General features: G+C 59.9%; 52 protein-coding genes and 2 tRNA genes (1 of these 54 only partly in view). 29 read left to right on the forward strand and 25 right to left on the reverse strand.

What is annotated here, in order from left to right; genetic code table 11:
* Positions 1 to 278: 278 nt before the first annotated feature.
* The 3 genes from NW834_RS00885 (at position 279) to gatB (ending at position 2363) form a co-directional block, all read left to right on the forward strand.
* Entirely contained in the window at positions 279 to 461 is a 183-nt protein-coding gene (locus tag NW834_RS00885; RefSeq protein ID WP_041436250.1) for a hypothetical protein, read from the forward strand.
* On the forward strand, positions 458 to 742 hold the full coding sequence (locus NW834_RS00890; RefSeq protein ID WP_414351467.1) for an acylphosphatase: 285 nt from the start codon (positions 458 to 460) through the stop codon (positions 740 to 742). Before NW834_RS00885 ends, NW834_RS00890 begins: the two co-directional genes overlap by 4 nt.
* 148 nt (positions 743 to 890) lie before the next feature.
* Positions 891 to 2363 carry an Asp-tRNA(Asn)/Glu-tRNA(Gln) amidotransferase subunit GatB gene (gene gatB, locus NW834_RS00895; RefSeq protein ID WP_011432351.1) on the forward strand — a complete coding sequence of 491 codons (1473 nt, stop codon included), beginning with the start codon at positions 891 to 893 and terminating at the stop codon, positions 2361 to 2363.
* Here the strand turns inward: gatB and NW834_RS00900 are convergent.
* Positions 2360 to 2953, reverse strand: a complete 594-nt coding sequence (locus tag NW834_RS00900) for a Maf family protein (protein WP_414412897.1) — start codon at positions 2951 to 2953, stop codon at positions 2360 to 2362. The genes gatB and NW834_RS00900 overlap by 4 nt on opposite strands.
* A 148-nt stretch (positions 2954 to 3101) precedes the next feature.
* Here NW834_RS00900 and NW834_RS00905 point away from each other — a divergent pair, with 148 nt between their 5' ends.
* The 3 genes from NW834_RS00905 (at position 3102) to NW834_RS00915 (ending at position 5964) form a co-directional block, all read left to right on the forward strand.
* Positions 3102 to 3917 carry an ion transporter gene (locus NW834_RS00905; protein ID WP_414412898.1) on the forward strand — a complete coding sequence of 272 codons (816 nt, stop codon included), beginning with the start codon at positions 3102 to 3104 and terminating at the stop codon, positions 3915 to 3917.
* Between the two features lie 396 nt (positions 3918 to 4313).
* Positions 4314 to 4727 (forward strand): PH domain-containing protein, encoded by a 414-nt coding sequence (locus NW834_RS00910; RefSeq protein WP_011432347.1) that lies wholly within the window; start codon positions 4314 to 4316, stop codon positions 4725 to 4727.
* 85 nt (positions 4728 to 4812) lie between these two features.
* Positions 4813 to 5964, forward strand: a complete 1152-nt coding sequence (locus NW834_RS00915; protein WP_414418847.1) for a glycosyltransferase — start codon at positions 4813 to 4815, stop codon at positions 5962 to 5964.
* Here the strand turns inward: NW834_RS00915 and NW834_RS00920 are convergent.
* A complete protein-coding gene (locus NW834_RS00920; protein WP_414344756.1) occupies positions 5958 to 7565 on the reverse strand; it encodes a hypothetical protein in 1608 nt (535 codons plus the stop codon). The genes NW834_RS00915 and NW834_RS00920 overlap by 7 nt on opposite strands.
* A 156-nt stretch (positions 7566 to 7721) precedes the next feature.
* Between NW834_RS00920 and NW834_RS00925 the strand changes: the two genes are divergently transcribed.
* Positions 7722 to 8150, forward strand: coding sequence for a hypothetical protein (locus NW834_RS00925; protein WP_414418844.1), 429 nt, complete (start codon positions 7722 to 7724; stop codon positions 8148 to 8150).
* A gap of 116 nt (positions 8151 to 8266) precedes the next feature.
* On the opposite strand, the gene panB is transcribed toward NW834_RS00925, so the two are convergent.
* Positions 8267 to 9052, reverse strand: a complete 786-nt coding sequence (gene panB, locus NW834_RS00930) for a 3-methyl-2-oxobutanoate hydroxymethyltransferase (protein WP_011432343.1) — start codon at positions 9050 to 9052, stop codon at positions 8267 to 8269.
* A 151-nt stretch (positions 9053 to 9203) separates the two neighbouring features.
* On the opposite strand from panB, the gene NW834_RS00935 reads away from it, so the two are divergent.
* Both NW834_RS00935 and NW834_RS00940 read left to right on the forward strand, forming a co-directional pair.
* A tRNA-Ser gene (locus NW834_RS00935) sits at positions 9204 to 9290 on the forward strand.
* A 165-nt stretch (positions 9291 to 9455) separates the two neighbouring features.
* Positions 9456 to 10205 (forward strand): phycocyanobilin:ferredoxin oxidoreductase, encoded by a 750-nt coding sequence (locus tag NW834_RS00940; protein WP_414344751.1) that lies wholly within the window; start codon positions 9456 to 9458, stop codon positions 10203 to 10205.
* Here the strand turns inward: NW834_RS00940 and NW834_RS00945 are convergent.
* The gene (locus NW834_RS00945; RefSeq protein WP_414344749.1) at positions 10202 to 11062 is read right to left on the reverse strand and encodes a hypothetical protein; all 861 of its coding nucleotides are present in this window, start codon (positions 11060 to 11062) and stop codon (positions 10202 to 10204) included. The two genes, NW834_RS00940 and NW834_RS00945, sit on opposite strands and share 4 nt — an antisense overlap.
* A 513-nt stretch (positions 11063 to 11575) precedes the next feature.
* Here NW834_RS00945 and prmA point away from each other — a divergent pair.
* The 4 genes from prmA to NW834_RS00965 all read left to right on the forward strand — a co-directional run bounded on the left by prmA (position 11576) and on the right by NW834_RS00965 (position 16190).
* A complete protein-coding gene (gene prmA / locus NW834_RS00950; RefSeq protein ID WP_414418846.1) occupies positions 11576 to 12406 on the forward strand; it encodes a 50S ribosomal protein L11 methyltransferase in 831 nt (276 codons plus the stop codon).
* Entirely contained in the window at positions 12379 to 13212 is an 834-nt protein-coding gene (locus NW834_RS00955; protein WP_414418843.1) for a 16S rRNA (uracil(1498)-N(3))-methyltransferase, read from the forward strand. The genes prmA and NW834_RS00955 overlap by 28 nt, the downstream gene beginning before the upstream one ends.
* 94 nt (positions 13213 to 13306) lie before the next feature.
* A complete protein-coding gene (gene hisS / locus NW834_RS00960; protein ID WP_414418842.1) occupies positions 13307 to 14590 on the forward strand; it encodes a histidine--tRNA ligase in 1284 nt (427 codons plus the stop codon).
* 7 nt (positions 14591 to 14597) lie between these two features.
* The gene (locus tag NW834_RS00965) at positions 14598 to 16190 is read left to right on the forward strand and encodes a hypothetical protein (RefSeq protein WP_414418841.1); all 1593 of its coding nucleotides are present in this window, start codon (positions 14598 to 14600) and stop codon (positions 16188 to 16190) included.
* 8 nt (positions 16191 to 16198) lie between these two features.
* Here the strand turns inward: NW834_RS00965 and NW834_RS00970 are convergent, their stop codons facing one another.
* From NW834_RS00970 to NW834_RS00985, 4 genes are all read right to left on the reverse strand, one after another.
* Positions 16199 to 17041: a universal stress protein gene (locus NW834_RS00970; protein ID WP_414418840.1), complete on the reverse strand. Its 843-nt coding sequence runs from the start codon at positions 17039 to 17041 to the stop codon at positions 16199 to 16201.
* 101 nt (positions 17042 to 17142) lie between these two features.
* The gene (locus tag NW834_RS00975) at positions 17143 to 17955 is read right to left on the reverse strand and encodes a hypothetical protein (RefSeq protein WP_414418839.1); all 813 of its coding nucleotides are present in this window, start codon (positions 17953 to 17955) and stop codon (positions 17143 to 17145) included.
* Positions 17956 to 18094: 139 nt separating this feature from the next.
* A complete protein-coding gene (locus NW834_RS00980) occupies positions 18095 to 19225 on the reverse strand; it encodes a hypothetical protein (protein ID WP_414418838.1) in 1131 nt (376 codons plus the stop codon).
* Positions 19222 to 20862: a hypothetical protein gene (locus tag NW834_RS00985; protein WP_414417610.1), complete on the reverse strand. Its 1641-nt coding sequence runs from the start codon at positions 20860 to 20862 to the stop codon at positions 19222 to 19224. The genes NW834_RS00980 and NW834_RS00985 overlap by 4 nt, the downstream gene beginning before the upstream one ends.
* 294 nt (positions 20863 to 21156) lie before the next feature.
* Here NW834_RS00985 and NW834_RS00990 point away from each other — a divergent pair, with 294 nt between their 5' ends.
* From NW834_RS00990 to NW834_RS01000, 3 genes are all read left to right on the forward strand, one after another.
* On the forward strand, positions 21157 to 21558 hold the full coding sequence (locus NW834_RS00990; RefSeq protein WP_148202691.1) for a cupin domain-containing protein: 402 nt from the start codon (positions 21157 to 21159) through the stop codon (positions 21556 to 21558).
* A 147-nt stretch (positions 21559 to 21705) separates the two neighbouring features.
* Complete coding sequence (locus NW834_RS00995; RefSeq protein WP_414418837.1) at positions 21706 to 23643, forward strand: cellulose biosynthesis cyclic di-GMP-binding regulatory protein BcsB; 1938 nt, start codon at positions 21706 to 21708, stop codon at positions 23641 to 23643.
* Between the two features lie 84 nt (positions 23644 to 23727).
* Positions 23728 to 26022: a glycosyltransferase family 2 protein gene (locus tag NW834_RS01000; RefSeq protein ID WP_414418836.1), complete on the forward strand. Its 2295-nt coding sequence runs from the start codon at positions 23728 to 23730 to the stop codon at positions 26020 to 26022.
* A gap of 55 nt (positions 26023 to 26077) precedes the next feature.
* Here the strand turns inward: NW834_RS01000 and NW834_RS01005 are convergent, their stop codons facing one another.
* Both NW834_RS01005 and NW834_RS01010 read right to left on the reverse strand, forming a co-directional pair.
* A complete protein-coding gene (locus tag NW834_RS01005) occupies positions 26078 to 26437 on the reverse strand; it encodes a hypothetical protein (RefSeq protein WP_414388390.1) in 360 nt (119 codons plus the stop codon).
* A 257-nt stretch (positions 26438 to 26694) separates the two neighbouring features.
* Complete coding sequence (locus NW834_RS01010; RefSeq protein WP_414418835.1) at positions 26695 to 28422, reverse strand: alkaline phosphatase D family protein; 1728 nt, start codon at positions 28420 to 28422, stop codon at positions 26695 to 26697.
* A gap of 284 nt (positions 28423 to 28706) precedes the next feature.
* On the opposite strand from NW834_RS01010, the gene clpS reads away from it, so the two are divergent.
* On the forward strand, positions 28707 to 28988 hold the full coding sequence (gene clpS, locus NW834_RS01015) for an ATP-dependent Clp protease adapter ClpS (protein ID WP_011432326.1): 282 nt from the start codon (positions 28707 to 28709) through the stop codon (positions 28986 to 28988).
* Between the two features lie 14 nt (positions 28989 to 29002).
* Entirely contained in the window at positions 29003 to 29827 is an 825-nt protein-coding gene (locus NW834_RS01020) for a lysostaphin resistance A-like protein (RefSeq protein WP_414418834.1), read from the forward strand.
* 24 nt (positions 29828 to 29851) lie between these two features.
* On the opposite strand, the gene NW834_RS01025 is transcribed toward NW834_RS01020, so the two are convergent.
* Positions 29852 to 31306 carry a sodium:solute symporter family protein gene (locus NW834_RS01025; RefSeq protein ID WP_414418833.1) on the reverse strand — a complete coding sequence of 485 codons (1455 nt, stop codon included), beginning with the start codon at positions 31304 to 31306 and terminating at the stop codon, positions 29852 to 29854.
* Positions 31299 to 31484 carry a hypothetical protein gene (locus NW834_RS01030; protein ID WP_414356651.1) on the reverse strand — a complete coding sequence of 62 codons (186 nt, stop codon included), beginning with the start codon at positions 31482 to 31484 and terminating at the stop codon, positions 31299 to 31301. The genes NW834_RS01025 and NW834_RS01030 overlap by 8 nt, the downstream gene beginning before the upstream one ends.
* Before the next feature lie 138 nt (positions 31485 to 31622).
* Between NW834_RS01030 and dprA the strand changes: the two genes are divergently transcribed.
* Positions 31623 to 32780, forward strand: a complete 1158-nt coding sequence (gene dprA / locus NW834_RS01035; RefSeq protein WP_011432322.1) for a DNA-processing protein DprA — start codon at positions 31623 to 31625, stop codon at positions 32778 to 32780.
* Here dprA and NW834_RS01040 read toward each other — a convergent pair.
* The 10 genes from NW834_RS01040 to hisB all read right to left on the reverse strand — a co-directional run bounded on the left by NW834_RS01040 (position 32719) and on the right by hisB (position 43906).
* The gene (locus tag NW834_RS01040) at positions 32719 to 33477 is read right to left on the reverse strand and encodes an SOS response-associated peptidase (protein WP_414418832.1); all 759 of its coding nucleotides are present in this window, start codon (positions 33475 to 33477) and stop codon (positions 32719 to 32721) included. The genes dprA and NW834_RS01040 overlap by 62 nt on opposite strands.
* A 47-nt stretch (positions 33478 to 33524) precedes the next feature.
* Positions 33525 to 36974, reverse strand: coding sequence for a maltose alpha-D-glucosyltransferase (gene treS / locus NW834_RS01045; protein ID WP_414418831.1), 3450 nt, complete (start codon positions 36972 to 36974; stop codon positions 33525 to 33527).
* A gap of 110 nt (positions 36975 to 37084) precedes the next feature.
* On the reverse strand, positions 37085 to 38401 hold the full coding sequence (locus NW834_RS01050; RefSeq protein WP_414350687.1) for a DNA double-strand break repair nuclease NurA: 1317 nt from the start codon (positions 38399 to 38401) through the stop codon (positions 37085 to 37087).
* A gap of 10 nt (positions 38402 to 38411) precedes the next feature.
* Positions 38412 to 39317, reverse strand: coding sequence for a 6-carboxytetrahydropterin synthase (locus NW834_RS01055; protein ID WP_011432318.1), 906 nt, complete (start codon positions 39315 to 39317; stop codon positions 38412 to 38414).
* Between the two features lie 177 nt (positions 39318 to 39494).
* A complete protein-coding gene (locus NW834_RS01060) occupies positions 39495 to 40595 on the reverse strand; it encodes an NAD(P)/FAD-dependent oxidoreductase (RefSeq protein ID WP_414382402.1) in 1101 nt (366 codons plus the stop codon).
* 34 nt (positions 40596 to 40629) lie between these two features.
* Positions 40630 to 40782 (reverse strand): photosystem II protein Y, encoded by a 153-nt coding sequence (locus tag NW834_RS01065; protein WP_414330801.1) that lies wholly within the window; start codon positions 40780 to 40782, stop codon positions 40630 to 40632.
* Positions 40783 to 41129: 347 nt separating this feature from the next.
* Entirely contained in the window at positions 41130 to 42053 is a 924-nt protein-coding gene (locus NW834_RS01070) for an ABC transporter permease (protein WP_414330799.1), read from the reverse strand.
* Between the two features lie 36 nt (positions 42054 to 42089).
* Positions 42090 to 42773 (reverse strand): hypothetical protein, encoded by a 684-nt coding sequence (locus NW834_RS01075; protein WP_414418830.1) that lies wholly within the window; start codon positions 42771 to 42773, stop codon positions 42090 to 42092.
* Between the two features lie 140 nt (positions 42774 to 42913).
* Positions 42914 to 43150, reverse strand: coding sequence for an alpha/beta hydrolase (locus NW834_RS01080; protein ID WP_414418845.1), 237 nt, complete (start codon positions 43148 to 43150; stop codon positions 42914 to 42916).
* 135 nt (positions 43151 to 43285) lie between these two features.
* Positions 43286 to 43906, reverse strand: coding sequence for an imidazoleglycerol-phosphate dehydratase HisB (gene hisB / locus NW834_RS01085; RefSeq protein ID WP_011432314.1), 621 nt, complete (start codon positions 43904 to 43906; stop codon positions 43286 to 43288).
* Positions 43907 to 44217: 311 nt separating this feature from the next.
* Between hisB and NW834_RS01090 the strand changes: the two genes are divergently transcribed.
* The 5 genes from NW834_RS01090 (at position 44218) to NW834_RS01110 (ending at position 50239) form a co-directional block, all read left to right on the forward strand.
* Entirely contained in the window at positions 44218 to 45633 is a 1416-nt protein-coding gene (locus NW834_RS01090) for a RecQ family ATP-dependent DNA helicase (RefSeq protein ID WP_414418829.1), read from the forward strand.
* Between the two features lie 147 nt (positions 45634 to 45780).
* The gene (locus NW834_RS01095) at positions 45781 to 47601 is read left to right on the forward strand and encodes a glycoside hydrolase family 3 N-terminal domain-containing protein (RefSeq protein ID WP_414418828.1); all 1821 of its coding nucleotides are present in this window, start codon (positions 45781 to 45783) and stop codon (positions 47599 to 47601) included.
* Positions 47602 to 47900: 299 nt separating this feature from the next.
* Positions 47901 to 48194, forward strand: a complete 294-nt coding sequence (locus NW834_RS01100; protein ID WP_414331830.1) for a c-type cytochrome — start codon at positions 47901 to 47903, stop codon at positions 48192 to 48194.
* 9 nt (positions 48195 to 48203) lie between these two features.
* Complete coding sequence (locus NW834_RS01105) at positions 48204 to 48875, forward strand: diacylglycerol/polyprenol kinase family protein (RefSeq protein ID WP_414418827.1); 672 nt, start codon at positions 48204 to 48206, stop codon at positions 48873 to 48875.
* 71 nt (positions 48876 to 48946) lie between these two features.
* Positions 48947 to 50239: a Glu/Leu/Phe/Val family dehydrogenase gene (locus NW834_RS01110; RefSeq protein WP_414418826.1), complete on the forward strand. Its 1293-nt coding sequence runs from the start codon at positions 48947 to 48949 to the stop codon at positions 50237 to 50239.
* Between the two features lie 93 nt (positions 50240 to 50332).
* On the opposite strand, the gene NW834_RS01115 is transcribed toward NW834_RS01110, so the two are convergent.
* The gene (locus NW834_RS01115) at positions 50333 to 50698 is read right to left on the reverse strand and encodes a hypothetical protein (protein WP_414374207.1); all 366 of its coding nucleotides are present in this window, start codon (positions 50696 to 50698) and stop codon (positions 50333 to 50335) included.
* A gap of 324 nt (positions 50699 to 51022) precedes the next feature.
* Complete coding sequence (locus NW834_RS01120) at positions 51023 to 51280, reverse strand: helix-turn-helix domain-containing protein (RefSeq protein WP_041436246.1); 258 nt, start codon at positions 51278 to 51280, stop codon at positions 51023 to 51025.
* Positions 51281 to 51600: 320 nt separating this feature from the next.
* On the opposite strand from NW834_RS01120, the gene NW834_RS01125 reads away from it, so the two are divergent.
* From NW834_RS01125 to NW834_RS01140, 4 genes are all read left to right on the forward strand, one after another.
* Positions 51601 to 52710 (forward strand): RpoD/SigA family RNA polymerase sigma factor, encoded by a 1110-nt coding sequence (locus tag NW834_RS01125; RefSeq protein ID WP_414351534.1) that lies wholly within the window; start codon positions 51601 to 51603, stop codon positions 52708 to 52710.
* Positions 52711 to 53386: 676 nt separating this feature from the next.
* On the forward strand, positions 53387 to 54319 hold the full coding sequence (locus NW834_RS01130; RefSeq protein ID WP_414329307.1) for a COX15/CtaA family protein: 933 nt from the start codon (positions 53387 to 53389) through the stop codon (positions 54317 to 54319).
* Between the two features lie 53 nt (positions 54320 to 54372).
* Complete coding sequence (locus tag NW834_RS01135; protein WP_414351553.1) at positions 54373 to 55365, forward strand: heme o synthase; 993 nt, start codon at positions 54373 to 54375, stop codon at positions 55363 to 55365.
* Between the two features lie 147 nt (positions 55366 to 55512).
* On the forward strand, positions 55513 to 55770 hold the full coding sequence (locus tag NW834_RS01140; RefSeq protein WP_414330173.1) for a hypothetical protein: 258 nt from the start codon (positions 55513 to 55515) through the stop codon (positions 55768 to 55770).
* A 386-nt stretch (positions 55771 to 56156) separates the two neighbouring features.
* Here the strand turns inward: NW834_RS01140 and NW834_RS01145 are convergent.
* Positions 56157 to 56229 (reverse strand) — tRNA-Ala (locus NW834_RS01145).
* Positions 56230 to 56482: 253 nt separating this feature from the next.
* Between NW834_RS01145 and sppA the strand changes: the two genes are divergently transcribed.
* A protein-coding gene (gene sppA / locus NW834_RS01150) for a signal peptide peptidase SppA (RefSeq protein WP_414351536.1) crosses the window boundary here: on the forward strand, positions 56483 to 56643 show its 5' portion. It continues 877 nt past the right edge of the window; the window shows 161 of its 1038 coding nt (coding positions 1-161); the start codon lies at positions 56483 to 56485; its stop codon lies beyond the right edge, outside the window.

A 56643-nucleotide genomic window follows, 5' to 3' on the forward strand; every position in this document is an offset into this window, starting at 1 on the left:
CTGCCTGCCGATGCACCGTTCCCTGTGGATTAGACTTGTTTTGCAAGCTGGCAGTAGCCAGGGAGGCTGGGGAAGGGGAACCACCTGTCCAGTCGTTTTGTCGGGGGTTGTAGACCCAGACAAGTGGCGTGGGGCAGGAATGCCCAGCCGCGAGGTAAGGACTCCGTCCTGCTGACGGGAAGGGTGGCCCGCGCTCTGTCCGTAGGACGAGCGCCGGGAGGATGTCACGGTGCATGAAGGGTGGGATCCTCTGCACAAGCGTTCGTGAGGTTGGGTTCATGTCTTCCGTGCTGTGGCAAGCGATTGGGTATGCCTGTGGGATCTCGCTGGGGCTCCTAGGCTTGGTTGCCCTGGTCAACGTTCTTGTGGGGTGGCTGGATCGGCAGACCTCAGAGACTCCGGAGGAGCCGACCGAGTCGCCAGAACCCTGCAGCACAACGGAGGGATCCCCGTCGGCATGAGTGACAGGGTTCGCGTTCACGTCTGGGTACGGGGGCGGGTTCAGGGGGTGGGGTTTCGCGCCCACACCGAAGCCATGGCCCGCAATGCCGGTGTTGGCGGCTGGGTGCGCAACTTGCGGGATGGTCGCGTCGAGGCCGTTTTTGAAGGATCCCCTGCTGCGGTGGAGGCCATGCTGCGCTGGTGCCAACAGGGCAGCCCCGGTTCGGTTGTGGAGGCCATTGAGCAACGTTCCGAGCCGCCGGAAGGTCTACCCACTTTTGAGATTCGCCCTACCGTTTGAGGAAGTTTCGCTGTTCTGAGGATCTGCTTCAAGCTGGGCTGCTCCGGCCTCGTCCTGGGTTCTGGGCTGCCGTCCCCAGAAACTGTCTGTGAGCTGGGATCCCCCAAGGTCGCACTAGAATGGTTACACCGCAAGTTTTTCCCATCCCATGACTGTTGCTGCCCCCGCCAAAGTGCAATACGAAGCTGTGATTGGGCTGGAAGTTCACTGCCAGCTCAGCACTCGCTCCAAGATCTTCTCCAGCAGCGCGACAGCCTTTGGCGCTCCCCCCAACACCCAGATTGACCCCATCTGCATGGGCCTGCCCGGCACCCTGCCGGTGCTCAACGAAAAGGTGCTGGAGTACGCGGTCAAAGCGGGTTTGGCCTTGAATTGCACCATTGCCCCCTACAGCAAGTTCGACCGCAAGCAGTACTTTTACCCCGACTTGCCCAAAAACTACCAAATCTCCCAATACGACCTGCCGATTGCTACCCACGGCTGGATTGAGATCCAGCTCAGCGACGGTCGTACCAAGCGCATCGGCATCACCCGTCTGCACATGGAAGAAGATGCGGGCAAGCTGGTCCACGCTGGCAGCGACCGCCTATCGGGATCCAGCTACTCTTTGGTGGATTTCAACCGGGCGGGGGTTCCCCTCATCGAGATCGTCAGCGAGCCGGACATCCGCAGCGGGGAAGAGGCAGCCGAGTATGTGCAAGAGCTGCGCCGCATCCTGCGCTATGCCGGGCTGTGCGATGGCAACCTGCAGGAGGGATCCCTGCGCTGTGATGTGAACATCTCGGTGCGTCCGCTGGGATCCCAGACCTTTGGCACGAAGGTGGAAATTAAAAACATGAACTCCTTCAACGCCATCCAACGGGCCATCGAGTACGAGTTCAACCGCCAAGTCAAGGCTGTGGAGGCGGGCGAGCGGATCGTGCAAGAGACCCGCCTCTGGGAAGAAAACAGCCAGCGCACCATCAGCATGCGCAAGAAAGAGGGATCCAGCGACTATCGCTATTTCCCCGAGCCCGATCTGCCGCCCATTCGCGTTACCGAAGCGCAGAAAACCCGCTGGCAGGCAGAGCTGCCGGAATTGCCCGGTGTGAAGCGGCGACGTTATCAGGAGGTGTACGGCCTCTCGGTGTACGATGCCCGCTACCTCAGCGATGAACGCAACACCGCCGAATACTTTGAAGCCGTGATCGCCGCCGGTGCCGACCCGAAAGCAGCCGCCAACTGGATGATGAGCGACATCGCCAGCTACCTCAACACCCACAAGCTGGACTATCCCGACATTGCCCTGAAGCCGGAAACCCTGGCCGAGCTGATTGGCCTCATCGAGCAGGGCACCATCTCCAGCAAAATCGCCAAGGAGATCCTGCCGGAACTGCTGGAAAAAGGCGGGTCGGCCCGCGCCCTGGTGGAAGCCAAAGGCATGACCCAAATCTCGGATAGCGCTCTGCTGGGGCAGATGATCGCCGAGGTGCTGGCAGAAAACCCCGAGCAACTGCAGCAGTATCGGGGGGGCAAAACCAAGCTCTTCGGCTACTTTGTCGGGCAATTGATGAAAAAAACTCAGGGACGGGCAGATCCAAAGCTGGCCAACGACCTGCTCAAGCAACACCTCGACGGCTAGCTCCAAGCATCTGTGAGGGAATAGCCCAACTCCTGCATCATGCGCCGCAGCAGGGGCAAGCTCAGCCCGATAACATTGCCGGGGCACCCCTCGATCCGCTCCACAAACAGGCTGCCGCGGCCATCGATGGCAAAACAGCCAGCACAATTGAGCGGCTCACCGGTGGCCACATAGGCGCGGATTTCCTCGTCGCTGGGCTTGGCAAAAAACACCCGCGTCACCGCATAGTGGGTGAGGCGGCGGTTCTGCTTCGTGTCAATCAAGGCATGGCCTGTGTAGAGCTCTCCCACTTCGCCCCGCATTTGCCGCAGGCGCCGTTCCGCCTCCAGAGCATTGGCCGGCTTGCCCAGGATCTCGCCATCTAGGTAGAGCACGGAGTCGGCCCCCACGACCAAGACGGGCTCCCGTTGCTGGGCCGCCACCACTTCGGCTTTCGCCGAGGCCAGCTTCTGCACCAGCTCCACCGGATTAGAGCTCTGGATTTGGCTTTCGTCGAAGTAGCTGGGTTGAACGCGATGGGGGATCCCGGCAGCCTTTAACAATTGGCGGCGGGCAGGGGATTGCGAGGCCAGTACGATAGGAGGCAACATCGACTCAACACCTAATTAACACCCAAAGCCTGGACGTTTGCTTAGGGGAAGTTCGCTCTGTGAGCTAGTTTCCATTAGCTTAGTTAGTATGCGCCTGATGGGCGTTGAAAGGAAACTCTCTCGATATCTTCCCAGCTGGATCCCGTTTGTGACCACTCTCCCCACCCAAGCTGATCTCGATCTTGCCCATTCTGGGATCCTCCAGCGCTATTGGGGGGATCAAGACACTCCGGAAAGCCGCTGGGTGAACTTGCTGGTGGCGGCGCTGGTTTTCTGTTCGTCCACCTTCTTTGTGGTGGAAACCTATCCCGTTCCCCCTGAGGTGCGTCTTGGGCTGGAGCGGGTGGATCGCCTCATTCTCGGCCTGTTTGTGGTGGAATATCTGCTCCGCCTGGCGGCGGCCCCGCAAAAGCTGCGCTACGTCTTCAGCCTCTATTCACTCATCGATTTGCTGGCCATTTTGCCCTTTTTTGCCGGGCTAACCGATATTCGCTTCATCCGCCTCTTGCGCTGGTTTCGCATCCTGCGGCTGCTGCGCTTGGTGGAGGGCAAAACCCTGTTTGGGCAAGTGATCTCCGCCGATAGCCGCATTTTGCTGCGCATTTTCTTCACCCTCTTTGCCATTGTTTTCGTCTACTCTGGGCTGATCTACCAGGTAGAACATCCAGTGAATCCTGGCGCTTTTGCCACCTTTTTGGATGCTTTCTACTTTTCCGTCGTTACCATGACCACGGTGGGGTTTGGGGATCTCACCCCCACTTCTGAGCTGGGCCGGCTGCTGACGGTGCTGATGATCCTGACGGGGATCGCTCTAATTCCCTGGCAAGTGGGGGAGCTGATCAAACAATTGGTGAAAAGCGGCAACTCGGTGCAATGGGCCTGCCCAGGCTGTGGCCTCTCCCAGCACGATGGGGATGCCCAATTCTGCAAGCGCTGCGGCACACCGCTCTACCCAGGCAGTTAAGCCTATCGGGGTTGGCCCGGCATTTTCAGAAAATTTCCTGTGCCAAGGCAACAACAGGTTGACCAAGAAAACTGGGTTGCAGGCCCCGCCCTTGAGGTCGGCTTTGTGCTGTGGTGCTGAGCAAACTCCGCCAACTTGAATAGGGCGTAGTGTCAACAGAAGAAGTATCTGGGAGTTCATCCCAGTGGTTGGGGTCATGGCATCCCCCTTCATCCGTAAGGATGAGGTAGCCCAGGAAGTGGGAGTCATCCTGCGACCTGGGAAAGAACCCTTGCCCTCCGGGGCAGGGAGAATGTCAACCAATCCCGAACCTGCCGTTAGCCCCAGTTGGGGAAAGCTGAGAAATCGTTTAAGATCGTTAACGGCAACACTCTAAACAACCGGACGGTGCTCTGCATGGCGGTGCAAGAGGAGGTTTTTTTTGAGGGCGGCCCCCACAGTGGCGATTTGGTGTTGAACTCCTTCATTGGGGCTACACTTGTCGGCTTGCCTCTGTTTGTGGGGGCACTGGTGCGTAAGCTGTGGGTACACTATCGGATTACCAATCGTCGCATCACCGTGATTGGGGGATGGGGCGGCAAGGAGCGCTCAGATGTAATCTACGGCGAGATTGCCAAGGTGGTTATGGTGCCCCGTGGCTTGGGCGTGTGGGGAGACATGGTGCTCACCCTCAAGGACGGCAGTCGCCTGGAGATGCGGGCCCTGCCTCGCTTCCGCGAGATCTACAACTACATCAATGAGCGGATCGACGAGAAAGCCAAGCAGGTGAGCGGCCCAATTGGCAAAAAGCGCCGCTCTGCCAAGTCCTGACAGTGCCTGAGCCTTGGGGATCCCTTCCTGTGGCCTTTCCCCCTCTCCCGGGCCAGCATTCGCTTGGCCTGGGTGCCTGGCGTTGGTGCATGAGTACCTGATCTGGCCGGGGGGATCGGAAAAGGTTCTGCAGGAGCTGGTGGCCTTTGCCCCCCAGGCCCCCCTTTACGTTAGTCTCTTCTCGGCTCACACCCTGCCGCCGAGCTGGCAGGAGCTGACAATTCACACCTCCTTTTTGCAAGGCTGGGCCAAGTGGCTGGGGGTGCTGCGCCCTGATTACCATGCCCGCCTCAAGTATCTGCTGCCCTGGATGCCGTTGGCCTATGAGAGCTTCGACCTCTCCGGCTATGACTGTGTGATCTCCAGCAGCCACGCCTTTGCCAAAGGGATCCTGACGGGAGCCTCTACCCTGCACCTGAGCTACATCCACAGCCCCACCCGTTACCTCTGGGAGAACCGGGAGCTGTATCTGCAGCGAGAAGGGCTGGGGAGAAGCGGGCCTGTTGGCGCAATTGGCCAATGGCTGCTGCACCGCTTGCGCCAATGGGATTTTCTGGCAGCTCAACGTCCAGATCTGTTGATCGCCAACTCCCAGCACATTCGCCGCCGCATTGCCAAGCTCTATCGCCGCGAGGCTGTGGTCATTTATCCGCCCGTTCCGCTGCAGGGGTTGGAGCCGGTGGCGGATCCCAGCGCCGATTATGACCTGGTGGCAGGCCGACTGGTGCCCTACAAACGGGTGGATCTGGCGATTGCCGCCTGTGAACGGCTGGGTCGTCGGCTGCTGGTTGTGGGCGAAGGGCCGGAGCTGGCTCGGCTCAAGCGACTGGCGGGGCCGCAGGTGGAGTTTTTGCCCCATCAGCCCCCCGATCGTTTCCGGGAACTGCTAGCCAATTGCCGGCTGCTGCTGTTCCCCTGGGAGGAGGATTTTGGCCTAGTGGCAGTGGAGGCCCAGGCCTGCGGCCGCCCCGTGGTTGCCCTCAACCGGGGAGGTGCCCAAGAGACGGTCATCCACGGCCAAACCGGCATCCTCATTCCCGAGGCCAGTGTGGAAGCGCTGGTGGAAGGGCTGCGGCAGGCGGATCGACAGGAATGGGATCCGCAGCGGATTCGGGCCCATGCTCTGCAATTTGCCCCAGAGCGGTTTCATGCCCAGCTGGGAGCCCTGTTGCGCTGGGCTTGGCCTCGTTTTCAAGCTGGAGAACGGTTGGATCCCCGAGAATGGAGCGCTCAGTAGGGCCGCCGCTGCACAAAAGTCGGCAACTCAATCCGGTTGCGACTGCCCGTTTCCCCTCCTGCCCGTGAAGCGGCCAAAGCGGAGCGTTTCAGGAGCCTTTCTGTCCGTTGGCGCCAGCCGAGCGGGGCACTTTCTTCCCGCTCGTCCAGGGTGAGCGGCGGGATCCCTGGGGTGGGTGTTCTCCAGGTGGTGGCCGGGGAAGGAGCAGACTCGTCAGCCGCGGCAGGAATCCGTTCCTGGGCCCGATGATTCGACCTGGGCTCGACAACCGCTGGCTGAGGGGAAGCGGAGGCCGACTGACGCAGTGTGGCCAGTTGCTCTTCCAGTTCTTGATTGCGCTGCTGCAGCAGGGCCACTTCCTTTTCTTGGGTTTGCGCGTAGGCGTGGGCCTGCACACACTCGGTTTTCAAAGCCATCACCTGCTGCTGCAACTTCTCGATTTGCTTTTGGCTGACCAGATGATGGGCCTCGGCCAGTTCTCGCCCCCGCCGGGCTGCTTCCAGGCTTTCTCGGGTGTCCTGCACCTGCTGCTGAACTTCCTGCCACTGGGCAAGGGTGGGACGCTGGGCCAACTCTTGCATGAGCTGATCCCGCTCGGCTCGCAAAGCACCAAGCTCGCGGGTCAAAGCCTGCACCTGCTCCTCCAGGGCAAGGATTCGCTGCGCCTGTGAGGACTCTGTTTCCCTGAGGTGGGCGGCCTGGGCTGCTTCCGCTTCCAGCTTGGCAATCTGTTGGGCTTGCTCGGCCTGCTGCCGCTGACTCTGCTGCAGCTCTTCCAGCAAGGTGGCCCGCTCGGCCTTGGCAAAAGAGGCCTGTTGGCGCAGATGATCCAGCTCCGCCTGCAAGCGTGCCCATTGCTCTGGGGTAGGACGCTCTTCCAGTTCGCGAATACGTTGCCGGGCGGTGTTCAGGTCAGCTTCCATGTGTGCCTTTTCGGTTTCCAGATGGGTCTTCAAACGCTGCCATTCGGCTTCCGCTTGGCGGTGGGCAGCCTCTAGCTCCGCCCGTAGGGTTTCCAGTTCTTGTGCAGAAGGTCGAGCAGCCAACTCTTGGATTTGCGCTTGCAATTGTGCTTTTTCCTCCTCTAGCTGCTGTACACGGAGCTGCAGTTGGGCTTGCAAAAGCTGCACCTGCGGCAACTTGACGGCGTATTCTCCCAATTGGTTGGCCTGCTGTTTCAGCTCCAGGAGCTCCTGCTGCAGTTGGTAAAATCGGGCCGGATCGACGCGCCGCTGCAATTCCGCCTTGAGGGTTTCAATTTCCGTCTGACTGGTTTGCAACTGCTGCTGCAGAATGTGGTAGTGCTCCAGCGTTGGACGGCGCTCCATTTCCCACAGGAGATTCTGCAGTTCTTCGATGTGCTGTTGCTGAAGCTGAAAAGCCTCTGGGGTAGGGCGCTGGGCCAGCCGCGCTTTCTCCTCTTGACACGCTTGCAAAGCTTGATCCCGCTCTTGAATCTGGGCCTGTGCTTCCAGCAGTTGATGTTCCAGGCGATGGATGCACTCAATCTGCTGCAATGACAGCGCTTCCGATTCGGCGAGGGATCGCTCTAGGTTGCGCACCCGCGCCCGCAAGGCTTTTAGCTCCTCTTCCCCTTCCATATCCAGGCTGCTCGACAGGTTATGGGCCTTACTGTAGCAGATGGTCTGGATGAAAATCCAGCTCGCCACTATCTGTAGTGTAAATTTTTAGCTTTTCCCAGAACCAACACTAACTCTGTTGCCCCCGCCCTCTATACTGAGAAGGTGAGTTTTCAGATGAACCCTGTGATGAAGCTGGGATCCAAACCTTGGGGATGGGTGCTGGGCCTGCTGGGTGTGGCCTTGGTCGGTTGTGGTGCCGATGCGCTGACGGCCAGTACTCCGCCGCCGCCTTTGATCACCAGCAGCGATATTCCTTCTGTGGTGAATCGGAACGGCTTTTTGGAGCTGGGGGTCTCGGTATCGGTGCCGGGCCGGATCCCGGCGGAGCTGGCGTTTCAGGTGTCGTGGTCGGGGATTGAGGTTCAGACGCTCTCGGCAGCGCAGGTGAATTGTGTGTCGGGAGAGGTGTCTTGTACAACCCGCTTCCGCATTCGTCCTCCCCTAAGCTTGGTGCCCGGCTCCTACCTAGTCAGTTTGCGGGTCTTCGACCGGTTGGGCCAAAGCGCTGTGGTGACCGGGACGGTGCTGCTCAGGGATCCCTGAGGTCGCCCTATCCTTGTCCAGCCTTGAGAAAGCGGTGCGGTTCCGGCTCGCATAAGCGTTGCGTAGCAACATAGGGTGTCGTAGGCGTAGCACTTTTGCCCGGATTTTGAAAGGGATCAGCGGGGGGGAAATACTTTTTGGCGAACATCGTCGGCGAAAGCTTCCACTGCTTCTCGGATCGCCTGTCTCAAATTGGTATAGGCCTTGGCAAAAGGGGGGAGCCGCTCGCTCAGCCCCAGCAGGTCGTGGGTGACCAAAATCTGCCCATCGCAGGCCGGCCCGGCTCCAATGCCCAGGGTTGGGATCCCCACCTGGGCTGAGATTTGGGCAGCCAATTCCGCCGGCATGTGCTCCAGAACCAGGGCAAATGCCCCTGCTTGTTCCAGGCTGAGGGCCTCTTGTCGCAGACGCTCCGCCTCCGGAGTGGTTTTTCCCTGCTGGCGATAGCCTCCCAGTTGATGTTTGGCCTGCGGAGTGAGGCCGATATGACCCAAAACCGGGATCCCCCGCTGCACCAGAAAGGCCACCGTTTCCACCATGTCGGGGTAGCCCCCCTCCAGCTTGACCCCGTTGACTCCTGCCTCCTTCATCAACCGCCCTGCTGAGAGGAGAGCTTGTTCTTTGTGGACTTGATAAGTCAAGAAGGGCAAGTCGGCCACCAAAAAGGCCCGTTCTACCCCGCGGCGCACCGCCTGGGCGTGATGGAGCATCTGTTCCAGCGTCAGGGGCAGGGTGCTGGTATACCCCAAGTGGGTCATGGCCAAGCTGTCGCCCACCAGGATCAAGTCGATCCCAGCCTGATCCAAAATCTGAGCGGTGGCGTAGTCGGCAGCCGTGAGGGCCACCAAAGGTTGACCCGCCTGTTTGGCCTGGCGAAAGTGGTGAATGGATAGAGCAGCCATATCTCCATGATCTCATCTGGGCGTTCCCGCCAGCGGTGCGGAGCACTTTCCCATCAACCGCATCCCGTGGGGGAAGCAAGCTTGGCTTTGAGGCTGGGAAGAAGCAGGAGACTCGGTTTGCCGTTAAGATGGTAAAGCCCCACAGCTGACTGGAAGGGTGACAGAGTGGTTGATTGTGACGCTCTCGAAAAGCGTTGTGACTGCAAGGTCACCGTGGGTTCGAATCCCACCCCTTCCGTCTTCAGGCATACAGTTTTAGAACGCCTTGCCCAGCTAGGGCCTCTGGGATTTTTGGGGATCCCACCCAAGCCCTTCGCATCAGCGGTGCGGTTCCCCCATAACACTTTGGCATGGAGCCAAGGTCAAGGTTGGATGGGGTTCTTGGCCTTTCTTCTAGAGTCTTATGTTCACCGCTCCTGCTCTCTCTGCCCAACTGCATCCGCTCATTCAGGGCTTATCTGAGGCAATCCTGAACGTTTGGGGATCTACCCTCACCCTAGCCCCCTATCCTCTGCCTGAAGATCTGGGCTACGTGGAAGGCCGCCTAGAGGGTGAGAAATTGCAAATTGAAAACCGCTGCTACCAAGGGGATCCCTTTCGCAAGCTGCACCTGGAGCTGGCCCAGGCCGGGCAAAGCCTGGACATTCTCCATTGCGTTATGTTTCCGCAGCCGCAGTACCCGCTGCCGCTGTTCGGTTGCGACATTGTGGTCGGTCGCGGACAGGTGAGCGCCGCCATTGTCGATCTCTCGCCGGTGACCCCCAGCTTGCCCGATCTCTATATCCAGGAGCTGGAAGCGTTGGGATCCCATCTCGTCCCTTTCCAACACCGGCGCCGGTTGCCGGAGTGGGGCACGATTTTTTCTCCCTACTGTCTGTTCGTGCGTCCTGCCGACGAAGCAGAGGCCGAGCGCTTTTTACACTTTGCCTGCCGTTTCCTGGAAATTCACTGCCGGCTGGCGCAGCAGATCCCCCCACAGACGGATCCCGGCCAAATTTTGGCCCACTACCAGGGGCAGCAGCGCTATTGCAGCCAGCAACAGCAGAACGACCGCACCCGCCGCGTTTTGGAAAAAGCTTTTGGCCCCGCCTGGGCAGAGCGCTACATGAACACCGTCCTTTTTGACTTGCCTCCCAGTCCCGTGCAGATCTAGGCGGGATCCCCTTGCAGCCGCTGCTGGATGCTCAAGGCCAATTTTTGCCCCAGGAACTCCGGCATGGCTGGAGTTGAATCCGGCCCCAGCAAGTAGAAAATAAAGCGCGTCTGCTTGCGGCGGAGCATCAAGTTGAGGTTAACAACGGTCAAATCCTCCTGCGCGAGGGCCGTCATCACCCGGTAAAACGCGCCCGGCTGGTTGTCCACATCCACCAGAAGTGTGGGCAAATGAAACACCGGGTCAAAATAAAAAGAAACCTGCACGTCTTTTAGTCCGGCCTTCAGATCAAACTCCAGCGCCAAGGTTTCATGAACGCGAAACACACCCGCCAGGCATTCGTGAATAGCCCGTTCTAGACTGAGCTTGGTTTGGGAAGATAGGCTGTGGCCATCGCGGGAGACGATGGTGCGGATAAACACCAGGTGTGGTGAGTAGATTTGCCCATAGAGATGAATGCCATGCACCGAGAGATTAAAAGCAGTGAACACCCCAAACAGATCGCTGAGCAGAGAAGGTCGGTTGCGGTAGGCCAGACAGACCACCGTCTTGCGACCTTCGTCCTGCACCTGTACCACCGCCTTGCGGGTCTGGTAGAGGGTGTAAGCCAAGCGCAGATTTTGGGCCTGCACCTCGCTGCTGACAAACTGGCTGTAAAAAGGCGGAAAGCTCTGGTTAAAACGCCGCATCAGAGCGGATCGCGTCAGCGGGACGGAGTCCTTGCGGGTGCTGACTTTGAGCGGCTGAAGATCTTCATGGGCAGCCCTCTTCCGCGCTTCCCGATCCCCGGCAACTCCTAGAGAAGCCACCTTGGGCTGGGGAGTGCCCTGCTGTGCTGATTGCTCATCAGTTGACATCGACCTCGCCACCTGCGTTGCTCCTTCTCCATCGTTGCTCAGTACGCCCCAGCCAAACCTCATTTATCCGCAAAATCACTGAGGCTCGAAACGAATGTCGACGCTGTATCCAATTCTTATCCAATGCTTTTCAGTTCAATTTATCTCATAGGGCTAAGCTGGGCATCTGAGGAGCCAGTGGGGGCATCCCCCAATTGGGGGGATCCTTCCCTTCTTCGCTGCTGAACCGACGCTGTGAGCCTTTCAATCCCAGAATAGCCAGAATAAGCCTAAACTATGAATTGAGCAGAGCGCTGCAATTTTTGATATAAAGTGCCGCATTGAGTGCTGGCCGGCTGGGTGACATGAAGCGCTATCTTGTTGGCCATCACTTTGGTTTTTCCCTAGGTTTGTGAAGGGATCCCTGTGAGCAGAACTGTTGCCGATCCCACCCCATTTTCGCCCGCACAAGCGCCGGATCCCGGTGGAGCCTGGTGGGATCTCAGTCTCATCACTTCCCCTGCCCAAGAAGACCTGATCTTTTGGCGGCTGGAGAGTTTTGGCTGTCGGGGCATGACCAGCCAAGCCTATGGCGAAGATCAGATTTGCATTCACGCCTATTTGCCTTGGCCTCACGTCAGCCTCCTGGATTTGGCAGCCCTCTCCCTGCGCCTGCAGCAAGATGCCCTCATTGCCGGTCAGCGGGTTCCGAAGCTGCGCTGGGAACGCATAGAGGCGGAAGATTGGAGCAGCAGTTGGAAGCAGCACTGGCAGCCCCAATGGGTCGGGGATAAGTTGCTCATTTGTCCGGCCTGGCTGGATCCGCCCCCTCACCCCGGTCGGCACCTGTTGCGGCTGGATCCCGGTATGGCCTTCGGCACGGGCACTCACCCCACCACGCAGCTCTGTCTGGAGTCGCTGGAGATGCGCCTGGAGGGCGGCGGGGGTGCCGAGGGAGTGACTGTGGCCGATGTGGGCTGTGGATCCGGGATTCTGTCGTTGGCGGCGGCCCTGTTGGGGGTGAAGCGGGTGTTTGCGGTGGACATCGACCCCCTGGCGGTGCAAGCCACGATGCACAACCGCGATCTCAACGGCCTGACGGATCGCATTGTGGTCGCTCAGGGCAGCCTGGAGCAGATTCCCGAAATGGTGGATGGGTTGGTGTGCAACATCCTGGCAGATGTGATCCTGGATATGATCCCGGAGTTTCGGCTGGTGGTAAAGGAGGGGGGATGGCTGATCCTCAGCGGCATCCTCATCGAGCAGGCCAAGTTGGTGGCGGAGATGCTGGAGGCCAACGAATGGGTGGTGGCAGCCCTCTGGCGACGGGGGGAGTGGTGTTGTCTGAACGCACGCATGACCTGAGCGCTTTGCCCCGATTGGCGATTGACCCAGCGCAGCGGGATCCCAGCGGTGTTCTCCATTTAACTGGTCTGCAACAGCACTACTTGCAGCGGGTGCGCCGCCTCAGGCCGGGGGATCTCTTTTTGGTTTTGGACGGCTCAGGCAAGCTGTGGGCGGCCCGTTGGCAAGCCCAGGGATCCCAAATTGTGGGCGAGGTGGAGACGCTGCCGCGGGAATTGCCTGTTTTTTTGCATCTGGGCTTGGCGGTGGTCAAAGGGCAGGGGTTTGACGAGGTGCTCCGCCAGGTTACCGAGCTGGGGGCGGCGCGCATTACTCCCCTGCTGACGGAGCGCACCGTGTTGGAACCGGGATCTGGGCGGCAGGAACGCTGGCAAAAAATTGTGCGGGAGGCCGCAGAACAATGTGAGCGGTTGCGCTGGCCTCAGGTCGATCCCCCCACCCCTTGGACAAGTTGGCTGGCGGAGCTGCAAGCCGTTCGCGCTACTCGGACGGAGTCCTTCTGGTGGGGTATAGCCGTGGCGCGCGAGAACGCCCCCCTGCTGGTGCAGGCCCTGCCAAAGCTGCAGATCCCGGCCTTGGCCATAGCCATTGGCCCAGAAGGGGGCTGGACGGTTGCCGAACGTCGGCAGGCTGAGGAATATGGGGGAGTGTCCGTCTCCCTTGGCCCTACCATCTTGCGAGCTACCACCGCCGCTGTTGTTGCCACCAGCCAAATTGCCGCCACCTACTCCTGGTTGGACTCGAGCTTGGATCGAGGTCATTTGGCTCCGCTAGCGACGGGGAGTGTTGTCGCCGATAATCAATAACTAGGCCGTTTGCGTCAGCGGGACGGAGTCCTTTGACGAGAACAGCCATTGGCATAGCAGGCGGCCAGGCCCACCCCAGGGAGGGAGAACGAGAATGGAGATGATCCAGGCGGTGCGGGGCACCCGAGATATTCTGCCGCAGGAGGTGCGGCTCTGGCAGCAGGTGGAAGCCAGCGCCCGAGAGATCCTGGGACGGGCCAACTACCAAGAAATTCGCACCCCCATCCTGGAGTTGACGGAGCTCTTTGCCCGCAGCATTGGCAGTGCCACCGACGTGGTGGGCAAGGAGATGTACTCCTTCAGCACCCGTGGCGAGCAAGAGGTGAGCCTGCGCCCAGAGAACACAGCAGGTGTGGTGCGGGCCTACATCCAGCACGGGCTGCAAACGGCTGGAGATGTGCAACGCCTCTGGTATTGTGGGCCGATGTTTCGCTATGAGCGTCCCCAGGCGGGGCGGCAACGCCAGTTTCACCAGTTGGGGGTAGAGCTGCTGGGCAGCCGGGATCCCCGCGCCGATGCGGAAGTCATCGCCTTGGCCTGGGAGCTGTTGCAGGCGGTGGGGGCGGAGAACCTGAGCTTGCGGCTCAACTCCTTGGGGGATCCGCAGGACCGGCGGGCCTATCGCCAGGCCCTGGTGGACTACCTCACCCCCTTGCGGGAAAAGCTGGATCCCGACTCCCAAGAGCGCCTCACCCGCAACCCGCTGCGCATTCTAGACAGCAAGGATCCCCGCACCCGCGAGATTGCCGAGGGGGCCCCCAAGCTGCCAGATTACCTCAGCCCAGAATCGCGGGCTTTCTTCGAGCAGGTGCAAGCTCACCTGCAGATGTTGGATATTCCCTACCAGTTGGATCCCTACTTGGTGCGGGGCCTGGACTACTACACCGACACCGCCTTTGAGATCGTCTCACCTGACTTGGGATCCCAGAGTACCGTCTGTGGGGGTGGTCGCTACGACGGCTTGGTGGAAGAGCTGGGCGGACCTTCTACCCCAGCGGTGGGCTGGGCCGTCGGCATGGAGCGGCTGGTGCTGCTGTTGCAAAAGAAACAAGGGGAGGCTCCGCCAGCACCGGTCGAGGTTTACGTGATCTCCCGTGGGGCGAAGGCTGAGGCCCAATCCCTCCGGATCGCTCAAGCGCTGCGCCAAGCTGGTTTCTGCACCGAGCTGGATCTGAGCGGCAGCGCCTTTGGCAAGCAGTTCAAACGGGCCAGCCGCAGCGGCGCAACTTGGGCTGTTACGCTGGGGGATGCAGAAGCTGTGGCCGGAGAGGTACAGCTTAAGCACCTGCCTACAGGGCAACAGCAAACCCTTTTGCAAGCCGATCTGATTCAGTATCTGGCATGCCATTCGCGTCAGCAGTGCGGAGCACCAAGGTGATGGAGCTATGTTAAATTTCTGGGTTCGGCGGGACGGCCAGGAAGACTGGCAGCCAGTACCAGCCGAGGGCGCAGTTCTGGAAGAAGATACCTACACCATTGTTGCCCGTTCGCCCCAGCCCCACTTCACCATCACGGTGGAAGTCCGGCAGCGTCCTCTGTCGTCGCAGAATCAGGGCCCTGACACCGCCCCGACTCCCCCACAAGTCCAAACCCGTTCTGTGCGCACCAACGATGAAGGGATCGGCATTATTTTGCCCGCCAGCCACCTCACCCCTGGGTTTTGGGAATTGCACTGCCGAGATGCCGACTTGATCGCAGAACTGTTCGGCGAAACCGAGTTAAACAATTGTCTCCGTTTTCAGGTTGTGCCTGCCCCTCTGGAGCCGGAACGAGGGATCCCTGCCCCGGTGGCTGAAGAGGCCGGGTTTGAGCCCCCCCAGAAAAAAGAGGTCGCCATCCCGCCAGAGCTGTTTTCCCTAATGCACAGTGAATTGGAGGGATCCCCGGAGGAGGTGCTGGTGTTGACGGGGCGGATCGGCTGCAGCGGCGAGCTGCGGGTACGGGTTTGGCAGGAAGGCGAGGAGAGCACGGTTTTCGAGGGGCAACGGCTAATTCAATTTCCCGCTGAAGCCCGAACGGCGGTGTTCAGCATCCCCATCACCCTGCCAAGCCGCGTTTGGACCCGTCCTTTGCGGGGGGAACTGGCCCTCACTCCCTCTTCCTGGCGGGATGCAGACCGGCCTTCCCAGCCCTTGACGATTCCGTTTTCCGTCCGCTGTCGAGACCTTCGCGTCAGCGTTGCGGAGCAACAAGGCGGAGAGCTGCCTCCCGCCTCCCCTCCGCGTCAGTATTGGGGAGCAACAAACATCCCACTGGCCCGGTTGCGGGAAGACCCCCCCTTAACCTTGCTGTCTCCCGAACGCACCCTGCAAAAGCTGTTGCGCATCTGGCAACACAGCGCCCCCATTTCCGTCAGCGTTGCCGAGCAACAGCGAGAGGAGGACTCAGCTTCGCCCGTTCAGCCCGCCGAGACCCAAGCCCTCCGCTCCTTCCCGGAAAAGGATCCCCTGCCATCTGCGCCCAACCCCTCCGCTCAGCCCCTACCCGAAGCAGAGACGGCAGAGTTGCCATCGCCCATCTCCTCCCCTTCCCCACCACCCCAAGCTGAGGCCATCTTGCCAACGCGAGCGGCAGCCGGGATCCCGAGTAGCCCTGTAGCTCCCTCTGAAAACTCGCTGCTGCCCCCCGCTCCGCCTGGGGTTTGTCCAGCTCCCCAACTGGTGGTGCCCGAGCAACTCCGAGCCGGAGACAATTTCGATGTGGTGTTGCGCTTGCCCCCCACGACCAACCCTGCTGCAGGCCATCAAGCCCCTTTTTGGATCAAGTTTTGGGTGAAGCACGGGCGCACTCGCTCTTTGGTGGATGGCCCCCGTTGGTTGCTGGACTTCTCCCGTGACGAGCAGGGGCAGTGGCAAGCCCTCACCCGCATGACCATCCCTCCCGGAGTCCCTGAGCTGATCTTTGAAGCTTGGGCCGTCAGCCCGGATCGCCAGCAGCAGAGCGACCGAGTTACAGAGCGCCGCTCCATACTGCCTTGAAGCCTGGCTCAGTCGCTGTCTTGGACGGAACGCACCATCAGCACGGGGCAGCCGATGTGCACCCGCACATAGTCGGAGATGGAGCGCCCCAGCAGGCGATCCAAATCGGGGATGCTGCGGGCAATGCTGGGCCGGCGATCTGGGGATCCCATCACCAGCAGGTCGGCCTTGCTCTCTTCCGCCAGGCGCACGATCTCGGCGCCGGGATCGCCGACCGCCGTAAACACCCGGTGGGGGATTTGGCGGCTTTTGAGGGTGGCAATGGCCTTATCCAAAGCCTCGTCCCGGCCTTGGGCATCGGCATCCAGTTGCACCGAGGCCAAAAAGATCTGGGCCCCTGGGATGCCGGCAACCAGATCCAGGGCCGTGGCAAAGGCGGCCTGGGCAGCGGGGGAGTTGTTGAGGGCCACCATGACATGGCTGGGGTATTTGACGTAGGCGTCGTCTTTGACCAGCAGCATGGGGCAGGAGGCGAGCTGGAACACATATTGGCTCACCGAGTTCTGCAAAATGGCCATGATGCGGTTGCGCCCCCGGGATCCCATCACAATCAGCGGATTGGGCAGGGACTCGGCCACCTGCAGCACCACCACCTTGGGATCCCCTTCCACCAGTTGCGTGCTGATCTTTAGCCCTGGGCGGGGGGGGAAAGTCTGCAGGGTTTGGGCCAGCAGTTCCTGCCCCTTTTGCCAGGCAGCCCGCATCTCCTCGGCAGAGGTCTGGGAAGGCACCGCATGCAGCAATGTCACGTGGCACTGGGCAAAGGCCGGCAGAGACAGAAGGGTATGCACCATTTGCTCAGTGGGGCCGCTGCCATCGATGGCGGCAATGAGGTTCTCAAATCGAGACATGGGATCCGTTCTCCGGGCCGTAGTTTGCCAAGACTCATCCTAGATCTGCCCCTGCGGATCCCTGTTACCGTAGGGGATATCCTGCAACATTTTGTTTGGTTTCAGTAACTTAGCCACACATAGCCGGTAAAGCCGCCGCCGGCATTGGTGTTGCGACCGGCCAGGAACTGAAACCCCCCCAAGCCCAGCGTTAACCCTCCCTCCAGCCGCCAGTTGAGCTGGCCCGAAAGCTTGAGGTTGTCGTAGTCGGGATCCTGAACCGCCAAATCCCCGAACAACAAAGGCGCGCCGTTGCCCAACGTAAAATCCCCATCCAGGGCCAGGATGGCCTGCAGCTCAGGAGTCAAATCGGCCCCAAGGGTTAAGTTGGCCTTGACCCGATCCCCGGGATAGCCCAAGTAATCTCGGAACGTGAGGCAGGAGTCGAAAAAGGCGGGCAGGGATCCCAACTGGGTATTGGCCGCCACCCCAACTTTGAGATCGTAGCCGAAAACACCGTACCCCAAGGGCAGGGGGATGTCTCGGGTGGCGTATCCCGGCGGGATCAAGGCCGTCAATTGGGCCGAAAGGAAGGGATCCCCGTTCCCCCAAGTATGGCGCAGGCCCAGTTCCAGATCCCGCAGGCCCTGGTTGCGCTGGGTAACGGTGTCAGCCCCGCTGGAAAAGCGATTTTCGATGAAAACGTAGCTGGTGTTGAGGTTGAGAGTGAGCTGATCGCTAAGGCCAGTCTCGGCGAAAAGGTTGAGGCGGGTTTCTCCGTACTCCGAAAGGGCCGGCTGCAGGCGTCCCCCCTGATCAAAGCGGGTGCGAGGCCGATAGACCTCCGGCTGCAGCGAAAAAAAAGTCTTGCCGGCACCGCGGGGAAAACCGCATCCTGCCCAGGCCGGCAGCTCCGGCGGCATTGCACTAACCACTAGACTCGCCAGCAGGCTTGCCCTTAGAAATCTCAGCTTCTCCATGGCAGGGATCCCGGCAGCTTCAGGGGGATTGTATCCCCAGGATCAAGCTCTGGGCCAAGATCCGGGACAAAACCGGCTTTGGAACGACTGCTAACTATGAGGTGGCAGCCGGTAGGCCCACCTGTGCCCGGAATTGGCGAGCGGCGGTCAGCGCTCCGAAGGGATCCCCCTTGTACAGGCCGTAGTGCATCAAGGACAGGTGCCGCAGCCCCAGTTGAGACACTTCCCGCAGCCACTCCGGCTGGCTCATGAGCTGAAAGTCTGTATGGACGGTGTCGGCCCGTCCGCCGCTGGGGTGCTTGTCTTTGATGGAGGGCTCGTAGTGGGCCAACATCAGGTTGGAGTGGATAGGGGAAAACAGGCGGCAACAGAGGCGGATTTGCTCTGGGTTGCCGGGATCCGGGCCGTTCAGCTCTGGGTTAAACTCCCCTGGCCGCCGCTGGCGCATCGACTGGAAGGCGATCCCGTCCATCCGGCTCAGGGTCTCGGCAAAGGGCTCCACCATGCTGCGGCCTGCCCCCCGGGAAGGGTCGTCAAAGGTGGCAATCCAGCCCCCCCAGCACAGGGCTACTTCGGCTGCCGGCAGCCGCTCCTTGATGGCTTGGCGGGCTGTGAGGGCATTGCGCATTAGGGCTTGGTAGTAGAAAGCAGTGTCGGCGTTGTAGGTATCTGCTGGGATCCGCCAGTAGGAAAACTCAGTAGCCAAGCTCCAGTAGGTGGGGCGGCCTTGGGGGTTGGCTTGAGCGATATAGCCGGCCAATTCGGCTACATCCTGGACAAACTGCTTGGAGATGTGGTAGTCGCCGCTGGGACGGGTGGTGTCGTCTTCCCAGGTGATGACATGCAGGGTATAGCCCCGCTCAAACCACTGCCGCAAAAGCCCGGCCTGGTGCCAGTTGCGCCAAAAGGAGAGATCCCCCTGGCGGTGATCAAAGCTGTTCAGCCAGCCGCTCAGGAAATGGGGATCCCACCCCTGCGCCACTGCCGCCACCTGCGGATCCGACTCGATTTCCCAGAGGAAGCGACCGGGATCCTCGCCAATGCCCACCTGCCAGCGGGCCAGCAGCTCTGACAAGTTCATGCTTCCCGTCTCGGCATTTTCCGGGCTGCGACTCCCCTGCTGACTCAAAAACTCCTGGCCACAGCCGGCAACCCCATAGGCAGCCAGCAGCGCTCCGCCCGCTTGCAGCACCTGTCGCCGCTGCCAGGATCGTCTCCTTTTCATCTCCTCTCCTCCTGCGGTTCCTCTTGGTGTTGGCGAGCCCACAGCCGCACTTGGGGGGAGCTATAAACCTCCCTGAAGCCCGGCAGCCCCTCAAAATTGAGCTCAGGCCAAAATTGCAGGATGCGATCGGCGCTCCGCAAGGGATCCGCCAGCCCCGCTACCAAGAGGTAGTCCACCCTTTCCTGGGGATGCTGAAGGGCCAGGGCAAACTCGTACTGGTGAGGAGTAAGGAAAGAGCGGGGATCCCTTGCCCAAAAGATAGCCTCAAAGTGGATGTCGTCGTCCACCAGCACTTTTCGCCCGGGCAACAGGTGGCGATAGAGATACTGCCCAACCTGGCGCTTTTCCTGCCGCAGCCTCCGCCAGTCTTCTAGGGCTTGCCCAGCAGAGGTTACTTCATACAGGTTTTGGGCAGCTTCCAACTCGCCACTAAGGGGCACTACCCCTGCCACCAGCCGCTCCCAGAGATCCCGCTCCTCGGCCACCAGGGGCATGAGGAAACCCGGCTCTTGGCTCACCCCATAACCGGCAGTGAGGCAGTTCAACCCCAAGAGGGCAGTGATCAACAGGCGCTTAGCCCAACCGGGGCCGGCTCCGCGACACAAGTAGGCGCCCATCAGCAAAGGCAGCGGCACCCAGAAAAGGCCAAAGCGGCTCAGCTCCCGCAAAAACAGCCCCTGCCCTAGAGAAGCCAGCAGGATGACTAGCGGCATCCCCCAGACCAGAGCCCATACCCAGCGACCCGGGCCTCGGCCCAGCAGGGATCCCAGCCCCAACAGCAGATAGGCAGGGGCCAGCACCGCCAGCCATTTCCCAGCCTCCAGCACCCCCCGCCAGCCACCCGCCTGCTGCAAGTCTTCCCGCAATTGCGGCAGCCGCAGACCGCTGCCCACCTGGTAGGTGAAAGCCCAGGGATCCCCTGCCGACAGCCAGTTCACGTACAGCCAGCTCAACATCAGGGCCAGGCTGATAAACCCTGCCACCAGCAGCGAAGCCAGCCGAAAACCCCAGGACTGTTTGCGAAAAGCCAACAGCAGCACCCCTGCCACCCAGGGCAGCAGCCACCCACTTTCCCAACGCAGCACCATCAGAGGCCCCAGCGCCAGCCCAATGAGCAGTAGCCGTAGCGCAATGGGCAGCTCGCCAGAATCCGCCCCAGTCTCTGCCCTGGCCTGCTCCTCTTTACTCAAGGGAAACAGCAGGGCCATGTTCACCCCCACCAACCCTGCTGTGGCTGTCCAAACAGGGCTGCGCAGCAGCATCAAGATCAAAGTCGGCTGCACCACCATCAACAAACCCCACAGCCAGCACCATCCCACCTCCACCGGCAAACGGCGTAACTGCCGCCACACCCAGCCCAGCACCAGAGAGCCCAAGATGGTCTGCAGCAACAGCGGGGATCGTCCCAGAATGGCCGTGGCCAGCACCAGGGAGGGGGGGAAAGTGGTGCCGACAATGGGCAGGCGCGGATCCGGCCCCAGGGCGGCTACGGATCCCTTATAGCCAAGAAACTGCATCTCCAAGCTCACCCAGCTCCAGCCTTCCTTCAAACCCCACAGAAGGCTAGCCAGCAGCAGAAACAGGATCCCGGTAGACCCGAAGAGCCGCAAGAAAGCCCTGAGCTTGGTGAGAAACATGGGTTACTTCAGTAGCTTCAAGAATTTAGAATTAATTGGAGATTAATTGGAGGGTAACTGGTTAAATCGCCAATCGAGCCTCAAGAGCTATTTAGTGTTAATGAGAACATGTCTCAAGTAGGGCGTGGGGATGGGCTGACGTGTCTAGGCACTGGACACAGGGATAGACTAGCATTCCCTGTCTTGAGAGACTTTATCTACGAGTTTTGGCGTAGGCCAATTCAGCCAGATTGTCGATGAGGGGTTCTCGGATTCTGAGAGAGGATGGGGACGACTTTGCAAGGACATGATCTTATGTTGCAGGCTGTGCGGGACGTGAATGAAGCAGCAGTTCCAGCGCTTGAGCTGGTACCCTCTCAAGCAGAGACCCGTCCCTGGGGATCCTTCTGGGTTTTGGATGAAGGCCCGATGTACAAGATCAAGCGCATCGAGGTGAAGCCTGGCCATCGGCTCAGCCTGCAGATGCACTACCACCGCAGCGAGCACTGGATCGTGGTCAGGGGCACAGCGAAAGTGACCCGTGGAGAAGAGGTGATGCTGCTGAGCTCCAACGAGTCCACTTACATTCCCCCCTGCACCAAGCACCGCCTGGAAAACCCCGGCACCCTTCCCTTGGTGTTGATCGAGGTGCAAAACGGGGAATACCTCGGGGAAGACGACATCGTGCGCTTTGAGGACGACTACGCCCGCCAGTAAAGGGATCCCCTGGGCATCCGAATCCACGATTTGTGCGTACAGACCCCGAAAGCTTACAGATTTCTGCATGTCGGGCAAACCTGGGTCAGGTAGGCCAAGGGGCTTGCCTGCACTAGACAAGTGAGGGATAAGCAAGAGGGGGTCAAGGTGACGCAGAAGGCAAGGCAGTGGGCTTTGTGGGTTGCCGGTTTGCTTTGGTGTTGCGGGCCGACGGCTGTCCACGCAGCGGAAGTCATTTCTCTGCAAAGGCTGGGCTACGACCGCTCGGTGCTGCTGCAAGGAGCTAACCCGCGTCTAGATATCGGGATCCCTGCCCCCCTCAACGGCCTTGACCCCGAGGCCAGCTTTGTGCAGTTGCGCCTGGATCCCTCGCCGGTGCTCAAGCCCACGTCCACGGTGCGGGTGCTGATCAACGAGGAGCTAATGGGCCTTTTTCTGGTGCGGGACCTGCGGCAGGAGCCGGTGGTGCGGGTGCCCATCCCCAGCTTGGCCGCTGGCGAGCGCTTTATCACCTTGTCGGTGCAGCCTTTTTTGAGCATTACCGACGACATCTGTGCCGACTTGAATACCGGCAATTTGCTGCTGACGGTAGGGCGGGACAGTTTCTTTGAGCTGGCGCCCCTCGTTCCTGATGCCACGGTGGCCGGTTTTCTGGGCCGGCTGTATCCTCAGGTTACTTTGGTAGTGCCGGCCAATCCTTCCTCTGAGACGGCGGAAGCAGCTCTGTGGCTGTACAGCCTCCTTTCTCACCTGTTTCCGCAAACGCCCATCCTGTGGAGCAACCGTCCGAAGCAGGGGGCACAGGTGATCTTAGAGCCGGCCAATTTCACCCCCCACTTGCAGCATCAAATTACCCCAGAGGGATCCCGCCTGCGAGTGGCCGCCCGCCGGGAAGCTATTCTTGCTCTCTATGAAGAATGGAAGCGGGCGGGGCTGGTCAGCCGCGGCATCCAGGTGACAAGGGTGGCGGATCTGGAGAGAGCGCTCAGGGCCAACCGCCTCAGCCTGCGAGAGCTGGGGATCGTGGATCCCATGTTGCGGGGGTTTGGCAGCCAGTCTTTGGTCTTCAACTTCAGCCTGTCCCAATTGGGGGGGCGGCCGCGGGATCTGGCGGCGCAACTAGACGTCATTATGAACCCGGTGGATGGCCGAGTGGGGGATCGCCTCACCGGCTACGTGTTCTTGAATGGCGTTCTGTTGCGCACCTACAACCTAACCGGGCGCACCCAGCTCAACGAAACTGTGACCCTGCCCACCCGCCTGCTGCGCCGCTTTAATCAACTGGAGCTCCGCTTTGACTATGGCGCCAGCCCCGGTAATTGCCAGGGATCCCTGACCCCGCTGACTTTGCAAGTGCGCTCGGATAGCTCTGGCTTTATCTGGAGCGGCTACCAAGCCCCCACTGGCGAGCTGCAGGAGATCCCGGCGGTGCTTCGAGGATCCGGCCAAGTGTGGGTAGGGGATCCCCAACTGCTGCCGGCTGCCGCCTACCTGGTCGGTGCCCTCAGCCGGCTGGCTGCCCGACCCCTGCTGCCCACCCTTGAGGTTTTGCCCAAAGAGGAAGCCAACCTGGAGACGGGGAACTTTGCCTGGCAGGTGATCGTGGCTGGGCCAGATCAGGTGGAGCTTAATAGCCCCATCCGGCTGGGATCCCAGTTTGAAATCATCAATCCCCTCAACCGGCAGGTGGCCTTGGCCGCTCAGCCTCAAGAAAACCTCGGCCTTTTGCAGTACTTTCTCCTGAAAGGTAAGCCGAACCTTTGGCTTTCCTGGTGGGGATCTGACCCGGTTTTGGCAGAGCGCCTCAGCCGCGGCCTTGCCGATCCGAGCACCCGCCTGGCCAACCAGCTACAGGGAAACGTGCTCACCGCCTATGCCGCTGCCCCCGATCTCACCCAAGTGCAAAGCTGGGATCTCACGCCGGCAGGCTATCGAGTGCGCTACCCTGGTCGCTTCAGTTGGCAGCTTTTGTTGTGGCAATACCGCTATTGGTTAGTGCTGCTGCTGGCCCTTTTGCTGGCAGTAGGAGCCTGGAATACCTACCAACGCTTGGCCCGCCGCCCTGAGTCGCCCACCCTTTCCTAGGGGGGTTGGCAGAGGACTTCCGGTTAAACCAGACTTGAGCCAAGCAAGGACTCCGTCCCACTTGCGCGAATAGGGTTTCCAGCCATGCTCCAGTCCCTCAAATCCTCGCTTTTGCGCACGGGCTACCTTACCCGGCAGCAATTGGCTGAGGCTGAGGAGTATCGCGAAGCAGCTAGTTGCTCCTTGCCTAGGGCTCTTTGGAGCTTGCGAGTCATGCACCCGGGCAAGTTTGTCAACTTGTGTCGCCAGATTCTGGACCGGCCTAGGCTGAGAGACTGGCTGCTCAAGCACTCCCTAGATCCAGAGCTGCCTTGGCTGATTGAGCCTATTGATTTGGTGCCGGTGCGCTTTTTGCCCTGTGGTTGGCTTGACCCGCAAACTGTTGTGGTGGCCACAGAAGAGCCGGGCTTCCCCGCCATTTGGCAGTCTGTGAAACACCTGTGCCCGGAAGCAGAAAAACTCTGGGAGATCCCAGCCACTGAAAAGCAGATCCTGACGGTCATCCTTGAGCGCAAGCTGGCCGCCGAGCTGCTGGGCAGCCGTCTTACCTTAGAGCAGTGGCAGCAGGCTTTGGAGATCCGCCGCCGCACCGGCTCCAGCCTGGGGCAGGTGCTGACCCGGCTGAGCTACCTCTCCACCCCCGAGTATCTCAGCATCCTAGCCCATTTGCTGGGCTACCCCGCTGTCTCAGAACTAATGGGGACAGGGCTGCTCCACCGCGACGAGAGCCTGAGCCGGCAGTTTGATCCCGAGGTGATGATGCGCCACCTCTTCTACCCCTTGAGCTGGACGGATGAGCACACCCTTACAGTGATGGTCAATGACCCCCTGGACTGGGCGGTGGATGAGCTGCTCTACAGCTGGCGGCCAGGCTTGCGGATTGAAAAGGTGCTGGGCACCGAGCAGGATATCACGCAACTGCTCAGCCAAGACCAGGGATCCCGCTTCAGCCAAGAGGCGGTGTACAAGCTGATGGCCCGCCTGCCGGAGGAATCGGCCTCGCGGGTGTTTACTCCTTCTCAGATTGCAGTGGGCTACGGCCTGCTGCTGCTATTTCTATTGGGGTTGGCCACTGCTCCCTGGACGACTCTGACCATTTTGGTGCTGCTGATCAATCTTTTTTACGTCGCTTCGATCCTGTTCAAACTGCTGCTCAGCCTAGTGGGATCCGCCGATCGCTTCCACCAGATTACCGATGAGGAAGTAGCCGCTTTGGATGATCGCGACTTGCCTATCTATACCATCCTGGTGCCGGTCTACAAAGAACCGGAAGTGATGCCAATTTTGATCAAGTCTCTCTCCAAGCTGGATTACCCCCATGAGCGCTTAGATGTGCTCATCTTGCTAGAAGAAAACGACCGCGCCACCATTGAGGCGGCCCGGGCTGCCAAGCCCCCCCGCTACGTGCGCCTGCTGCTGGTACCGGATAGCAAGCCCAAGACCAAACCCAAAGCCTGCAACTACGGCCTGGCCTTTGCCCGTGGCGAATATCTCACCATCTACGACGCTGAAGATATTCCTGACCCAGATCAACTCAAAAAAGCGGTCATCGCCTTCCAGAAAGGGGATCCCAGCTTGGTCTGCGTCCAGGCTGCCCTCAACTACTTCAACCGCAACGAGAACTTCCTCACCCGCATGTTCACCTTGGAGTATTCCTATTGGTTTGATTATCTTCTGCCGGGTTTGGAAACTCTGAAAATGCCCATCCCCCTGGGAGGCACTAGCAACCACTTTCGCACCGACCGCCTGCGGGAGCTGCAGGGATGGGATCCGTTCAACGTCACTGAAGACGCCGACTTGGGCATCCGCGCCAGCCAGCACGGCTATACCGTGGGCGTGATCAACTCCACCACCTACGAAGAGGCCAACTGTGCCGTTAAAAACTGGATCCGGCAGCGCTCCCGCTGGATCAAAGGCTACATGCAAACTTGGCTGGTCCACAACCGCAACCCCCTGCGCTCCTTGCGCAAGCTGGGCCTCAAAAACTGGCTATCCTACCAATTTTTTATCGGGGGCAGCTTCTTTACCTTTCTCACCAGCCCCATCATGTGGCTGCTGTTTATTTACTGGCTGCTCACCCGCGCCCATTGGCTGCAAAACCTATTTCCCAGTTGGCTGGTTTATCTGGGCTTGTTTAACCTCCTGGTGGGCAACGCCATTGGGATTTACCTGAACCTGGTCGCGGTCTTCCGCCGCGGTTACTACGATCTGGCTTTCTATGCTCTGCTCAACCCCATCTACTGGCAACTGCACTCTATGGCAGCTTACATGGCTCTGTGGCAGCTTTTCACCAAGCCCTTCTACTGGGAAAAGACCATCCACGGCCTGAGCAAGTTTACCCACGCCAAAGTCCAGGAAGCTGCTCACAAAGCAGCCTAGGCTACGGACTGAGTTCCTAAGCAGTAGCAGCGAAGTGAGGACAGCCAGCACCCTTCTAGAAGCTGTAGTCCGAGTCTACGATCACAGCGCAACCACGGGGGTGGAGACAGCTAGCCATAATCACCTTGACGGAAAAGTTGCCCTCGTAGGGCGCCTGCACGATGGGGAAATCGTCCAACAGTTCGTCTGCAGCCACCACCCGACCGCTGGTATCGTAAAGCACTAGATCCACATCGAAGCAATCCCGATCGCACTGCGCCCAGATGTTTTCACCTCGGTAGAAGTAGCCTGTAACTACGGTCGATTGTCCATTAAAAAGCCACAAACTACGGCTCTGAGCCCAAGCGGCAGCGCCCCCAACAACCGTGGCTGCCCCTATTAAGCTTGCCATCAACCAGCCCCGCACCGAAGCCATAAGACTGCCCTCCCTACTGAAAAACGGAGAAAGAATAGATTTTCTACAGGGATCCACCTCAACGCCCACACTCTAGCACCCAGATCCGTTTCTCCCGAATGATTCAGATCACGTTAAGGATCTTAAGAATCTCATGCTGAAAATCGCGAAAAAGAGTTACAAAAAAAGGGATCCCGAGTAGAGCAGGGATCCCTTAATTCTGATTGACAATCCGGCGCAGCTGGCTCATCGGTTGAGCCGACTTCTTTATTGTGGTTTTATTGTGGCAAGCTCAGTTCCCCGCGTCGCCCCAAGGGATCCGTCAAAACACTGCCGGCGGGGCCTTTGATTTGAATGGTGCAGCGGCTGCCGGACACTTCAATAACGTTGTAGTTGGGCACCGCCAGCTCCAAAAAGCGCAGGTTGCCTGTGGTTACCCCTGGGATCCCGCTCACTTGCGGATTGGTCGGGTTCACCGGTGCCAAAAAGCCGTTCACAATCCGGTAATACAGGCGGCTGGCATTGGGGATCCCCAGTTGATTGCCCAGCTCGTCAATGCTCAGGGCCGTAACGCTCCGCCCGGTGGGGCCGGTCCACACCTCCCAGATAGGGTTGCTGCTGCCGGGGTTGACCTGGCCGATGAAGCCGGCGTGGTTGTTGCCCGTCAGGAACACCACGTTGCGGATGTTGTTGCTCTCAATAAAGTCAATGACTTCCTGCCGCTCCAGCCAGTAGCCTTCCCAAACATCGTTGGAGCGGAAGTAGGTCACCGTGATGGGAAACTCGCTGACGATGAACTTGTAGGTGGCGGTGGAGTTGCGCAGGCCGTTGAACAGCCACTGCTTCTGCGGATTGCCCAACAGCGTGCGCGGCGTGCGGCGCAGCAGGTTAAACAGGGCTTGCTCGGAGCCGGGTGGGCCGAAGAAAAGGGTTTCCTGTTCGGGCGTAAGACGAATGCCGGCCAGCTCCAAAAAGCGCTGCCGGGTCAGGCCGGGAGGCAAAATGGGCAAAATGGGGGTGACCGCCGCCAAATCCCGGTACTGGCGCAGATCCAGGATAAAGACTTCGGCATTGGCCCCGTAGCGGAAGCTGCGAAACAGCCGATCCCGGCTATCCACACCGGCCACATCTGTCAGGTTGGGGGTAATGGGGTTGTATTCAAAAAAGGCTTGGTAGCCGAGCACCTTGAGATCTTCCACATCCCGGGTTTGCCCGGTGGTGTCGTTGAGCTGAGTGGCCCGGCCACCGCGGGCCTTCTGGCCACTGTAGTTGTCAATCACCTCGTGATCGTCCCAGTTGACAACAAAGGAAGTCCGGCCAAACAGTTGCGCGAACTCCCGCCCGGCATAGTTGGGATCCCGCTGATCCCGGTAGAGGCTGCGATAGAACTCCAGATTGCCGATGGGATCCAGCCCCAGCCAGAAGCGATCGGCGTAGACAGTGTCGCCGTTAAAGGAGATGAAATCGATATCGCCGCGGCTGACTTCTGCCAGCATGGCTGCCCCAATAGGAAAGGGAGGCTCGTTGGCGCAGCTAATGTGCAGAAAACGAACAGGCCGCCCATCCCCAGGAGCCGGCAGGGTGCGGAACTGTCCCACGGGACTGGTGAAGCCTTCGCTGACAAAACGGTAGAAATGGCGCTGCGCTGGCCTCAAGCCGGTGACGACGGCACGAGCAATGTAGTCGCCTGGCTCAGTGCGGTAGTTGCGGCCCGCCACACGGCGAGCAGTAAGCGAAACTTGTTGCGAAATGGGGTTGAACTCGGAATTCTCAGCCACCTGCAACGTCACCGCAACCGTATCTGTCGCGCTGGCCGGGATCACCCGCGTGGAAAGCACCGCCCCTTCCGAGGTGGGATCCCCGGCAAATACCCCTTGGGGAAATCCAGGCTCTCCCAGGGGGGGAATGGAGGAACTGGAGGTGCCCCCACAGGCAGCCAGGGCGGCTGCCCCACCTCCAAACATAAGCAGTTGCAGGAAAAAGCGACGGGAACGCAGGGAACTCATAAGACCCACCTCAGGGACGCAGGCAAATGTAAAGGGATCCGCAACAAAGGCCAATCGCCTTTTTAGTCAAGCACTTTTGCCCCCAAGCTGAGGTTGTGGGCAGGTGAAGGCTGGGTTAGGGTTGGTTTAACGGCTCTGACCCCTGCGCCCAGGTTCCCCACGGCCTTTTCACAGAGCTTGCTGAGAAGGCTAAAATTTCATTACAGTTTTTCCTGCTTTTGCCCCATTTTTGCGGTTTTGCGTTCCTTAGACTTCTTGTTGACCCTGCCGAAGGAGGGATCGTCGTGGCTACGGAGACTCTGGTCAAGCCTTCTGTAACCCCAAAGCACATGCCCATGTACCGGGTGTTGCTGCACAACGACGATGTCAACACCATGGAGTACGTGGTTCAGGTGCTGGTGAAGGTGATCCCGGCGATGATGCCGCCGCAAGCCACTGAGATCATGCTGGAAGCCCACCACAACGGCGTTGCTGTGGTGATCGTGGTGCCGCGGGAGCACGCGGAGTTTTACTGCGAACAGTTGCGGCAGCATGGCCTGACCAGTTCCATTGAGCCGGAACGCTAGGCGGGGCGGGTTGGATGGGCCTGCCGATCTCCAAGCTGAGGGCTTGTCCATTTCTGCTGCGTCTGCTGCTTTTCTTGGCGATCCCCCTCCTAGCCTGGCTGCCGTGGGTCGGGCTGGGGGGGTGGTTTTTTCCGGAAGCGCGAGCCTACCTGTGGCTGCCCCTGTATGCCTTGCTGCTGGTCTGGCTGGGGCTGTGGGGATCCGGGTTTGCCGCCTATGGACTGGATGGCAGTTGGCCTTGCCGAGGCGGGATCCTGTGGGGCCTGGGGATCGGGGTCGGGGGGCTTTTCTTGCTTTTGGGCCTGGAGGGATCCCTGGGTTGGCTGAGTTGGAGGGCGGTAGGAGGGGGATCCCTGCTGGTCTATGGGTTGCTGGGGTTGCTTTTGGGCTTGGGGGTGGCGCTGGCGGAGGAGCTGTTTTTTCGCGGCTGGCTGCTGCAGGAGATGCTGCTGGACTACGGTTGCAGCACTGCGGTGTGGGGATCCAGCTTCCTCTTTGCTGTGGCCCATTTCCTGAAGCCTTTGCCTGAGATTCTCGCCACCTGGCCGCAATTTCCCGGACTGTGGCTGATGGGGCTGCTGCTGGTGCAGGCGAGGGTCTGGAACCAAAACAAGCTGGGCCTTAGCCTAGGGCTGCACGCGGGTTGGGTATGGGGCATGGCCTGGGTCAACAACTTGGCCTGGATAGACTACACCGGCAGGGCGCCAGCGTGGCTAACGGGGATTGGTGGCAACCCCTTGGCGGGCCTGATGGGCTTGCTTTTTCTAGGAGGGACTTTCGCATTTCTCAACGGCCTGGCTCAAGCTGGCTGGCTACCGGCAGACCTGGAAAAGCGTTGATTGAGCTGATCGATAAAGAATAACCTACTCTCCCCAAGACCCTTCCTCGTAGTAGGCGGTCACCTGCTCCTTGGGCGGCTGGGTAAGCAAGCTTACGCCAATTAACACCCCACTGCCGATCACCACTGCCGGGATTACGGGTAACCAGCCCCCTGTCCAAGCCCGCGGCAACAGACCCGACAGCCAACCTAAAGTCAGGCCACTGGAGACGAGGGCCCCGGCTACAGCCCCAGCGCGGGTAGCCCGCTTCCAGTACAGACCGGCAATTAAGACAGGGAACAGCATGGCATTTCCCTGAAAGCTCCAGGTGGCGATCTCCACAATCAGCCCCGGCGGGTTAAGGGCAATGGCAAAAGAGGCCAAACCGATCCCCAGCACCACCCAGCGTCCCAATTGTTCTTCTTGGTGGGGGGAAAGCTGGCGTCTAAAGAGGGTCACTACCAGATCCCGCGTTACCAACGAGCTGGCCGTAAGGAGCTGTGAGTCTGCCGTGGACATGAGGGCGGCCAGAGCTGCTGTAATCACCACCGCTGCCACACCGCCGGGCAGAGTTTGCAACATCAGGGGCATGATCTGGTCCGCTTTCTCCAGGCCGGGAAAAGCCAGGCGGCCCCAAACCCCAAGAAGAGCTGCCGGGAAAAAGACCAGCAGAATCAGCAGCGGCCAGACTACCATCAGGGTCTTGAAGGGATGAGCACTCCTGGCCATGTAAAAGCGCTGGAAAAATTGTGGGAAAAGGGGAGTGGCCATGAAAAACAGCAGTTGATTGCCGAGTAACCCTTGCCAGCTCCAGCGTCCTTGGGGGCCGGGCAAGCTCAGCCAGGGATCCAGTTCGCTACCCGCTTCTCTCCCTAGGGAGAAAGCCACTGCAACAAAGGCCACCCCCATCCCCAAAATCAAGATGATCCCCTGCACCACATCCGTCCAGACCACCGCCTGGGATCCGCCAAAGAGCACATACCCCAGGATCACCAAGGCCACCACCACTGCCAAGGGCCAGTAGGGGATCCCCTCCCCCAACACCGCCGCCAGGGTGCGGGCTCCGCCAATGATCTGGATGCTGATGTAGGGGGCTGTAAACACCAAAGCGCTCAGGCAATACAACAACGCCAACAGGGGGCTTTGAAAACGATGGCCGAAGAACTCCGAAGGGGTGATGAAGCCAAAGTGTTGGGCTGCTAGCCATACCCGGTAGCCCACCCACAAAAACAGCCCCGAAATGAAGGCGGTGGTCACTCCCACCCCCAGGAAGATCCCTAGGCCGTGGGTATAGGCATCCGCTGGCACCCCAATGAAGGTAAAGGCACTGAGCAGCGTCGCCAGCGTCGTCAAGGTTAGAGCCAGGGATCCCAGACCCCGCCCCGCCAAAAAGTAGCTAACCGGATCCCGACCGCTGTGGCGATAGCTCCAGAAGCCGATGGCTGCCAGCAGCAGCAAGTACACCCCCACCACACCCAAACTTAAAATGCTGTCAGTCATCTCCAGGCCAGCAAACGCGCACAATGTAAAGATTCAAGGGCACCAGCAGCAGCACGGCCAGCCCTGCCCCCCAGTACCAAGCAGGGATCCCCAATACCTGCGGCTGGGCAGAGCGGGATCCCACCCAGGTCAACAGCCACAGCAGGGGATAGGCCCCCCACACCCAAGCTTGGCGCATCCGCCCAAACCGCAGCTGCCTTGATCCTTGAAGGTTACCGGCGGGATCCAACCCTGACATCTACCCATCTCCTGCTTTTTTGCCAAGCGTTCCTTTTGCCAATCATTTAAGATACAGCCACTACTGCGCAGAGCTAAATTGTCTTTTCCCCTTTCCCCTTCAGATCCTGTTGGCAAGAGGGAGCCTTCCCGTGGGCCAGGCCATGAAGAACGGGAGCGGCCCTACTGGCTAGCTTGGGCCCGCATCAAAGGGATTGGCCCCCACCGCCTGAAACGGCTGGCGGAGTTTTTTGGATCCCTGGAGCGGGCTTGGCAAGCGGATGCCCCGGCCCTGCGGCAGGTGGAAGGCATTGGCCCCACCCTGGCCCAGGCTATTGTCTCTGCCCGTCCTGGCCTTGATCCCGAGCAGATCCTGGAGGAAACCCTCAAAGCGGGGATCCCCTTTCTCACGCCTGCAGATCCGGACTATCCGCCGCTGCTGTGGGAGGTGCCAGATCCCCCGCCCATTCTCTATGCCCTAGGAGAATGTCCCAATTGGCAACAGCCGGCTATTGCCATCGTCGGCACCCGCGCCCCTACGGCCTACGGTCGACAGTGGACCCAGAAAGTCAGCGCTGCCCTGGCGGAAGCTGGCTGTGTGGTGGTCTCGGGGCTGGCAACGGGGATCGACGGCATTGCCCACCAGGCCTGTCTGGATGCCGGCGGCAAGACGGTGGCCGTGGTGGGAACGGGGGTGGACAAAGTTTACCCAGCTCACCATCAAGCTCTCTACCGGCGCATCCTGGCCCAAGGGGCCATCCTCAGCGAATATCCCCCCGGCACGCCACCGGCCAAGGAGCATTTTCCCCAGCGCAACCGCATCATTGCCGGCCTCTGCCGCGCCACTTTGGTGATGGAGGCTCCGGAAACCTCGGGAGCGCTAATTACTGCTCACCTGGCCAACCACTACGGTCGGGAAGTGTATGCCCTGCCGGGGAACATCGACACGGCAGCAGCCCGCGGTTGCCTGCAGCTCATCCGCGACGGCGCCGGCATGATCCTGGGGATCGAGGAGCTGTTGAAAGACTTGGGCCTCCTCCAGGGATCCCCTGTGCTAAAGCAGCCCTCGTCCACTGGCCCCAGCGATCCCCAACAGCAACTGCTCTGGCAGCTGCTAGGGGAGGGCATCCTCAGCCTCGATGCCCTGGCCCAGGCTAGCCAGATGGATATTGCCACCCTTTCCAGTACCCTGCTGCTTATGGAATTGGAAGGCTGGCTGGTACAACTGCCGGGGATGCGCTACCAGCGGGCTCGCTGAGGCTGGATCCCTGCACTGCTTCTCCGATAGGAGCACGGCAAGCGGGATCCTCGTGGCGGGGGTTGTTCACATAGGTGCTGACCGGATAAGCCGCCATGGCTTCTGCTGGGTAGGGGCGGAGCAAGGGCAAAAGCAGCTTGGGATCCTGCACCTGGGGATCCAGCCAGAGGTCGTAGTCGTTTTCCGTCAAAATCACGGGCATCCGCTCGTGAAAAAGCTGCATCAGACGGTTGGCGGCAGTGTTGAGGATGGCACAGGTTTCCACCTCCACCCCCTCTGGACTGCGCCAGCGTTCCCAAATGCCGGCAAAGGCAAATACCGGTCGATCCAGCAGGTGAAACCAGTAGGGTTGTCTGCCCTTCTTGGCCGTACCTGAGTCGGCCCACTCGTAGAAACCATCGGCCGGGATCAAGCAGCGACGACGGCGGAAAGCTTCGCGGAAAGAAGGCTTCTCGGCCACCGTTTCAGAACGAGCATTGATCAACCCGGCCTTGGCGGCTTGGCTCCAAGCGGGGATCAAGCCCCAGCGAAAATGGGTTGCCTTGCGCTGAAGGGATCCCGCCACCACCGCCAGCACCGGCTGAGAAGGAGCGATGTTATACCGGGGGACAGCTGCCCTTTCTTGGGCTGCCGCCGGCAAGCCGAAATGCTGCATCAGCACTTCTGGGGCCACTGCCAGGCTAAACCGTCCACACATGTTTGTCCCCCAGTCGCTCACCCCAAATGGCCTGCCGACAGGATCCCCTAAACCTTGGTGGAAATGCCCAGCAGTTGCAAGATCCCGCGCAGGGGAATCTCCACCCACTCGGGGCGGTGGTTCAACTCATAGCCCAGCTCGTAAATGGCTTTTTCCAGCAGATAGGCGTCCAACAACACCTCTATCTCTTGCAGGCTGCGGGGCAAAAAAGCCGCTTGGGAAGCCACCTGCAGATATTCGGCCAAAAAGCCCGCGCAGACCCAGCGGTGCCAAAACTGGGCCCACCGCATCATATCGGGGCAGTGGTCGGCGCAGACCAAGCCGCTCTCCAGTTGCTGGCGCAAAGCTGTGTGGACAGCATAGTGGAAGGATCGCAGCATCCCCGCCACATCCCGTAAGGGGCAACGCTTGAGACGCCGTTCGCCCAAAGAGCGGGCCGGCTCCCCTTCAAAGTCGATGATGACAAAGTCTTTGCCGGTAAACAGCACCTGGCCCAGGTGATAATCCCCGTGGCAGCGGGTACGCAGGGCGGTGATCTTCCGCTCCAGGATCAGGCGGAAGCGGCTCATGATTTCCCCTTCTTGGTCGCAAACAGCCCGAGCCAAGTTGGCCTCTGCTTCCGGCAGCTTGGGGAGCTGCTTATAAGGACTCCGTCCCGCTGACGCGAACAGCAGCGGAAACACCTGCCCCACCAAGTTGCGCATGGACTGGTAAACGGAGCGCTGGTACAGGCTGGAGAAAGGCTCTGGGGCAAAGTCTTTGTTCTCCGTATCGGCAGCCAGGGCGATGTGCAGCTCGGCGGTGCGCTTGGCCAAGATCCGCACCGATTCTAGGTAGCTGCCGATGATGGCGTAGGCCAGCTCTGGCAAGGGCTGTTGGGAAAGCTCCAAGAAGGATCCCTGCGGCACGGGCACGGGATCCACCTCTTGGTAGTGAACCAGCACCGCCTCAAAAAATTGCCCCAGGCTGTCCAGGGTGTAGTGCCAGGCATCTCCCTCGTTGGGGATGTACTCCTGCAAAATGGCCAGGGTAATGGGCTGATCGGCGGGATCAAACCCACGGGCCCCGCGACGACGGCGATACTCCAGGGATCCCAGCAGCCGTGGCACGCGCACCTGGGGATGGTGCTCCAGCAGGTAGCGGCCTATCTCCAGCTCTGGGTTTACCCCCTCGGCCACCCGGTGGTAGAGCTTGAGGAGGTAGTGGTTGCCATAGACAACGGAGGTGTAGCTCTGCTCCGCCTTGAGGAGGCGGGGTTCCAGGTCATGCTCAAGGGCAGCAAAGCTAGTGGCCCAGAGCTCTCCCTGACGGTGACGCAGGCGGCCCTGCTGGGCAATTAGCTGCAGCAGCCGCAGCAAGAAGCTTTTGTCAGCCAGAGCGTTGAAAATTACTCCCGCCGGCCCTCCGGCCACTTGCACAGGGAGGATGACCGCCTGGGGCATCTCTAGGCGCAGGTGTACGGCTGCTTCTTGGGTGGCATAGCCCACAGGGAGAGAGTAGAGCTGCGTATCGCCCTCGATAAACTCGGCCTGGAGAAGCAAGATCTGGCTGCCCAGCAAGGACTCCTCTTCTCGGCGGCAGGGGATAGCCTGCAGGATATGGATCGCCTGGAGCTGGCGGTTTTGGGAGCCAAACCAACGACAGCGGTAGAGGTAGTCCGCCAAGACTGCCTCCAGCTGCTTTTGGCTTTCCCCTTGCAAGAGACTGTCCCAACTACCACTTTGAACAACCAGAGGACTACCACTTTGAACAACCAGAGGGACCAGGCGTTCCTGCTCCTCCGCTTTGCTGGGGCTGAGGTGGATGGTCTCCGTTTTGGGCTCAAGGGAAAACCAGTAAAAGGAATGGGGGCCTAGCGTTAGGAAATAGGGCAGTCGCCCAATAGGGGGAAACTCGGTGTGGCCAAAGATCTCCACCGGGATCAATCCTTCCCACGGCGATAGATCCAGCCCCACCCACTGGGCGTAGCGGGAGAGATTGGCCACCACCAAGATGCGCTCGCCGCGGTAGGCTCGCACAAAGGCAAGCACCTTGCGATTTTCCGGGTGGAGCAGCTCAAAGGAGCCGCGGCCAAAAGCTTGGAATCGCTTGCGCACGGCGATGAGCCGCTTCATGGTCCACCACAGGGAATGGGGGTTGTTTCGCTGCGCCTCCACATTGACAGCTTCGTAGTGGTACTCGGCGTCGATGACGATGGGCAGGTAGAGCTTCTGAGGGTTGGCCCGCGAAAAGCCGGCGTTGCGGTCGGCGCTCCACTGCATGGGGGTGCGCACGCTATTGCGATCCCCCAGGTAGATGTTGTCCCCCATGCCGATCTCGTCCCCGTAGTAGATGACCGGCGTGCCGGGCAGAGAAAACAGCAGGCTGTTCATCAGCTCGATGCGGCGGCGGCTGTTGCCCAGCAGGGGGGCCAAGCGGCGGCGGATCCCCAGGTTCACCCGCGCGTTGGGATCCTTGGCGTACACCTGGTACATGTAGTCCCGCTCCTCGTCAGTGACCATCTCCAGGGTGAGCTCGTCGTGGTTGCGCAGGAAGAGGGCCCACTGGCAGGTTTCAGGAATGGGAGGGGTTTGTTGCAGGATGTCAATGATGGGGAAGCGATCCTCCATCTGGATGGCCATAAACAGCCGTGGCATGAGGGGAAAGTGGAACTCCATGTGGCACTCGTCCCCATCGCCGAAGTAGGCCACAGCATCTTCTGGCCACTGGTTGGCCTCCGCCAGCAGCATGCGGCCAGGATACCTTTGGTCAATGTGTCGGCGCAGAGCCTTGAGAAAGGCATGGGTCTCCGGTAGGCTCTCGCAGGTGGTGCCCTCCCGCTCGTAGAGATAAGGCACCGCGTCCAGCCGCATGCCATCTACCCCCAAGCTCAGCCAAAAGTCCACCACCTCGAACATGGCTTTTTGTACGGCGGGGTTGTCGTAGTTGAGATCTGGCTGGTGGGAGTAAAAGCGGTGCCAGTAGTAGGCCTTGGCCGCTGAATCCCAGGTCCAGTTGGAGGCTTCAAAGTCTTGAAAGATAATGCGGGCCTCTTTGTACTTTTCGGGGGTATCGCTCCAAACGTAAAAGTCCCGCTCGGGGGTGCCGGGGGCAGCTCGTCTGGCCCGCTGAAACCAGGGGTGCTGATCCGAAGTGTGGTTGAGGATGAGCTCAATGATGACGCGGATCCCCCGCTTATGGGCAGCCTCCAGAAAGATCTTGAAGTCTTCTAGGGTGCCCAAGTCAGGGTGAACACTGGTAAAGTCAGAAACGTCGTAGCCGTCATCTTTTAAAGGCGAGGGGAAAAACGGCAGCAGCCAGACGGCTGTAATCCCCAGTTCTTGCAAGTAGTCCAGCTTTTCGGTCAGGCCCTGGAAGTCGCCCACGCCATCGCCGTCGCTGTCGAAAAAGGCCCGTGCCGGCAGCTCGTAGATGATTGCATCTTTGTACCAAAGGGGGTCGTGGGTGAGGGGGGAGATGAGGCTGCGCAGAGGGGCTCGGATCATCATGTCGGTCATGTCGGCAACAGAGACAGGATTGGGACACCTTGGCAACCCTAGCCGTTGAATGGGGATCCCCTCAATAGGCTACAGCCTTCTCTTGGGTGCCAGGGATCCCCGGCGTCGGTTCAGGCAATGCCACTCCGCTTCTGGGCTTCCTTGCGGGAGACGGCCACGTGGCGCAGGCCGGCCCGGAGCAGCTCCTGCTCGATCAAGGCAAAAAACCGCTGCCGATCCCCGCTTCTCACCACCGCCAAATGATGGGCTTCCGCCAAGGCGATGGGGTAGCCAAAGCCCTTGTGCACTTGGCTCAGCACCCCTGCCAGAGCCCGCTGCAGCAACTCCGCATCCTGGACCACCCAAGCGGGAAACTCCAGGCGAGCAATTTCGGCTTGGCCCAGGGATCCCTCGCCAACATTGAGGTAACAACAGTGGACGTGGTGTTCCCCGAAGGCGTCCAACACGCTGGCGCCGCTGCGCCAAAGGGGGCTGCGCTCTCCCGGCTGCAGCAGGGATCCCCAAAAGACGCGGTCTGCCAGGGGGGCGAAGGGATGGCAGGGAGGAGACTTCTCGCCGGGACAGTAGCGGTAGCAGTCACAGCCCAGGTACGGGCACAGCCCCAAGCGCAGGTAGTTGAGGGTTTCGCTGCTGCGGGAGGCGCTGATGTAACCCACGAGAGGAATGCGGGCCGCCCGCAACTGCTCCAAGGTCGCCAGAATGGGATCCAACCAGGGGCGCCGGGCCGACTGGGGCAGAGGCTCCAGTCCCCAAGGGATTAGGGATCCATCCAGGAGCGCCAGCGTGGTGCGGCGACGGGGCACCGACAGGGCCAAACGAGCCAGCTCCTCCAGTTCCGCTTGGGAGCGTCGTAAGGCCAATATCTCTTCCAGCCCCAACGAGGACTCCGTGCCGCTGGTAGGATTGCGTTCACCTGGAGCGCGCTGCGGGCGAGAGTCTCGCCGGTTAAGGGGGGCCCTCGGCAACCCTTCTGCCCGCGGTTCCGAGAGAGGGGAGTCTGAGCGGTTTTGCTGGGCAAGGGGCCCATCTCCATACAGCAGCAGGGGCTGGCTGTCCAGGAGCGGCCACTCCTGGGTGCCGTAGTGGAGAACCACGCGCCCAACATTGATCAGCGAGCAGTAGGCAATCTCGTGATGGCTGGGCAAAATCTGGGATCCATCCGTGGCCACCACCGTGTGTCGCCCCTGCAGAGGCTCGACCTTGGGCAGGGATCCCCAGGCTTCCGGCGGCTCGGCGGGGCTGGCGCAAACAAACGACAGATGGGATCCCCACTCGGCCCAGCGGGACTGCCAAACCTGCGGCTCCTGCTGCCAGCGCTCGAAAACTTGCCAGGCTTGGCGGAGGCGTTCTTGGCTGGCTTTCGACTCCTGTTGCAGGTGCCGCGTGAAGGCAGGAATTTGCCCGCTCAGCTTAACCAGATCCAACATGATGGCCGCATCAGCCCTGCATGGCAATACGGCTGCCAGAAGCGGAAGAAGCCACATCTTGTCCTTCTGAGGAGTTGAGCAGCTCTTCCAGCGGAAACTCCCCGTAGACCTCGCTGCTGTTGTTGGGACTCTCCTGCAGGCGAACCCGATGCAACTGCACCCCCAGCTCCCGCAGGGGCAGAGTCAGCAGCCGCTGGATGTAGAGGGCGATGTTTTCGGCAGTAGGCACCACCTGGGCAAAGTAGGGAATGTCTTTGTTCAAAAAGGTGTGATCCAGCGGCTTCACCACCTGCTCCTCGATCAGCCGCTGCAGGGCCGCCAAGTCCACGATCATCCCCGTGCGCGGGTCGATGGATCCCTTGACGGTGATCTCCAGGCCGTAGTTGTGGCCGTGGCCGTGGGGACGGGCACAGAGGCCGTAGATGGCGCTGTTTTCTTCAAAACTCAGGTGATCCAGAGCCAAGCGGTGGGCGGCGCTGAAATGGGTGGCAACAGTCAAGTAGGCTTGCATGGCTTCTCCTCGGTATTCGGCCCAAAGCTCAGGATCTTCGTACAGACGGACGCTGGTTAGGGGCAAGGCATCGGCCAGGCGTTGCCAAATCACGTAAGCGATAAACTCGGTAGTGGGCAAGGTTTGGGCAAACTCCGGCCAAGCTTGATTTAGATAAGCAAAGTTGAGATCTTGAATCACCCGCTGCCGGATCACCTGCTTCACCTCCGAGAGGTTGAGCACCATCCCATAGTCATCCACCTCACCACTCATGCCCACCTCCAGCACATAGTTGTGGCCATGGCCGGGAAAACGGGCATTTGGGCCAAAGCGGGCTAAGTTCTCGGCTTCTGAGAGTTCGGGCAACCAGTACCGATGGCTGGCGGCAAATTGCGCACGGCGGTAGATTGTACAGATTCTGGACATGAGTGGAGAGGAGAGCATCTGCCGGGGGATCCACCCTTTAGCTTGACACACTCCCCGGCCCAGAGGGTGGAAATTCTCAGCGGCCCTCAGCCTACCCTCCCAGTGGTCTTGCCGTCATCTCTGTCCTGCGCCAGGTCAGGCACTTGCCCTGCCGACCGGGTCGGCCTGTGCATACCCTCATTTCCCAGAAAGCATTTCGAGCAAGGTTTTGGCGGCATTGTGTCCTGAGAGCCAAGCCCCCTCTACGCGCCCTCCGGCGCACCAATCGCCGGCACAAACCAAAGGCAATCCCTCAGCAGCGGAAACCGGCACACGGGTGCTTAAGCTGGCCAATCCCGTGGTTTCCAAAGGCAAAGCGTAGCGCCAACGGTGCACCTGCATCCATTGTGGCGAAGCCAACCAGGGATCCAGCCGTTGGGCTGCGTGGGCCAGCAATTCTCGACCGGCCTTTTCCAGCTCAGAGGGGCCGGCCTCCAAGTACAGAGATGACCACTCCGCCCCCCCATGCAAGACCACCACAGGCGGGAGCGGCTGCAGGCGCTTGCTGCTGTCCAGTCCCAGCCAGGCCAACATCGGATCCTCCAAGCACTTGATCCCCTTCCAAGGCGGCGTATGCTCAGAGTAGCCCGCCAAAACCGCAAGGCAGGGTTGATACTGGGCGGATTCCAGCAGAGGCAACAGGTTTTCAGCCGAAGGGATCCCTTCCCGGAGCAGGGGCAGCAACTGGGGGGCCGGGATTGTCGCCACCAGGGCAGCAGCCTCGTAGCATTGGCCGTTCTCCGCCCTCAATTGCCAGCTTGTTGCCAAAGGTTTGAGGCTGACCACACGAGTTTGGGTGTGTACCGACAGCGGGGCAGCCAGGTGTTTGGCCAGCATTGTCATGCCCTGGGGGCAAGCGTAGCGTGGTTTCTCGTCGTTGGGATCCTCTGGGCGCAGCCCTTCTCGATCCAGCACATGCAGCGAGCGCGTCCATTCCGCCAGCAGCCCCAGGCCCAGCAGCTCCTTCACCCAGCGATAAAAGCCATCCGAATCGGCAGTCAGGTATTGAGCCCCATGATCCACTGGCACCGTTTGCCCAGCGTGCTCAACTCGACGGGTGGCCATGCGCCCGCCCAAGCCCGCCGATTTTTCCAGCACCAGAACCCGCAGCCCCGCCCGCAGCAGTTGCCTTGCACACACCAAACCGGCCACTCCCGCCCCGATGACAATCACATCGGCGGATGTTGAGCGGGCTCCCTCGGAAGGGGTTACCGCTGCCTGGGTTGCTTCGCCTAGCATACTGAGCCTGCCGGCTGTGACCGGATCCGCACGTTCAGCTCCCGCCTCTGCCGAAGGGGTTGTTGCCCCTCTCTCCGAAGAGCTTGGCTTCTCCCTTGATGGCAGCCTTGATGATGTTGTAGGCAGCCCAGGCAACCACCAAAACAATGGGCGACAGAACGATCAGCGGACGGAGATCAATGTCCATGGTTTTCATCCCCCCCTAACATAGATTGATTTACCGACTGCTTGGAACAAGAGCCTCCAGGGTTGGCCACCGCCAGAATCCCGATGGGGTGAAACCGTTTTCGACTCTGGATCCCGCACAAGCTGAGGTGCAACTCTGGAAAGATGGCTAAGTCCAGAATAAACCCAAATGGGGATCCCTACCGGCTAGACTTTGCCCCATCTGGGCTGCCAAGGCGGGAGCCAACAGGCCCACACTGAGAATCGCGTCCAGAACTAGCGCACCCAGCAGGGATGTGCAATCGACCCCGATCACCTGACTAACTGCTGCCCAAGCCCGCAACTTGGATCTTAATTCTGGGCTCTTTCTCAGTTGCTGTAGATTTTGCCCAAGGCAGCCGGCGGACGAGTGCGGCGGGCGCGGCCCTGCATTCCCGATAGAACCCCCATCGTCAACACAAAGGGCAACGCCTGGATCAACACGGGCGGCATCACATCTCCCCCTTGCAGTTGAATGGCCAGGGCGTCGGTGGCCCCAAACAACAGCGTCGCGCCCAGGATCCCGAAGGGGTGCCACTTGCCAAAGATCATCGCTGCCAAGGCGATAAGGCCCTTTCCTGCTGACATGTTGCGGACAAACTGGTTCAAAAAGCCAATGGAAAGGTAGGCCCCCGCCAGGCCCCCCAACAGGCCGGAGAGCAGCACCGCCGCGTAGCGCATACCCAGGACATCCACCCCCATGGTGGCAGCAGCCTGAGGATGCTCTCCCACCGCTCGCAGCCGCAAGCCCCAGGGTGTTTTGAACAGCAACCACCAGGAGATTGGCACCAACAGAAAGGCCAGATACACCAAGGGGCTAAACCCATGCCACAGCGGCAGCCGATTGACAATTTCTTGAGAGTTGGTGGTGTTGCCGTAGAACGATTGCAGCACCAGCGAAGGCACGCTCATGGCCAACAGGTTGATGGCAGTGCCGCTGACAATTTGATCGGCTCTGTAGCGGATGCACATCAGCGCATGCACAAAGGCAATGGCCACCCCCCCTAAGGCGCCGGCCAACAAACCCACCCAAGGGATCCAACCCACCTGAGCTGCTGGAGTCTGGGCCAGAAGGGAAGCTTCCAGGCGTTGGGTGGTTACCGCCGCCGCCAAAGCCCCAAACAAGATGATCCCCTCCAGGGCAATATTGACCACGCCGCTGCGTTCGGAGTACATGCCCCCCAAGGCCGTGAGCAACAGAGGGGTAGTGGAGCGCAGGGTAGCCGGGATCAAAGCCCAAAACAGAGTTGCCATATTGCTCCGCAGCGCCAGCGCAAACGAGATCTCCGCTCAGAGGTACTCAAGTTGAGCGTTCATCGCAGTCCATTTCCACCTGGGCTGCCTGCAAGGGATCCGTGAAATAGCCGGGCAACAGGCCGCCTGCAGCAATGAAAAGGTGTAGGTGATCAAGTCCAGTTTGGTGCTCAGCTTTACAAAAAAAGGCGAATCGGGCGAGGAGCCCAGGCCGGGCCGCAGCAACCCCACCACCACCGCCCCTGCTGCCACCGCCGCCCCCAAGGCACTCAGGGGTACGATGATCTGCCGCTGCCGCACCAAAAAAGCTTTTCCTCCCGGCAACTGCAGCCGCCCCAGCAGCAACAGCAGCAGGGCATAGGCAAAGCTGGCATAGCCAGCCAAAGAAGGGCTGAACCGCCGCAACGGCAACCGAGCCGGCGGGATCCCCTCCGCCAGGGCCGCCCCATTCACCGCCCCCACTGCCCCATAAAACCAGAGCAAGCCCAGCCCAAATAGAACCAGACCGACCACTCCCAAGCTGTACAGCCAGCGGGCCCGCACTTGCCGCTCCTTGATCCCCAGAGCCAGACATGACAACAGCGCCAACAGCACCCAGGCCCAGCTCAACCCTGGGATCCAACCCACCGCCAAAGTCTCCGGGATTCCCAACTGCTGCGGGTCGATGAGGCCAAAGGTTCCCGCCAGCACTCCTGTGCCGCCGAACTCCCGCCTCAGCATCCACTCAGCATCCACTAAGGGCAGAGCAAAAACAGCAAAACGGCAATCAGATTGGTCAGCAACAGCAGCATGGGCAGAGATTCAACAAGACCAAGGAGGGCCATCCGACAAAGATAGCAGCCAGCCCTCTTCTCAGCTCCTCAGCTCAAGACACTTCTCACGGGAAAGTGTTCCGCACCTCTGCTGCGGACAAGGCCAGTTGGATCTGTTCTGGCCTCAGGTCTCGAATCAAAGTAGTGCGCAGAGGTGCTGGGATCAAAATCGCGTGTGAGCAAATCTGCCAAAGCTGCCTGCTGCTCTGGCGTAAGCCGCCGCAGATAAAAATCCAACTGCCGGCTCACCGTGCCATTGTGGGCAAACCGGGCCAGATCCTCCACGGGCAAGGAGAACTCAATCAAACAAAGGCGGCAGAAACACCCCCAAGCGCTCTGCACCCCCCATCTGGCCCAGACCGAAGAAAACTGTCCCCAATCCCAGAGCCAAGGCCAACAGTCTCCGTGGCCAGTTCATGCCTAGAGTACTCCCTTCGAACTAGGGATCCCTTCTTGTCGGCGGGGATCCCGTTCTACGGCCATGCGCAGGGCACGGGCAAACGCCTTAAAACTGGCCTCGACAATGTGGTGGGCGTTGAGACCGGCAGCTTGGCGAATGTGCAAGGTAAGCTGGGCGTGGTTGACCACCGCCTGATAAAACTCCCGCACCAACTGGGTTTCGTAGCGGCCAATGCGCTCTGTGGGCAGCTCCAGGCCATAGCTGAGGTGAGGGCGACCCGAAAAATCCAGCACCACCTGCACCAAAGCTTCATCCAAAGGCGCCCAAAAATGGCCGAAGCGATGAATGCCCCGCCGATCCTGCAAAGCCTGCGCCAGAGCCTGTCCCAGCGTGATGCCCACATCTTCGTTGGTGTGGTGATCGTCGATGTGCAGATCCCCTATGGCCTTGATCTGCAAATCGATCAACCCGTGGGTGCTGAGCTGGGCCAGCATGTGATCCAAAAAGGGGATCCCAGTATCGATCTCATGGCGCCCGCTGCCATCCAGGTTCAGATGAATTTGGACATCCGTTTCTCCAGTGCGACGGTGAACAGAGGCCGTTCTGGGCTGGAGCAGGCGCGAGGAGTCGAGGGCAGTCATGGGAAAAGTATCGAAGCAGGCGGGAAGTCCCAGCTCTAGGATCGCACAAGCCCGCCGCCATCGACACCTTCACCCATGCAGCAGGTGAGAATCCCTTCTCTGCCGGGGATCCTGATCCCAGCCCCCTGGACACGGGGATAGGTGTGACAGGGATCCCCTACAGGCAAGCCGGTGGGGCCGATCCTCTGCGCCCTCACCCCTTGGGAGAGGGGAGCTAGCAGGTTCAGCGGGATTTGAAATAGCCTATAAGACAGCTTCTCCCGAAATCGCTGTAGATTGCTGAAGGAAATTGTTGAAAAGGGGGTTGCCGTTTGCAAGATTGGCAGCAGATTCAGCGCGCCCTCAAGCAACACTGGGGTTACGAGAGGCTGCGCCCACCCCAGGATCAGGTGATCCGCGCTCTGCTGGACAAGCGCGACGCGCTGGTGGTGTTGCCGACGGGGTTTGGCAAATCCCTGTGCTTTCAGCTAGTAGCCCTGCTGCAAACAGGGGTGACGCTGGTGGTCTCGCCCCTGATCGCCCTGATGGAAGACCAAGTTCAGGATCTCTGGAAACGCAAGCTGCCGGCAGCCTGTCTCCACAGCGAACTGGATCCAGCCCTGCGCAAGCGGGTGTTGAAGGCCCTTGAGGAAAACCGACTGCGCCTGCTCTATCTGGGGCCGGAGACCCTATTCAGCCCCCCCGTTTGGCAACGGCTGCAACAGCCTCAGGTGCAAATCAACGGCCTGATCGTGGATGAGGCCCACACGTTGGTGCATTGGGGGGGATCCTTCCGGCCCGACTACCGCCGTCTGGGATTGCTGCGCCCGGCTCTGGCCCCGGTGAAGCCCTCTTTTCCCATCGCCGCTTTTACCGCCACGGCTGACCCCCAAACCTGCAGCCGCCTCAGCCAAATCCTGGGGCTGCGGGATCCGGAGCACATTCGCGCCGATCCCCTGCGGGCCAACCTCTCCCTCAATGTGGCGATAGCCTGGAGCCCGGCGGATCGCCGTCGTCGTCTGCTGCGATTCCTGGGCGAGAATCCCGGGTCGGGTCTGGTCTATGTGCGCACCCGACGGGATGGGGAAGAGCTGGCCGAGTGGCTGGGCCGACAGAACCTAAAAACCGCCACCTATCACGGGGGGCTGGAAGCGCGATCCCGCCGCCGGCTAGAACGATCCTGGCTGCAGGGGGAACTGCGCTTTCTGGTCTGCACCAACGCCTTCGGCATGGGGATCAACAAGCCGGATGTGCGTTGGGTGCTGCACTTTCATCCCCCGCCCACCTTGATGGATTATTTGCAAGAGGTGGGGCGAGGCGGTCGGGATGGTGGCCCTTGTCGGGCCCTGATGCTGGTCTCGGAGCCGACGGGCATGCTGGATCCCAGCGATCGCCGGCGCCAAGCCTATTTCTATTCCCAGCAGGAGCGCCTTCAGGCCCGAGCACGCCACCTGCTGCAAACCTTGCCTCAGCAGGGATCCTACGCCGACCTGCCGCCCGGAGAGGCACGGGTGGCCTTGGGTCTGCTGCAGGAGATGGGCTGCCTGCACTGGCCGGATCCCTTTCGCTTTCAGGTGTTGCACCGCCGTTGGCAGCCTTTAAGACGAGAGGATCCCTGGCAAGGGATGGAAGCCCTCATCCACGCCCGCGGCTGTCGGTGGCAGGCGATCTTGCCCTATTTTGGCTACCCTAGGGAGCAGCCCGGCCTGCCCTGTGGCACCTGTGACCGTTGTCGGCTTTCTCGTTAGCCCTCAACAGCCCGCTGCGAGCCGCAACCGGCAGGAGTGGCTATCATGATCTGCGTTTCTGCAAAGGGAGCAGTTCCCCTTGCTGACGAACTTTCGGCTGTGCCTATGAGTGTTTCCGGATCTCCGCTCGAGGAACTTGACCGACCCTTGTCCCTAGCCCGGCAGGTGGCGCAACTGTTGGTGGTGCCGGTCTCGGCCCGTCTGGGATCCCAGTCTCCTCCCCGAGAGATCCTCAAACGGCTTATCCAGGAGGTGGGGATCGGGGGCATCTGGCTCACGGATGGCCACGTGGCCGAGGCCCTGCTGCTGATCGAGGAGGCCCAGTCTTGGACGGCTCTGCCCCTTTTGGTGGCAGCCGAGGTCGGGCGGGGGCTGGCCCTGCAGGGGGCGACCCCTTTCCCCCATCCTCTAGGGTTGAGCCGCCTGGGGGCGGAAGCCGAGCGCTGGGCCGAGCAGTGGGGGCGGATCACGGCGCGGGAGGCGGCGGCCATCGGCATCAATTGGTTGCTCAGCCCGGTGGCAGAGCCGCTGGGGGAAGGGGCGCTGGCGGAGGATCCCCTGTCTGCTTTGCAACTGGCGCGAGCTTTTGTGCGCGGATGTGAGCAAGCCACCCCGGGCAGCACAGGCGGGATCCTAACCACAGCCAGCTCTTTTCCGGGCAAAGGCTGGAGGGATCCGGTTCAGGCCGGACTGAAGCCATCCCCAAAGACAACAGACACCCCCTGGTGCCCCCGATTAACCCTGACCCTAGCCCAGCTCCAAGAGGGACCTTGGCTGCCTTTTCGAGGTTTGGTGGAGCAGGTGGGGGCGATCTTGGTTTCCCACGTGGTGCTGCCGGAGTGGGATGAGCGCTGGCCTATCACCCTGCTGCCGGGGCGGCTGACCCAACTGCTGCGCCAGGAATGGGGGTTTGGTGGGCTTATCGTCGTGGATAGCCTCGATCAAGGCTTTCTGGCAGAGCTGGCCGTTCGCGTTAGCGGGACGGAGTCCTTTCCCAACTCATTGGCCGTGCGGGCTTTCCAGGCCGGTGCCGACCTAATTTTGGCCCCCCCCGATCCGATGGCATCCTTGGCAGCCGTTTTGGAAGCGGTGCAACAGGGATCCCTCAGCGCAGCCCAGCTTGCCCAGTCGGTGACGCGGGTGCTGCGGGCCAAACAGCGACTCCTACCCGCCGCCTCAGCTCTCCTCCAACAGGTGTGGCCGGCCCTGGCAGAAACCGACTTCAGCGCCCTTGGCGGATGGATGGGAGCCAAGGATCCCACAGATCCGGCCCTCAACCGTGGCTCTCCCGCCGAGCAACTGAAGCCTTTGCTGCTGGGGGATCCCATCTCCAAGGACAAGGACTCCGTTCCGCGGACGCGAACGGCGTTGGGAAAGTTGTTCAACAGGCGCTCCCACCTGACCTCTGCTCTGCACAGAGCCGCACAGCTGGGATCCCTCTTGGCCGAGAAGGATATCGCCCCCTGTCAAGCGGCTATGGCCCGCGGTGGCGTGGAAGGAGGCCGGCCCCTCAGCCCGCCCGCAGAGCCCGGATGGTTGAACTGGATCTGGCAGGATCCCCCCTTGGGTGCTGCCGATGTGCAGTTGCAGTCTCCCGCCCTCCATGTTCCGGCTGCCCTGGGCATGCTTCCTGTGCTCAGCGATGCCCTTACCCCCCTGCCTTGGTTGGAAGCCGCTCTAGACAACGCCCCAGGATTCATCTTCCAAGGTTTCCTTCGGGATCCCTTGCCCAACTATGTGCTGGATTGGCTGCAACAGCATCGGGAGCGGGTGGCAGCGGTCGTCATTTATGGTAATTTATCTCTCTACCGCCGCCTGCAGGCGCACTTTCCATGGGCCAATGCCATCCACAGCCTCAACCGGGATCCCTGGGCTCAAGCGGAGGTGATGGAGCGGCTCTTTCCCAACCGTTCCCCCTCAGAGGGATCAAAGTCTCACGTGGCCCAGCCAACCATTAAGAAAAAGTAAATACCTTTACAGATTATTGGCAGGGAAAGGCTCCTGAGTTATCGTGTTAGTTGAAATGTAAAAGATTGAAACGGTTTCTCTCAGCGTTGTCTGTGTCTCCCTCCCTCTCAGAGACCACTCAATCCCGCAGCAGCCAGTCATCAACTGGCAGTTGGGTTGAGTTTGAGCAAAAGCGACTTCAACCTCCATCCCAACGACGTTTACAACCCTTCCTCAAATCCTTGCAGCGATTCTTTACAAGTGTCTGGGCTCAGAAAACTCGGCTGGGTCTTGCCCTTCTCGGCCTAGGGCTGGCGATATTGACCTGGGCTTGGCTGGGTGCCGGGGCTCGTCTGGATCCCTACACAGAAGCCGTCCTCAGCTTACAGGGGCAGGTTAGCCATGGTGCATCCTTGTTTGCCCTCAACTGTGCAGCCTGCCACGGAGAAGAAGCGGATGGGCGGGTGGGGCCCAGTCTGCGGGGGGTGAGCAGCCGCCGCTCGGATCGGTTTATTATTCAGCAGGTGACCGGTGGCAAAACGCCTCCCATGCCCCAGTTCCAGCCGGATCCTCAGGAGATGGCAGATCTGCTCAGCTACTTGAAAACCCTCTGAGGCCGTTTCATGGGCCTGGCCCAGCAGCTTGCTTGCTATGCTCTCTGGCTGGCCGCCGTATTTGCTTTTGCGGAATGGCTGCGCTCCCGGCAGGTGGACGGGGAATGGGTGCGCAAGGCCATTCACATCGGCGTGGGCAATATCATTTTGTTGGCTTGGGCCTTGCAAGTGCCCCGCTGGCTGGGGGTGGGATTCTCTCTGGTGTTCGCCGGCTTGGCGCTGCTCTCCTACCGAGTGGCCATCTTGCCCAGCTTAAATGGGGTCGGTCGCCGCAGCTTTGGCACCTGTTTCTACGCCATCAGCATTGGTCTGTTGCTGTTTTGGTTTTGGCGGCCACAGCGACAGGTTTTCGCGGTGATCGGCATATTGGTGATGACGTGGGCCGACGCCTTGGCAGGGTTAGTGGGCAAAACTTGGGGCAAACACCCCTACCAACTGGGATCCATTCAAAAAAGCTGGGAGGGATCCCTGACCATGTGGGCGGTGAGCAGCTTGGTGATCGCGGCTCTGCTGCTGGGGTACTTTGGCTTCTCCCCCTCTTTGCTGGCCATCAGCCTCTTGGTGGGGGGGATAACCATGGGGCTGGAGGTGTTCTCTTGGTGGGGGTTGGATAACCTGACCGTGCCCCTGGCCAGTGCCGGCCTCTGTTTTGTTCTGCTGCAGATCCTCAACTATTTGTAACGCTTGCTACGGAACGTTCCTCTCCCGTCCCCGGCGGTATAGTGTGGAAACAGCCCTTGCTTCTCTTCGCCATGGCTGCAAGTCCTGCGTTGGCCTCTTCTGCCCCTCCCTCTCCCGCCCATATCTGTCCCCTTGCCCAGGCCTGCAGCTACCTAGATTGGGCAGCTCGCGAGCTGAAACTGGATCCCGGCTGGGTGGCAATCCTCAGCACCCCCCGCAAAGTGGTGACGGTGGCGATCCCCGTGCGGCTGGATAACGGACAAATCCAAGTGCTGGCCGGCCATCGGGTGCAGCATTGCAACGTTCTCGGCCCCTACAAAGGGGGGATCCGCTACCATCCCGCGGTCACCCTTGAAGAGGTATCGGCCTTAGCGATGCTCATGACCTGGAAATGTGCCCTTATGGGCATTCCCTACGGTGGGGCCAAAGGGGGGATCCCCCTCGATCCCAAGCGTTATTCGGTCTCGGAGCTGGAGCGCATCACCCGCCGTTACACCAGCGAGCTGATCAAGGATATCGGCCCTGCAGAGGATATCCCCGCTCCAGACATGGGAACTTCCGCCCGCGAGATGGCCTGGGTGATGGATACCTATTCCATGAATGTTGGGCATGCGGTGCCGGGAGTGGTGACGGGCAAACCTCTCTCGATTGGGGGATCCCGAGGGCGAGAACTGGCCACCGGACGGGGGGTGATGATCACGGTACGGGAAGCCTTGGCCCGACATGGTGGATCCCTGGCAGGGGCAACGGTGTTGATCCAAGGCTTTGGCAATGTGGGCGGGGCAGCGGCCAGCTTGCTGTATCAGGCAGGAGCCAAAATTGTGGCGGTTTCCGGTAGTTCTGGGGGCCTTTATAACCCCAAAGGACTGGATATCCCAGCCCTCAAAGCCCACATGAAGGAACGGGGAGGCCGCATGGCGGGCTTTCCGCAAGCTGAGCCCATTAGCAATGCCGACCTGCTGGTGCAAAAAGCGGACGTGTTGATCCCTGCCGCTCTGGAAAATCAAATTGCCGAAGCCAATGCCCACCAAATTCAAGCCCGGATTGTGGCAGAAGCTGCCAACGGGCCAACCACCCTTGCCGCCGACCGGATTTTGGAATCGCGAGGGATCCAGGTATTGCCGGATATTCTGACCAATGCCGGTGGGGTAGTGGTGAGCTATCTGGAGTGGGTGCAGGGACTCTCTTACGTCTTCTGGGATGAGGAGCGGGTCAATCAAGAGATGGAAGGTCTGATGGTACGTGCCTTTGAACGGGTGGTGCAGGAGGCAGAACGGCGGCAAGTGTCGCTGCGACTGGCTGCCTACACCCTGGGGGTAGGCCGAGTGGCGCAAGCCCTACAGGATCGCGGCCTTTACCCGTAGACGCTCCCCCACCTGGAGACCGGGAACTCTTGGCTCAACAAGCCCACTTGCCAGGGTTCGGCTGCCCAAACTCCGCTGGAGGTAGTCCTTTTCTCAAGCCCGACGGCGTTCTTGCTCCTGCTTTTCCTGCTGCTGCCATTGCTTGAGCAGCTCTTTTGCCGCCTGCGGGGTAAAGTAGTCCAGCTCCATCAGCTTACGGTAGGTCAGAATTTGTCGCATCTCCAGGGGCATATCTGCTTTTTGGTAGAAGTAGCGAATGCGATTGATGTTTTGCTCCATTTCTGTAAACTCTTGCTCCCGCTTGATCTGCCTTTCCTGCTTGAGCACTTCATGGGGAGCGGACAGGCGGCTGTAGTTGGGGATCCGTTGCGTGCCTGTGGTTTTGCTGGCAGCAGGCAGACGGTGGCCTCCGGTTTGTCGGCTGTTGGCCTTGTTGGAATTGAAGAAGAAAGAGAGCATCGGCAAACCTCACACAAACAGATAAACGGCGGGAGCTTAACGCCAAGTCAACAATATCAAGTTTAGGTGAAGAAGCCTGTGATCCCGATCCTTCTTGGAAAAACCCGTACTTCCGGCGCGGCGCTGTATCTCTCTGCTTTTCCCACCCCCGCGGATGGTCAAGGAAAAGCTGGGGTTTGGCCTCAAGCCAATCTATTCATGAGTCCAGCCTACCGTGTTTACACGGAAAATGACTGAGATCACGTCCGAGAGTACAAGGTATTTAAGTATCTTCACGTCCTTTTGTTCGGGATCCCTGTATCGGATGTACTTTCCCGCAGGCCGCTACAGGTGGGATTCATCTCCGCTCAGCAGCCAAGTGACCGATACCCCCAACGCCTTGGCAAAGGCCACCAGTTCCTTGTCGATGACGCGCCGTTTTCCCTTTTCCACCTGGCCAATTTTGACGTAGTCCAACTGCACACCGTACTTGGCCAAGCGGCCCGCCAGTTGATCTTGGGTGAGTTGCAGCTTCTCCCGTACCCAGCGCACCCGCTCCCCAATCAAGTTGGCCGATGGATGGTGCCGGTCGTTAGACTCCATAGGAGCAGAAAGCCGTAAATATTCTTTTCCAGACTGAGGAAGTTGAGGGATCCTCACATGGTAGCCTGAGCTGGCAAGGTTCCCTTTTCCTGGGATCCCACCCGGCAGCCGTTGAGCTGACTGGCTCAGGAACAATCTTATCTCAAGGTCTAGATCGAAAATCGCTTACCGCTTTTTGCCGGGCAACCCCTTGCCTACAAGGACTTGACGGATGGGATCCCTGCTGTTCCCGCATCTAAACGGAAAAATCTCCGGACAAAAAAGAGGGTCATGATCGATTTTCGCTCGCAGCAGCAGCAGAAACCTTTTTAGACTGGGAGATGAAGTTCTCTCCTCACCTGGCCGTGGTTTTTTCTCGTCCTCATCCTGAACACTCTGCCTCTTCGCCTCAGGAGTTCGACGATCTCTGGTTCGACCCCGAGTCTGCCCCTCAAGACGACCTCGCAGAAGTTGACTCAGAGCCAGGGGCCGGCGGATCCCGGTTGAATGAAGACGCTGTCGATCACTACCTGAATACCATCGGTCGCGTGCCCCGCATCGATCACGCTGAGGAAATCGAGTTGTCGCGCAAAATTCAGCAAAAGCTCCTCATCGACCAAGCCCGGCAGGAATGGCGGCAACGGCGGGGGGAGGATCCCAGCGATGAGGCTCTGGCCGAGGCCCTGCAGATTTCCGTATCCACCCTTCGCTCCCGCATCCGACAAGGGGAGCAGGCTCAGCGCAAGCTGGTCAACGCCAACCTGCGCCTGGTGGTCAGTGTTGCCAAAAAATACCTCAATCGGGGGGTGCCCTTTTTGGATCTGATCCAAGAGGGCAATATCGGGTTAATTCGGGCCACCGAAAAATTCAATGCCGAACGGGGGTTTCGCTTCAGCACCTACGCCCATTGGTGGATTCGCCAAGGCATTACCCGCTGCATTGCCAACCAAGCGCGGACGATTCGCCTGCCGGTACACATGGTCGACAAAGTACGCCTGCTCAAGCGCACCAACCGCGAGCTGATGAAGCTGCAGGGGAGGCGGCCCACCGAAGCGGAGCTGGCAGAAGCCTTGGGCATTAAAGTCAAGAAACTGCGCATGATCCAACAGGCTGCTGCTTTGCCCCTGTCGCTGGATGTGCCGGTCGGCCAGGAAGGAGAAAGCCGCCTTGGAGATTTGCTGCAAGATGAGCGGCAAGAGCAGCCCTTTCAAGGGATCCTCGTGCAATCGATGCAGCAGGATGTGCGTTCTGCCATGCAAACCCTGAAGCCGATTGAGAGGCAAGTGCTGGAGTTGCGCTATGGGTTAGACGGGCAACAGGCGAGAACCCTGCGGGAGGTGGGGGATCACTTCAACCTAACGCGGGAACGGATTCGTCAGATCGAGCGGGATGCCCTGCGCAAATTGCGGGTGGGCTATTCTTCGCGGGCTTTGGCCCAGTACATTCGCTAGTGGCTACAGGCCTGGCAGACCGATTTCCGGGCCAGCTTCTGCCCAGGGATAGCCTTTTTTCAATCTTCTTGGGTTGAACACCATAGCCCCTTGCAGCGGCGATGATAAGGATCCCTTATCCCCTGAGCCTATTGGGGCTGATGACCCCCCGGCTACCTCATCTTCACGACCAGAGCCAGTGGGAAGGACTTTGGCAGCTAACCTCTTTGGTCGTTGAGGAGTTGGCTGATCGGTTTCCTCTGGCGCTCAGGCATTGTAGTCATTCCAAACGAGATTGAGACACTCCCGCTGCCGCCCAAACGCTTCGCGCCGCTGCCGCGACCCCTCTCCCAGGGGGAAAAGGATTGGTCTGCTGGCTTGACTTCCCAGAGGTGCCTAGGATTCGGAACACCTGTGCGCCGAGAAAGAAATTCTTAAAAAGCCTTCGCCAGCCACAAAACCGCATTTAGGATTGGCTTCGAGGAATAGTCAGCGAGTAACCTGCGTCTTTGTTTCCAGATGGCCCGATACCAAGCCGGCTAGGCTTTTTCAGCCCAGCCTCTTTTTCAGTGCAGATGCTCGAGCCGTCAGCCCAGTCTTTGCTATGCCTTCAACTGCAATGGATTCTTCGATCTTTCATCAATCCCAACCTTCTTCCCAGCGGAATCCTGTGCTCTCAGACAAGCTTTCCCTGCGTATGGGACAAGCCCTACTGGGGTTAGCATTGGCCACTTGGCTGCTGATGGGGTTAGGCAGTGCCACCCGCGTCATGAATGCTGGGCTGTCCTGTCCAGATTGGCCCCTTTGCTACGGGGCAATTGTGCCCAGCCAGCAGATGAACCTACAAGTCTTTTTGGAATGGTTTCACCGCATGGTGGCTTCTGGGGTAGGCTTGGCTACGCTGGTTCTGATGGGGTTTGCTTGGCTGAAGCGTCAGGCATTGCCCACTTGGCTGCCCTGGGGTTTGAGCTGGGCTTTTGTTCTGGTCTTGATGCAAGGGATCCTGGGTGGGCTGACGGTCACGGAGCTGCTGCGCTTTGATATTGTGACGGCCCACTTGGGCACGGGCCTGCTGTTTTTTGCCACTTTGCTCACCCTGGGATTACTGATCTGGACAAGAGCCGGTTCTAAGGACTCCATCCTGCCGCTGCGACTGGGTGAAGGGCCATTTTCCGTCGGCTACTTGCCTTGGCTGGGCTTGGGGGCGGTGCTGCTGGTGTATGTCCAGAGCCTTCTGGGCGCCTTGGTGGCCTCCCAATGGGCTTTGCATCAATGCTTTGCTGCCGGCGAGCTGTGCTGGGTGATGAATAGCCACTTGCTGGGGGTTGCTCCGGCCACCCTTGGGGTGTTGGCGGTAGCGGTGGCCACCGGGCTGCGGCGCAAGCGGATCCCCCGCCTTCTCAAGTTCTTGGGCCATGGGTCTGTTGGCCTGCTGTTGGCCCAGGTGGGGATCGGTGTTTTGACCTATCATTACCGGCTGCAGGTAGAACCCCTAACGGTGGCCCATCAGATGATGGGGGCAGCTTTGCTGGCCTGTCTGCTGGGTTTTACGGTGCTGGCCTGGCGAATGCGAACCCAGGGGGAAGAAGGCCAGTGGATGGCCATGACCGCAGAAATGACCGGTGAGTGAATTTCATGCAAGATAGCGTTTTAGTCGACCGTCAGGCTTCCTACCAGAACCCGATGGGGGGGATCCCCTCTGAGCAGAGCCCATGTGCTCTGGGGTGCGAGCGCCAGGCGCTTGTCCAGGTTTTGCGCAGCTACAGCCAGTTGGTGAAGCCCAAGATCATCGCCCTCTTGCTGATGACGACGGCTGGGGCCATGTGGATGGCAGGCAACACCGACCCGTTCAGGTTTTTCATCACCCTTTTGGGGGGAGGAATGGCGGCGGCGGCAGCCAACGTCATCAACATGGTGTATGACACCGATATCGATCGGATGATGGAGCGAACCCGTCATCGCCCCTTGCCTTCCGGTCGAATCCGAGCGCAGGATGCTCTGATTTTTGCCGGGATCCTGGCTTTGACTGCTTTTGGGCTGTTGGCCACGTTCACCAACCTGCTGGCTGCCAGTTTGGCCATGGTGGGGATCCTGGTGTATGTGGGGGTCTATACCCACTGGCTGAAGCGTTCCAGCACGCAAAATATTGTCATCGGTGGAGCGGCAGGAGCGATCCCACCTTTGGTGGGCTGGGCAGCAACCACAGGCGAGCTCAGCTGGGCCGCGTGGGTGATGTTCGCCATCATCTTTTTGTGGACTCCACCCCACTTCTGGGCTTTGGCCATTCTGAAGCGGGAAGACTATGCCCGTGCCGGGGTGCCGATGCTGCCGGTGGTAGCGGGCGAAAGACTCACTGCCGCACAGATTTTGCTCTACGCGCTGCTGATGGTTCCGGTCAGCCTGTTGCTGGTTTACCCCTTAGGGATGCTGGGATCCTTTTATCTGAGCGCGGCGGCGCTGCTGGGATCCCTCTTGGTTTGGAAGGCGGTGCAGTTGCTGCAGGATCCCTGCGACCGAGATCGGGCGGCCTCGCTCTTCACGTTTGCCAACCTGTATCTGCTGCTGTTGTGCGGGGCCATGGGTCTGGATAGGTGGTCGTTAACCCACATCCTCTGGAGCCAGGCCACTGCGTCCCTCCAAGGGATTTACACCACCCTCATAGCGCTGGCCAGCTGACTTGCGCGAATGGGGGATCCCTGGGTTGATAACCCCCGTTGGCCAGCCGGTTTTTCCTCAAAATTGCGGCCCATTCTCAGAGAGTGACACTCCATACCGTGCAGGGTAGAATGAGCTAATCATTAGCCAAGCAAGACACACCCGGCCATGACCAATGAGGAAATTGAGACGCGGTTTGTCCAGTTGGCCGAAGCTGTGACCAGGGTGGCCAATACAGTTGCCCAGGTTACCGATGCTCAGCTTGCCTTGCAGACCCTTTCAGGGCGTCTCGCCGAAGTCGTCCTGGAGTTAAGGCAGGAAGTGCGAGAATTGCGGCAGCGGCAGGCCGAGTCGGATCAACGCTTTGAGGTTCTCCTTCAGGAAATCCGCTTCTTAATCCGCCGTCAGGGAGAGGGGCAAGCGTGAGTTGGGAAATCGCCTGGTGGAAGCCCCTGAGATAGGTCAGGATCCTCTCCGTGGAAAGGGTGAAAACAGCGGAGGATCCCTTGCTGCCTAAGGTTTGCTCCCAAGCAGAATACTTTCATTATTTCAAACAGCAATGAAACGGCTTGCTGCGTCGATCCCTAACTCCCCTCTCCCAGGGGGAGAGAAGAAGCCCAGAAGCCTTGCTGGATAGGACTGTCTGGGCTTGGGGAGATGTTGCTGAACCGTTTCGCAACGCATAGTCACTTATCTCACCGTCAAGGTGAAACAAACAACCGCTTGCTTCCTGCTAAGGCCTCCGGCCCGCTAGCGCAAGCAGTAGAAATAGATGGTAATAGAAGCCACGACTGCTATCGGCCCTCTGGGGATGGAGCTTAGCGGACTTGAACCGCTGACCCCTTCAATGCCATTGAAGTGCTCTACCAACTGAGCTAAAGCCCCAATCACTTGGCTTCGAGCCAGAATCCCGCTCAAGGATCCTACCCTCTACTCCAGCTTACACTGGCAACCTGCAGAAGATGCCTCAGCGGTAAAAAACGCTGGAACCTGATCGTAAATAAGTGGAGGATCCTTGTCAATAGCTTGGATGGCTCAACCGAGATGAGGAGTTTGCTTGGTTCTCAGCCTTTTGGTGTCAGACGTTGCGAGAAGCCCGCGGGGTGGTAGAACGGAGTCAGTGGCAATTGAGGGGCCTGTGACACAAGAAACTCAGCTTAACCGCATTTTGGCGGCTTCTTTGCTGGTCGTCTGCCTTATTGCGGCCATTGTCGGGGGCACGCGCCCTGCCCCAGAGCCTACCCGAGGCGGGGTTGGCCTAGAGGCCGCACGGGGGGCGGATCGCATCGAGGTGGTCAC

It is taken from the genome of Synechococcus sp. R60.1 (assembly GCF_047461835.1).
Lineage (GTDB): Bacteria > Cyanobacteriota > Cyanobacteriia > Thermostichales > Thermostichaceae > Thermostichus.

Bases quoted from the DNA above. Each gene is read 5' to 3' on its own strand.
- NW834_RS00965 (WP_414418841.1), top strand. From the start codon at position 14,598: ATGTTAAATTTCTGGGTTCGGCGGGACGGCCAGGAAGACTGGCAGCCA.
- NW834_RS01115 (WP_414374207.1), bottom strand. From the start codon at position 50,698: ATGCTCTCTTTCTTCTTCAATTCCAACAAGGCCAACAGCCGACAAACC.
- NW834_RS01010 (WP_414418835.1), bottom strand. From the start codon at position 28,422: ATGAGTTCCCTGCGTTCCCGTCGCTTTTTCCTGCAACTGCTTATGTTT.
- NW834_RS01005 (WP_414388390.1), bottom strand. From the start codon at position 26,437: ATGGCTTCGGTGCGGGGCTGGTTGATGGCAAGCTTAATAGGGGCAGCC.
- treS (WP_414418831.1), bottom strand. From the start codon at position 36,974: ATGACCGACATGATGATCCGAGCCCCTCTGCGCAGCCTCATCTCCCCC.
- NW834_RS01070 (WP_414330799.1), bottom strand. From the start codon at position 42,053: ATGGCAACTCTGTTTTGGGCTTTGATCCCGGCTACCCTGCGCTCCACT.
- NW834_RS00910 (WP_011432347.1), top strand. From the start codon at position 4,314: ATGGCGGTGCAAGAGGAGGTTTTTTTTGAGGGCGGCCCCCACAGTGGC.
- NW834_RS01135 (WP_414351553.1), top strand. From the start codon at position 54,373: ATGGGGGGGATCCCCTCTGAGCAGAGCCCATGTGCTCTGGGGTGCGAG.
- NW834_RS00970 (WP_414418840.1), bottom strand. From the start codon at position 17,041: ATGTCTCGATTTGAGAACCTCATTGCCGCCATCGATGGCAGCGGCCCC.
- NW834_RS00885 (WP_041436250.1), top strand. From the start codon at position 279: ATGTCTTCCGTGCTGTGGCAAGCGATTGGGTATGCCTGTGGGATCTCG.
- NW834_RS01120 (WP_041436246.1), bottom strand. From the start codon at position 51,280: ATGGAGTCTAACGACCGGCACCATCCATCGGCCAACTTGATTGGGGAG.
- NW834_RS00980 (WP_414418838.1), bottom strand. From the start codon at position 19,225: ATGAAAAGGAGACGATCCTGGCAGCGGCGACAGGTGCTGCAAGCGGGC.
- NW834_RS01130 (WP_414329307.1), top strand. From the start codon at position 53,387: ATGGGACAAGCCCTACTGGGGTTAGCATTGGCCACTTGGCTGCTGATG.
- NW834_RS01125 (WP_414351534.1), top strand. From the start codon at position 51,601: ATGAAGTTCTCTCCTCACCTGGCCGTGGTTTTTTCTCGTCCTCATCCT.
- NW834_RS00890 (WP_414351467.1), top strand. From the start codon at position 458: ATGAGTGACAGGGTTCGCGTTCACGTCTGGGTACGGGGGCGGGTTCAG.
- NW834_RS00925 (WP_414418844.1), top strand. From the start codon at position 7,722: ATGAACCCTGTGATGAAGCTGGGATCCAAACCTTGGGGATGGGTGCTG.
- NW834_RS01110 (WP_414418826.1), top strand. From the start codon at position 48,947: ATGGCTGCAAGTCCTGCGTTGGCCTCTTCTGCCCCTCCCTCTCCCGCC.
- NW834_RS01060 (WP_414382402.1), bottom strand. From the start codon at position 40,595: ATGCTAGGCGAAGCAACCCAGGCAGCGGTAACCCCTTCCGAGGGAGCC.
- hisB (WP_011432314.1), bottom strand. From the start codon at position 43,906: ATGACTGCCCTCGACTCCTCGCGCCTGCTCCAGCCCAGAACGGCCTCT.
- NW834_RS01050 (WP_414350687.1), bottom strand. From the start codon at position 38,401: ATGTTGGATCTGGTTAAGCTGAGCGGGCAAATTCCTGCCTTCACGCGG.
- NW834_RS01020 (WP_414418834.1), top strand. From the start codon at position 29,003: ATGGGCCTGCCGATCTCCAAGCTGAGGGCTTGTCCATTTCTGCTGCGT.
- NW834_RS01140 (WP_414330173.1), top strand. From the start codon at position 55,513: ATGACCAATGAGGAAATTGAGACGCGGTTTGTCCAGTTGGCCGAAGCT.
- NW834_RS00990 (WP_148202691.1), top strand. From the start codon at position 21,157: ATGTTGCAGGCTGTGCGGGACGTGAATGAAGCAGCAGTTCCAGCGCTT.
- NW834_RS00985 (WP_414417610.1), bottom strand. From the start codon at position 20,862: ATGTTTCTCACCAAGCTCAGGGCTTTCTTGCGGCTCTTCGGGTCTACC.
- NW834_RS01030 (WP_414356651.1), bottom strand. From the start codon at position 31,484: ATGCGCCAAGCTTGGGTGTGGGGGGCCTATCCCCTGCTGTGGCTGTTG.
- NW834_RS00940 (WP_414344751.1), top strand. From the start codon at position 9,456: ATGTTCACCGCTCCTGCTCTCTCTGCCCAACTGCATCCGCTCATTCAG.
- hisS (WP_414418842.1), top strand. From the start codon at position 13,307: ATGGAGATGATCCAGGCGGTGCGGGGCACCCGAGATATTCTGCCGCAG.
- NW834_RS01025 (WP_414418833.1), bottom strand. From the start codon at position 31,306: ATGACTGACAGCATTTTAAGTTTGGGTGTGGTGGGGGTGTACTTGCTG.
- panB (WP_011432343.1), bottom strand. From the start codon at position 9,052: ATGGCTGCTCTATCCATTCACCACTTTCGCCAGGCCAAACAGGCGGGT.
- NW834_RS01105 (WP_414418827.1), top strand. From the start codon at position 48,204: ATGGGCCTGGCCCAGCAGCTTGCTTGCTATGCTCTCTGGCTGGCCGCC.
- NW834_RS00900 (WP_414412897.1), bottom strand. From the start codon at position 2,953: ATGTTGCCTCCTATCGTACTGGCCTCGCAATCCCCTGCCCGCCGCCAA.
- NW834_RS01075 (WP_414418830.1), bottom strand. From the start codon at position 42,773: ATGCTGAGGCGGGAGTTCGGCGGCACAGGAGTGCTGGCGGGAACCTTT.
- NW834_RS00920 (WP_414344756.1), bottom strand. From the start codon at position 7,565: ATGGAAGGGGAAGAGGAGCTAAAAGCCTTGCGGGCGCGGGTGCGCAAC.
- gatB (WP_011432351.1), top strand. From the start codon at position 891: ATGACTGTTGCTGCCCCCGCCAAAGTGCAATACGAAGCTGTGATTGGG.
- NW834_RS01065 (WP_414330801.1), bottom strand. From the start codon at position 40,782: ATGGACATTGATCTCCGTCCGCTGATCGTTCTGTCGCCCATTGTTTTG.
- NW834_RS00945 (WP_414344749.1), bottom strand. From the start codon at position 11,062: ATGTCAACTGATGAGCAATCAGCACAGCAGGGCACTCCCCAGCCCAAG.
- NW834_RS01055 (WP_011432318.1), bottom strand. From the start codon at position 39,317: ATGTCCAGAATCTGTACAATCTACCGCCGTGCGCAATTTGCCGCCAGC.
- NW834_RS01000 (WP_414418836.1), top strand. From the start codon at position 23,728: ATGCTCCAGTCCCTCAAATCCTCGCTTTTGCGCACGGGCTACCTTACC.
- NW834_RS01040 (WP_414418832.1), bottom strand. From the start codon at position 33,477: ATGTGTGGACGGTTTAGCCTGGCAGTGGCCCCAGAAGTGCTGATGCAG.